This window comes from Pedobacter gandavensis (genome assembly GCF_032678465.1).
Lineage (GTDB): Bacteria > Bacteroidota > Bacteroidia > Sphingobacteriales > Sphingobacteriaceae > Pedobacter > Pedobacter gandavensis_B.
In genome coordinates this window covers 173,015-230,685 of sequence record NZ_JAVTSK010000009.1, presented here as the reverse complement: position 1 = coordinate 230,685, position 57,671 = coordinate 173,015, and the positions used below count along the sequence as shown (strand labels likewise).

Annotated in this window: 50 protein-coding genes (2 of these 50 running past the window's edge); 19 read left to right on the top strand and 31 right to left on the bottom strand. The window is 40.5% G+C overall.

Annotated elements, in window-relative coordinates:
• Together R2Q94_RS17195 and R2Q94_RS17190 are read left to right on the top strand one after the other, a co-directional pair.
• Nucleotides 1-158, top strand: the final stretch of a protein-coding gene (locus R2Q94_RS17195; RefSeq protein WP_316822705.1) for a DUF4249 domain-containing protein. It extends 634 nt beyond the left edge of the window; the window shows 158 of its 792 coding nt (coding positions 635-792); the start codon falls outside the window, past its left edge; the stop codon is at nt 156-158.
• 230 nt (nt 159-388) lie between these two features.
• Complete coding sequence (locus R2Q94_RS17190; RefSeq protein ID WP_316822704.1) at nt 389-1,585, top strand: HAMP domain-containing sensor histidine kinase; 1,197 nt, start codon at nt 389-391, stop codon at nt 1,583-1,585.
• On the opposite strand, the gene R2Q94_RS17185 is transcribed toward R2Q94_RS17190, so the two are convergent.
• On the bottom strand, nt 1,582-2,454 hold the full coding sequence (locus R2Q94_RS17185; protein ID WP_316822703.1) for an aldose 1-epimerase family protein: 873 nt from the start codon (nt 2,452-2,454) through the stop codon (nt 1,582-1,584). The two genes, R2Q94_RS17190 and R2Q94_RS17185, sit on opposite strands and share 4 nt — an antisense overlap.
• Before the next feature lie 50 nt (nt 2,455-2,504).
• On the opposite strand from R2Q94_RS17185, the gene R2Q94_RS17180 reads away from it, so the two are divergent.
• Nucleotides 2,505-4,868 carry a PAS domain S-box protein gene (locus R2Q94_RS17180; protein WP_316822702.1) on the top strand — a complete coding sequence of 788 codons (2,364 nt, stop codon included), beginning with the start codon at nt 2,505-2,507 and terminating at the stop codon, nt 4,866-4,868.
• A gap of 71 nt (nt 4,869-4,939) precedes the next feature.
• Here R2Q94_RS17180 and R2Q94_RS17175 read toward each other — a convergent pair whose 3' ends face one another.
• The 16 genes from R2Q94_RS17175 to R2Q94_RS17100 all read right to left on the bottom strand — a co-directional run bounded on the left by R2Q94_RS17175 (nt 4,940) and on the right by R2Q94_RS17100 (nt 25,997).
• Nucleotides 4,940-6,358 carry an efflux transporter outer membrane subunit gene (locus R2Q94_RS17175; protein WP_316822701.1) on the bottom strand — a complete coding sequence of 473 codons (1,419 nt, stop codon included), beginning with the start codon at nt 6,356-6,358 and terminating at the stop codon, nt 4,940-4,942.
• Between the two features lie 2 nt (nt 6,359-6,360).
• A complete protein-coding gene (locus R2Q94_RS17170; protein ID WP_316822700.1) occupies nt 6,361-9,516 on the bottom strand; it encodes an efflux RND transporter permease subunit in 3,156 nt (1,051 codons plus the stop codon).
• Nucleotides 9,517-9,540: 24 nt separating this feature from the next.
• Nucleotides 9,541-10,725 (bottom strand): efflux RND transporter periplasmic adaptor subunit, encoded by a 1,185-nt coding sequence (locus R2Q94_RS17165; protein WP_316822699.1) that lies wholly within the window; start codon nt 10,723-10,725, stop codon nt 9,541-9,543.
• Between the two features lie 133 nt (nt 10,726-10,858).
• Nucleotides 10,859-11,617, bottom strand: a complete 759-nt coding sequence (locus tag R2Q94_RS17160) for a LytTR family DNA-binding domain-containing protein (RefSeq protein ID WP_316822698.1) — start codon at nt 11,615-11,617, stop codon at nt 10,859-10,861.
• A 10-nt stretch (nt 11,618-11,627) separates the two neighbouring features.
• Nucleotides 11,628-12,722, bottom strand: coding sequence for a sensor histidine kinase (locus R2Q94_RS17155; protein WP_316822697.1), 1,095 nt, complete (start codon nt 12,720-12,722; stop codon nt 11,628-11,630).
• 242 nt (nt 12,723-12,964) lie between these two features.
• Nucleotides 12,965-13,162 carry a YtxH domain-containing protein gene (locus R2Q94_RS17150; RefSeq protein ID WP_316822696.1) on the bottom strand — a complete coding sequence of 66 codons (198 nt, stop codon included), beginning with the start codon at nt 13,160-13,162 and terminating at the stop codon, nt 12,965-12,967.
• Between the two features lie 140 nt (nt 13,163-13,302).
• Nucleotides 13,303-14,304, bottom strand: coding sequence for an MlaD family protein (locus R2Q94_RS17145; RefSeq protein ID WP_316822695.1), 1,002 nt, complete (start codon nt 14,302-14,304; stop codon nt 13,303-13,305).
• 4 nt (nt 14,305-14,308) lie between these two features.
• Nucleotides 14,309-15,082, bottom strand: coding sequence for an ABC transporter ATP-binding protein (locus R2Q94_RS17140; RefSeq protein WP_316822694.1), 774 nt, complete (start codon nt 15,080-15,082; stop codon nt 14,309-14,311).
• An 11-nt stretch (nt 15,083-15,093) separates the two neighbouring features.
• Nucleotides 15,094-15,903, bottom strand: coding sequence for an ABC transporter permease (locus tag R2Q94_RS17135; protein ID WP_316822693.1), 810 nt, complete (start codon nt 15,901-15,903; stop codon nt 15,094-15,096).
• Nucleotides 15,904-16,058: 155 nt separating this feature from the next.
• Nucleotides 16,059-18,233, bottom strand: coding sequence for a S9 family peptidase (locus tag R2Q94_RS17130; protein ID WP_316822692.1), 2,175 nt, complete (start codon nt 18,231-18,233; stop codon nt 16,059-16,061).
• 3 nt (nt 18,234-18,236) lie between these two features.
• A complete protein-coding gene (locus R2Q94_RS17125) occupies nt 18,237-19,997 on the bottom strand; it encodes an LTA synthase family protein (protein ID WP_316822691.1) in 1,761 nt (586 codons plus the stop codon).
• 116 nt (nt 19,998-20,113) lie between these two features.
• A complete protein-coding gene (locus tag R2Q94_RS17120) occupies nt 20,114-20,791 on the bottom strand; it encodes a DUF4412 domain-containing protein (RefSeq protein ID WP_316822690.1) in 678 nt (225 codons plus the stop codon).
• A 92-nt stretch (nt 20,792-20,883) separates the two neighbouring features.
• The gene (locus R2Q94_RS17115; protein ID WP_316822689.1) at nt 20,884-21,663 is read right to left on the bottom strand and encodes an enoyl-CoA hydratase/isomerase family protein; all 780 of its coding nucleotides are present in this window, start codon (nt 21,661-21,663) and stop codon (nt 20,884-20,886) included.
• Nucleotides 21,664-21,752: 89 nt separating this feature from the next.
• Nucleotides 21,753-23,564 (bottom strand): ComEC/Rec2 family competence protein, encoded by a 1,812-nt coding sequence (locus tag R2Q94_RS17110; RefSeq protein ID WP_316822688.1) that lies wholly within the window; start codon nt 23,562-23,564, stop codon nt 21,753-21,755.
• A 3-nt stretch (nt 23,565-23,567) separates the two neighbouring features.
• Complete coding sequence (locus R2Q94_RS17105) at nt 23,568-25,577, bottom strand: outer membrane beta-barrel protein (protein ID WP_316822687.1); 2,010 nt, start codon at nt 25,575-25,577, stop codon at nt 23,568-23,570.
• Between the two features lie 84 nt (nt 25,578-25,661).
• Complete coding sequence (locus R2Q94_RS17100) at nt 25,662-25,997, bottom strand: MerR family transcriptional regulator (RefSeq protein WP_062547648.1); 336 nt, start codon at nt 25,995-25,997, stop codon at nt 25,662-25,664.
• 118 nt (nt 25,998-26,115) lie between these two features.
• Here R2Q94_RS17100 and alaS point away from each other — a divergent pair, with 118 nt between their 5' ends.
• Entirely contained in the window at nt 26,116-28,818 is a 2,703-nt protein-coding gene (alaS, locus tag R2Q94_RS17095) for an alanine--tRNA ligase (RefSeq protein ID WP_316822686.1), read from the top strand.
• Nucleotides 28,819-28,886: 68 nt separating this feature from the next.
• On the opposite strand, the gene R2Q94_RS17090 is transcribed toward alaS, so the two are convergent.
• Nucleotides 28,887-29,195 carry a hypothetical protein gene (locus R2Q94_RS17090; protein WP_316822685.1) on the bottom strand — a complete coding sequence of 103 codons (309 nt, stop codon included), beginning with the start codon at nt 29,193-29,195 and terminating at the stop codon, nt 28,887-28,889.
• Between the two features lie 21 nt (nt 29,196-29,216).
• Nucleotides 29,217-29,648 carry a VOC family protein gene (locus R2Q94_RS17085; protein WP_316822684.1) on the bottom strand — a complete coding sequence of 144 codons (432 nt, stop codon included), beginning with the start codon at nt 29,646-29,648 and terminating at the stop codon, nt 29,217-29,219.
• 147 nt (nt 29,649-29,795) lie between these two features.
• Here R2Q94_RS17085 and R2Q94_RS17080 point away from each other — a divergent pair, with 147 nt between their 5' ends.
• Nucleotides 29,796-30,455, top strand: coding sequence for a VOC family protein (locus R2Q94_RS17080; RefSeq protein WP_316822683.1), 660 nt, complete (start codon nt 29,796-29,798; stop codon nt 30,453-30,455).
• A gap of 7 nt (nt 30,456-30,462) precedes the next feature.
• Here the strand turns inward: R2Q94_RS17080 and R2Q94_RS17075 are convergent, their stop codons facing one another.
• Entirely contained in the window at nt 30,463-31,770 is a 1,308-nt protein-coding gene (locus R2Q94_RS17075) for a HAMP domain-containing sensor histidine kinase (RefSeq protein WP_316822682.1), read from the bottom strand.
• A 122-nt stretch (nt 31,771-31,892) separates the two neighbouring features.
• Here R2Q94_RS17075 and R2Q94_RS17070 point away from each other — a divergent pair, with 122 nt between their 5' ends.
• On the top strand, nt 31,893-33,785 hold the full coding sequence (locus R2Q94_RS17070) for an ATP-binding protein (protein WP_316822681.1): 1,893 nt from the start codon (nt 31,893-31,895) through the stop codon (nt 33,783-33,785).
• A 6-nt stretch (nt 33,786-33,791) separates the two neighbouring features.
• Here R2Q94_RS17070 and R2Q94_RS17065 read toward each other — a convergent pair whose 3' ends face one another.
• A complete protein-coding gene (locus R2Q94_RS17065) occupies nt 33,792-35,186 on the bottom strand; it encodes an MFS transporter (RefSeq protein ID WP_316822680.1) in 1,395 nt (464 codons plus the stop codon).
• Nucleotides 35,187-35,317: 131 nt separating this feature from the next.
• Between R2Q94_RS17065 and R2Q94_RS17060 the strand changes: the two genes are divergently transcribed.
• Nucleotides 35,318-35,809 carry an Lrp/AsnC family transcriptional regulator gene (locus R2Q94_RS17060; RefSeq protein ID WP_316822679.1) on the top strand — a complete coding sequence of 164 codons (492 nt, stop codon included), beginning with the start codon at nt 35,318-35,320 and terminating at the stop codon, nt 35,807-35,809.
• A gap of 5 nt (nt 35,810-35,814) precedes the next feature.
• On the opposite strand, the gene R2Q94_RS17055 is transcribed toward R2Q94_RS17060, so the two are convergent.
• From R2Q94_RS17055 to R2Q94_RS17040, 4 genes are read right to left on the bottom strand one after another with little or no spacing between them, the layout of a single operon-like run.
• Nucleotides 35,815-37,032: an ABC transporter permease gene (locus tag R2Q94_RS17055; protein WP_316822678.1), complete on the bottom strand. Its 1,218-nt coding sequence runs from the start codon at nt 37,030-37,032 to the stop codon at nt 35,815-35,817.
• Nucleotides 37,033-37,045: 13 nt separating this feature from the next.
• Nucleotides 37,046-37,795: an ABC transporter ATP-binding protein gene (locus R2Q94_RS17050; RefSeq protein WP_316822677.1), complete on the bottom strand. Its 750-nt coding sequence runs from the start codon at nt 37,793-37,795 to the stop codon at nt 37,046-37,048.
• On the bottom strand, nt 37,792-39,036 hold the full coding sequence (locus tag R2Q94_RS17045) for an efflux RND transporter periplasmic adaptor subunit (protein ID WP_316822676.1): 1,245 nt from the start codon (nt 39,034-39,036) through the stop codon (nt 37,792-37,794). Before R2Q94_RS17045 ends, R2Q94_RS17050 begins: the two co-directional genes overlap by 4 nt.
• Before the next feature lie 2 nt (nt 39,037-39,038).
• Complete coding sequence (locus tag R2Q94_RS17040; protein ID WP_316822675.1) at nt 39,039-40,391, bottom strand: TolC family protein; 1,353 nt, start codon at nt 40,389-40,391, stop codon at nt 39,039-39,041.
• 184 nt (nt 40,392-40,575) lie between these two features.
• On the opposite strand from R2Q94_RS17040, the gene R2Q94_RS17035 reads away from it, so the two are divergent.
• The 5 genes from R2Q94_RS17035 to R2Q94_RS17015 all read left to right on the top strand — a co-directional run bounded on the left by R2Q94_RS17035 (nt 40,576) and on the right by R2Q94_RS17015 (nt 45,117).
• Nucleotides 40,576-41,667: a sensor histidine kinase gene (locus tag R2Q94_RS17035; RefSeq protein WP_316822674.1), complete on the top strand. Its 1,092-nt coding sequence runs from the start codon at nt 40,576-40,578 to the stop codon at nt 41,665-41,667.
• Nucleotides 41,642-42,370: a LytTR family DNA-binding domain-containing protein gene (locus R2Q94_RS17030; RefSeq protein ID WP_316822673.1), complete on the top strand. Its 729-nt coding sequence runs from the start codon at nt 41,642-41,644 to the stop codon at nt 42,368-42,370. The genes R2Q94_RS17035 and R2Q94_RS17030 overlap by 26 nt, the downstream gene beginning before the upstream one ends.
• A gap of 107 nt (nt 42,371-42,477) precedes the next feature.
• On the top strand, nt 42,478-42,915 hold the full coding sequence (locus tag R2Q94_RS17025; RefSeq protein ID WP_316822672.1) for a MarR family winged helix-turn-helix transcriptional regulator: 438 nt from the start codon (nt 42,478-42,480) through the stop codon (nt 42,913-42,915).
• Between the two features lie 19 nt (nt 42,916-42,934).
• On the top strand, nt 42,935-43,930 hold the full coding sequence (locus tag R2Q94_RS17020; RefSeq protein ID WP_316822671.1) for an NADP-dependent oxidoreductase: 996 nt from the start codon (nt 42,935-42,937) through the stop codon (nt 43,928-43,930).
• Between the two features lie 26 nt (nt 43,931-43,956).
• Nucleotides 43,957-45,117, top strand: a complete 1,161-nt coding sequence (locus R2Q94_RS17015; protein ID WP_316822670.1) for an iron-containing alcohol dehydrogenase — start codon at nt 43,957-43,959, stop codon at nt 45,115-45,117.
• 219 nt (nt 45,118-45,336) lie between these two features.
• On the opposite strand, the gene cls is transcribed toward R2Q94_RS17015, so the two are convergent.
• Together cls and R2Q94_RS17005 are read right to left on the bottom strand one after the other, a co-directional pair.
• On the bottom strand, nt 45,337-46,788 hold the full coding sequence (gene cls, locus R2Q94_RS17010; protein WP_316822669.1) for a cardiolipin synthase: 1,452 nt from the start codon (nt 46,786-46,788) through the stop codon (nt 45,337-45,339).
• An 85-nt stretch (nt 46,789-46,873) separates the two neighbouring features.
• Entirely contained in the window at nt 46,874-48,475 is a 1,602-nt protein-coding gene (locus R2Q94_RS17005) for a Na+/H+ antiporter (RefSeq protein WP_316822668.1), read from the bottom strand.
• Nucleotides 48,476-48,707: 232 nt separating this feature from the next.
• Here R2Q94_RS17005 and R2Q94_RS17000 point away from each other — a divergent pair, with 232 nt between their 5' ends.
• Together R2Q94_RS17000 and R2Q94_RS16995 are read left to right on the top strand one after the other, a co-directional pair.
• Nucleotides 48,708-49,211 (top strand): DUF892 family protein, encoded by a 504-nt coding sequence (locus R2Q94_RS17000; protein ID WP_316822667.1) that lies wholly within the window; start codon nt 48,708-48,710, stop codon nt 49,209-49,211.
• A gap of 199 nt (nt 49,212-49,410) precedes the next feature.
• On the top strand, nt 49,411-50,844 hold the full coding sequence (locus tag R2Q94_RS16995; RefSeq protein ID WP_316822666.1) for a L,D-transpeptidase family protein: 1,434 nt from the start codon (nt 49,411-49,413) through the stop codon (nt 50,842-50,844).
• 59 nt (nt 50,845-50,903) lie between these two features.
• Here R2Q94_RS16995 and R2Q94_RS16990 read toward each other — a convergent pair whose 3' ends face one another.
• On the bottom strand, nt 50,904-51,476 hold the full coding sequence (locus R2Q94_RS16990; protein ID WP_316822665.1) for a DUF4142 domain-containing protein: 573 nt from the start codon (nt 51,474-51,476) through the stop codon (nt 50,904-50,906).
• 170 nt (nt 51,477-51,646) lie between these two features.
• On the opposite strand from R2Q94_RS16990, the gene R2Q94_RS16985 reads away from it, so the two are divergent.
• The 5 genes from R2Q94_RS16985 (at nt 51,647) to R2Q94_RS16965 (ending at nt 55,374) form a co-directional block, all read left to right on the top strand.
• Nucleotides 51,647-52,165: a low affinity iron permease family protein gene (locus R2Q94_RS16985; RefSeq protein ID WP_316822664.1), complete on the top strand. Its 519-nt coding sequence runs from the start codon at nt 51,647-51,649 to the stop codon at nt 52,163-52,165.
• A gap of 125 nt (nt 52,166-52,290) precedes the next feature.
• Complete coding sequence (locus R2Q94_RS16980) at nt 52,291-54,027, top strand: GMC family oxidoreductase (protein WP_316822663.1); 1,737 nt, start codon at nt 52,291-52,293, stop codon at nt 54,025-54,027.
• Between the two features lie 24 nt (nt 54,028-54,051).
• Nucleotides 54,052-54,675, top strand: coding sequence for a gluconate 2-dehydrogenase subunit 3 family protein (locus R2Q94_RS16975; protein WP_316822662.1), 624 nt, complete (start codon nt 54,052-54,054; stop codon nt 54,673-54,675).
• Nucleotides 54,676-54,769: 94 nt separating this feature from the next.
• Nucleotides 54,770-55,150 (top strand): hypothetical protein, encoded by a 381-nt coding sequence (locus R2Q94_RS16970; RefSeq protein ID WP_316822661.1) that lies wholly within the window; start codon nt 54,770-54,772, stop codon nt 55,148-55,150.
• Between the two features lie 35 nt (nt 55,151-55,185).
• On the top strand, nt 55,186-55,374 hold the full coding sequence (locus R2Q94_RS16965) for a hypothetical protein (RefSeq protein ID WP_316822660.1): 189 nt from the start codon (nt 55,186-55,188) through the stop codon (nt 55,372-55,374).
• On the opposite strand, the gene cobC is transcribed toward R2Q94_RS16965, so the two are convergent.
• The 3 genes in view from cobC to cobT are tightly spaced (each overlapping or abutting the next) and all read right to left on the bottom strand, a layout consistent with a single transcriptional unit that may run on beyond the window.
• Entirely contained in the window at nt 55,350-55,916 is a 567-nt protein-coding gene (gene cobC / locus R2Q94_RS16960) for an alpha-ribazole phosphatase (protein ID WP_316822659.1), read from the bottom strand. The genes R2Q94_RS16965 and cobC overlap by 25 nt on opposite strands.
• On the bottom strand, nt 55,901-56,689 hold the full coding sequence (gene cobS, locus R2Q94_RS16955) for an adenosylcobinamide-GDP ribazoletransferase (protein WP_316822658.1): 789 nt from the start codon (nt 56,687-56,689) through the stop codon (nt 55,901-55,903). The genes cobC and cobS overlap by 16 nt, the downstream gene beginning before the upstream one ends.
• Nucleotides 56,690-57,671 carry the 3' portion of a nicotinate-nucleotide--dimethylbenzimidazole phosphoribosyltransferase gene (gene cobT, locus R2Q94_RS16950; RefSeq protein ID WP_316822657.1) on the bottom strand. It continues 62 nt past the right edge of the window, so 982 of the gene's 1,044 nt are visible here — the last part of the coding sequence; the start codon falls outside the window, past its right edge — the gene reads right to left on this strand; its stop codon occupies nt 56,690-56,692.

Sequence of the window (57,671 nt, the reverse complement as noted above, 5' to 3'; positions counted from 1 at the left end):
ATAAAAATGTATACCGGTATTTTTATAGCCTGGGTCAGAATACAGGAGAAGGAGGTCCACCGGTATCTCCGGCAAATCCCCCGTCTAACTTCAGCAATGGTGCATTAGGCGTATTTAGTGCCCATACTTCCAGTATCAGAACTGCATTGATCAAATAGTGTAATTCTGTGAGCCTGATATGACTTTCAATTTCTTATAATTGGAATTAACATAATGGTCTGATGTTTTTTCTTTTAGAGGAAAAATATATTGCAAACTATGCTGTTTTTCTAAAATAGCTGTTTTTAATCGTAAAACTTTATCTTAAGTCATATTATTGGTACATAAATCACCGTAATTTGTTTTCTGCTAGAAACATTGCTAACTTTATGTTTTAATGTATATCTCAATGGAGACTCCTATAGATCTGGATACTGTAACATCAGAAGAAGAAAGAATTAAAACCCTAAAAAGGTATAGTATTCTTGACACGCCACCAGATGGCTCATTCGACAAGCTGACCAAGTTGGCGGCAACGCTTCTTAAAGTCCCAATAGCAATTGTAAGTCTGGTAGACACAGATCGAATTTGGTTTAAATCGAAATATGGGATTGATGCACAGCAGATTGACAGGGATGAAGGCTTATGTGCATCCGTGATTTTTTCGGATGATTTATACCTGGTGGAAGATGCCAGGATAGATCCAAGAACCCTGGCGAATCCATTGGTTGCGGGTAATTTCGGATTGCGGTTCTATGCTGCTGTTCCACTTCGTACCAGAGATGGCTTTAACCTGGGTACTTTTTGCGTCATCGACAAATCTCCAAGAACATTAAATGAAGAAGAAGAGCAAATCCTTAGAGATTTGAGAGACATTGTGATGGATCAAATCGAGTTAAGGCTTTCCTCCAGGACTAGTTTGGCGCAGCACAACCAGATTCTTAATACGACTGCTCATGACCTTAAAAACCCTTTAACTACTATCCCTGTTCGTGCTGATCTGATTAAGATGAAAAAGGATAACCCTGAAATGGTGGATACCCTTTGTGATCAGATAAAAATTGCCAGCTTGAATATGGTGCGCATTATTGATGAATTATTACAGGTTGGTAGTCTGGAAGCTGGGAAAATACACCTGCTTTTAATTAAAGTTAATGTTTCTTTTTTGGTGAGCAATGTGGTCTCCATGAATCATCCATTGGCAGAAAGAAAGCAGCAGACCCTGCATTTTAGTTATGAAAAAGACCTTTATGTAAATGCAGATGAAGGGAAACTAACTGAAATCATCGATAACCTGATCAATAATGCCATTAAATATTCTGCAAATGGAAAACAGATATTTATACGTGTAAAAGAGCGTTCAGGTAGGGTATTAATTGAAGTGGAAGATCAGGGATTGGGACTAACTTCGGAAGATAAAGGTAAATTGTATCAACGCTTTACCCGTTTAAGTGCGCAACCAACTGGGGGTGAAAATTCCACAGGCCTGGGATTGTCCATTGTTAAAGTTTTGGTGGAAGCACATGAAGGAACGATAAGAGCAGAAAGTGAAGGGAAAGGTAAGGGTTGTAAATTTATCGTGGAATTACCGGGTAGGAATGGCTAATAAATGGTGACTTCCCAATACTGTGACCATTCTTTTCCAGGAGCCAGATTGATGATGCCTTCTTTGTTGCGCAGCTCCTGATCGTGATGAACGCCGTCGGCAATACCACACCAAGGTTCTAAACAAACAAAATCAGCATCTTTTGCTGCCCATATTCCGAAAAATGGGAAAGCTTCGAAATGAAAATCAAATCCATGAGAATCTTTGTCGCTTTTTAAACTGATTTTATTGCTTTTTAGGTCCTTGAGTACAAGGGCATCCTGGTAAAATAACTGATGATTTAAGGGTAATTTTCCTTCTGTAGTTAAGGCAATCACTGCTGTTGCTTCTTCAATCAGGTTGTTTGTGACCTGATGGACGTTCAATTGTTTGTCCTGATTAAATTCCAGATAGTAATCATCATACTTTAAACCGGGTTTAAGAGGGACACTAAATGCCGGATGTCCGCCTATGGAAAACCATAAATCTTTAGCTCCGGTATTCAGGACTTCATAGCTACAACGAAGGGTATTTTTGATCAGTTGATAACGGAGCCCCAGCTGGAAATTAAAAGGGTAAACCTTTAGACTCTCAGTATCTTCTTTTAGCAGGAATAATACTTCATCATCTGCAATTTTATGGGCTTCAAACGCTCGATCTCTCGCAAAACCATGGCGAGGCAAATGGTATGTCTGATGATCGAAGAAATAAGTGTCCTCTTTTAATCCGCCAACAATAGGAAATAAAACCGGACTAAACTTCCCCCAGAAATTAGAATCCCCATTCCATAAGTATTTCAAATTCGATTGCTTGCTTTCAAGAGCTTGTAACTCTCCGCCCTTTGTACTGAAGGAAGCAGAAATTTGTGGGTTTTCCAGAGAAATGATCATAGATAAAAGTAAAAATTAAATATTACATTTAGGCTCTGTCTGGCAACAAAATGAACTTAGAGAAAAAACTATCTTACAGTACCAATATTTTATTTAGAAAGCCCAAAATAACCGGTGCGGTTATTTCCTTGTTGCTCATCACATTGATTCTTTACATTGCCAATCAACGTTATAAGATGGTAAAAGACGATCAGCGATTGGAAATGAATCGGGTCTTAAATGTAGTGCGGTATAATGTAGATCAATCACTGAAAAATAGTTATACTGCAGCGTTGACACTAGGTTTAACCATTAACGGGGATGGTGTACCGAATAATTTCGAGGGTGTAGCTGCACAATTGATCAATTCCAATCCTAATTTACAGGCAGTAGAGCTTGTTCCGGATGGGATCATTAAATACATTTACCCTTTAAAAGGGAATGAGCCGGCTTTAAATGTAAATATTTTTAAGCTCTCTAAAGAGATTACTCTAGATGCAAAAAAAGCAAAGGAAGATCGAAAGATGTATTTTGCCGGGCCAATGAAACTCCAGCAAGGGGGACTTGGGATTGTTGGACGGATGCCTCTGTTTTTTAATGATAAGTTTTGGGGCTTTTCAGCTGTAGTCATTAAGCTGGATACTTTTTTAAAGGAAGCAGGGATTAAAGAGGTGACGGACCATCGTTATGCTTTTCAATTGTCTAAATTAAATCCGGTAAATGGTACGGAAGAATTCTTTCTTCCAAAAATAAAATCCACACCTGAAGCGGTTCAGGAAAGTCTGACCTTTTCTGATGGCAACTGGAAGTTGTACATGATGAGCATTCCGGGCTATAAGCCCTATCTGAAAATCATAATCCCCACTTTATTTGCTATTTTTCTCGCTATGCTCAGTGGATTTTTGGTGTCGCTGGTGTTCAAAAAGCCAGCAGAATTGCAGAAACTCGTGTATGACCAGGCGAACAAGCTTCTTGAAAATGAACTGAAGTTTAAAACGATATTCTACCAGGCAGCTATAGGAATTATGGAGGTAGATTCCAATACTGGCACCCTGCTCCATGTGAACTCTCGTATTTGTAAAATTCTAGGCTATTCAGCAGAAGAGCTGCAAGCCAAGCAATTTTCTTTGTTAACGCATCCGGATGACCTGGAGAATGACCTTCGCTATTTTGAGCGAATGAGGTCAGGGGAGATTCTTGAATTTGAACTGCTGAAAAGGTATATTCATAAAGATGGCTCAGTAGTTTGGGCTAATCTGATGATTACCCCCTTATGGCAGCCAGGAACCAGGCCAACCAGTCACATTACCATTGTCGAAGATGTTACGGAGAAAATGGAGGCCGAACAAATTGCGGTAGAATATAGACAACGTATAGAGTCCCTGATCAATACGATTGATGGGATTGTTTGGGAAGCAAACCCTTTTACCTTTGAATTTGCTTTCGTCAGCAAAAAATCAAAAGATATTTTAGGATATACCAGCGAAGAATGGTTGGCTTCCCCAACATTTTGGGTGGATCACATTCACCCGGATGATCGGGAATATCGTCTTCATTATTGCTACTCTTTTGCAGATAAGCTGGAAGAACATGATTTTGAATATCGAATGATTGCTAAAGACGGCAGTATTGTTTGGTTGAGGGATATCGTAAATGTGGTGGTAGCTGAAGGAAAAGTGATCATGCTGCGGGGGATTATGATCGATATCACGAAGAATAAGCAGGCAGAAAAAGACCTGAACCATTCCTTTGATTTAGTGAATGAACAGAATAAAAGGTTGTTGAATTTCTCCTATATAGTATCTCATAACCTTCGTTCACATACGAGTAATATACAATCGATATCAACATTGATTGAATCTGCAAGCTCTGATGAAGAAAGAAATGAAATGGTGGCTCTGTTAAAGACAGTTTCCAGTTCTTTAAATGAAACGCTGTTAAACCTCAATAAGGTGGTCAACATTCAGACGAATATCAATGTAATTGTGGAGCCTTTGGAGTTGCGGGAATATATCAGCCGAACCTTAGATGTACTGCACGATCAGATTGTGATGAAAAAGGCACGTATCCTTAATCATGTGGCTGCGGAGGTATTGGTGAGTTATAACCCGGCCTATTTGGAAAGTATTTTACTCAATTTTATTTTCAATGCCATTCGTTACAGTCACCCGCAACGGCCACCAATTATTGAATTGAGTTGCGAACAAGGAGAGCAGATAGTTTTAAAAATTAAAGATAACGGCATAGGAATGGATCTGGAAAAACATGGTGCCGAGTTGTTTGGAATGTATAAAACCTTTAATGGCAATGCGGATTCCAGGGGAGTAGGGTTATTTATTTCTAAGAATCAGATTGATGCGATGGGGGGGAAGGTAACCGTAGAAAGTGAATTCGGTACCGGAACAACTTTTACGATTTACTTTAAAACACGATAATTTTAATGCCTTGCCTATAAAAACTGCGATGCTTTTTAAGGCATCGCAGTACATGAGGTATTTATGAATTTTTACTCGTTGTTACCACCTCCTAAAGCAGTATAAAGCGCTACATCCGCAGCAAGTCGCTGGCGTTTTAAGTCGCTTAATTCCAGTTCGCTTTGTAACAAACTCCCTTGCGCCAGAATTACTTCCAGATAGGTAGCCATGCCACTTTTATACAGCATATCTGCGTTTCTTATGGCTGAGCGTAAGGTATTTACTCTTGCTTCTGCCAGGGTCAGCTGTTCTTTTAATCGCAAAGAGATGGTTAAAGCATCTGAGACTTCAGTTACTGCTAAGAGTACTGTTTGTCTGAATGCCAACACGGATTTTTCTCTTTCAATTTTTGCGATTTCAAACCTTGTCTTTAGCTGCCTGCGCTGAAAAATAGGCTGTGCCACAGATCCGGCTACGATTCCAAAAAGTGAACCTGGGATATTGAACCAATTGCTGGCTTTAAAGGAGTTTAGTCCGCCCTGAGCGGTAATGTTCAGTGCAGGATACATGCTGGCCTGCGCCACACCAACGGCATCATTGGCCGCACGTAAAGCATATTCACTGGCCTTAACATCGGCGCGATTGTTCAATAAAGCCACCGGATATCCTGTAGGCATTTGAACCGCCGGACTAATTTCATTTAGTTTTTTGACGCGGTGAATGGATGCAGGCATTGTACCTGTGAGCTGACTTAAGGCATTTTCCTGAATACTGATACTTTGCTGTAATGCCGGTACCAATTGCTCAGAACTGAGCTTCTGGGCTTCCGCCTGTTGAATGGCAAGAATGGTAGTTAAACCCGCATCCCATTGCAGTTTAGTCATTTTTAAAGTACTGTCATTTAAAGCGACTGTCCTGTTGGCGATGCGTAGTTGTTCATCCAACATCAATAGGTTGTAATAACCAGTAGCTACACTGGAAACCAATTTACTCCGGATCAGTTTTGAAGCTTCCTGAGTTTGCAGGTATTCGGATAATGCCTTTGCTTTCATTCCTCTTAATTTTCCCCAGAGTCCGATTTCCCAGGATAAATTGAGGGCGGCATTATAGTCCTGAACTGTTGTCGTGCCTAAAAATTGTCCCATACTTAAACCATTCAAACTGTTTTTTGAAGGTTTGGTAGAGTTGGCCTGGATGTTTAAACCCATCTCCGGCAGGAAGTTGACCTTTGCCTCACGTAAACTCTGATCTGCAGTTTCAATGTTTTTCAATGCAATCAGCAGGTCGTAGTTTTTAATGTTCGCACTGTCAATTAATTGCTGTAAGGCCTCGTCATTAAAGAAAACTTTGGTACTTAATGCAGCAATACTGACAGAATCCGTAGCGCTTTGAGCAGCTCGGTATTGTGCCGGCAACTGGGTTGCCGGTCTGCTGTAATCTTTGCCTACCTTACATCCTGCAGAGAGTAGGGCAAGGCTAGTAATGGCATATATTTTAGTGGAGTGATTCATGATTAATTAGATTTGACCTGTGGGTCGGTTTCCAGTGCCGGTTTTCCGGTTATTTTTTCCTGTAAAGATTGGAATACGACAAAGAGCACCGGGATGATAAATAGCCCCAGGATTACTCCGGCAAGCATTCCACCCGCAGCACCAGTACTGATGGAGCGGTTACCCATGGCTGATCCGCCTGTAGCAATCATCAATGGAATCATACCTGCCACAAATGCCAGGGAAGTCATTAGAATGGGTCTTAAGCGTAGTTTTGAACCTTCTAATGCGGCAGGTATCAGATCCATGCCTTCTTTACGACGTTGTAATGCAAATTCGATAATCAGAATGGCGTTTTTTGCCAATAAACCAATCAACATGATCAAGCCAATCTGTACATAAATGTTGTTGTCGATCCCAGCGATCTTAATGGCAATAAATACCCCTAAAAGACCTGTTGGAATGGATAGCATCACTGCCAATGGTAAGATATAACTTTCATATTGAGCGGCAAGAAGGAAGTAGACAAACAATAAACTCAGTGCCAGAATGAATACGGTCTGTGATCCTGAAGATTTCTCTTCTCTCGAAAGACCATTCCATTCATAACTATAGCCATTTGGAAGTTTCTCTGCCAGTAATTTTTCGACCTGATCCATAATCTTTCCATTGCTGACACCTGGTTTGGCGATCGCATTGATGGTAATAGAATTGAAAAGATTATAACGGTCTACAGATTCCGGGCCATAAACTTTTCGTACAGAAACCAATTCACTTGCTGGTACCATATCACCCTTGTTGTTTTTCACAAAAACCATGTTTAATGATTCTTTATCTGTTCTGTAAACCCCATCAGCTTTTACATTCACACGATAGTATTTACCGAAACGGTTAAAATCTGAGGCTTGAGAACCACCATAATACACCTGTATGGTACTCAATAGTTCCCTTACACTTACACCAAGCTGTTTGGCTTTCTGATCGTTTACTTCCAGTTCAAATTGCGGATAATCTGCTTTAAAGGTTGTAAATGCTACGGCAACGCCGTCCAACCCAAATAATTCACCAACAATCTGATTGGCAACCTGACTAAATTTTTGCAGATTTCCACCGGTTCTGTCCTGTAATACAAATTCAACCCCACCAATTGCACCATAGCCGGCAACCGGAGGCATGCGGAATACACTGACCGTACCTTCTTTTAAGGTAGCCATCTTTGCATTCACCATACCTAGGACTTCGTCCATATTTTGTACTTCACCTCTTTCTTTTGGCATTTTCAACTTAACAAAGCCTAGTCCATAAGCCGGACTTGCAGAGTTACTCATGATGTTAAATCCGGATACACTCGTCGTCGTTTTTACTGCTTCAAAAGTGTTGAAAGTAGAGTCTACTTTTTTGATGAACTTGGTTGTGCGATCTAAGCCAGTACCTGATGGCATCGTTAAGGAGTAGATCATGAAACCGTCGTCCTCCATTGGCACGAATCCTTTAGGTGTGGTGTTCAACATCCATAAGGTTAGGCCGGTCACTACTGCCAGTCCAGCCAGACTTAGCCATTTGAATTTGATCAGCCATTTTAAGCTACCAATATATTTTTCCGTCATCCGATCAAATGAGGTATTGAAGGCCTGGAAGAAACGCTGCGAAAAACCTGTTTTCCTGCCTTCTTTTTCTGCATGAGGGTTCTTTAAGAACAATGCACATAAAGCCGGACTTAAAGTCAGGGCATTCACCGCAGAAATTAAAATCGCAATGGCTAGGGTAAAAGCGAACTGCTTGTAGAAAATTCCTGAAGATCCTTCCATAAAGCCAATAGGTAGGAATACTGCTGCCATTACAAGCGTGATGGAAACAATAGCACCTGTGATCTCACTCATGGCCGAATACGTTGCTTCCCGGGCTGTCAAATCTGAGCCTTCCATCTTCGCATGGACAGCCTCCACTACTACAATCGCATCATCGACTACAATTCCAATGGCAAGTACCAGGGCAAAAAGGGTTAACACGTTAACCGTAAATCCGATCAGTTGCAGGAAGAAAAAAGTACCTATAATTGCTACAGGAACGGCAATGGCTGGAATCAGGGTAGACCTGAAGTCCTGCAGGAAGACAAACACCACAATAAATACCAGGATAAAAGCTTCAATTAGGGTTGTTTTTACCTGACTGATGGATTCATCCAGTCTTTCTTTAGTACTCTGGATAATTTCATAGTTGATGCCTTTAGGGAAATCTTTAGCAGCTTTAATCAGGGATTTACGAACAGCAATTTCAATCTCATTGGCATTTGAACCACTGGCTTGTAAAATTCCCAGGGTTACGGCATCCATACCATCCATTTTGGTATCACTGGAATAACTTGCTGCACCAAATTCTATTCTGGCAACGTCTTTTAAACGCAATACACCACCATCTGCAGTAGATTTGATGATCAGATTTTCATATTGTTCAGGTAAGTTTAACTTCCCTTTATATTTCACCACATATTCAATAGCCTCCTTAGACTCCTCACCAAATTTTCCTGGAGCAGTTTCTAAACTCTGGTCAGCAATTGCTTCAGTAACTTCTCTTGGTGTCAAATTATTGGCCGCCATTTTTTGCGGGTTTAACCAAACACGCATCGAGTAATCTTTTGAGCCAAACATTTGTACCTGACCCACACCCTGAATCCTTTTTAGTTCAGGAACAAGGTTGATCTTAATGTAATTCTGTAGGAATTTCTCATCGTATTTTGCGCGGTCTTCACTATAAATGTTGAAGTACATCACGTTACTATTTTGCTGTTTGGAGGTACTAATCCCTGCCTGTAATACTTCCGGTGGCATCTGACTGTTGATCTGCGCAACACGATTTTGTACGTTTACGGCAGCCTGATCAGGGTCTGTACCTTGTTTAAAGATAATAGATACAGAGAAGGAACCGTCATTACTGGCAGTAGATTTCATGTAATCCATGTTTTCCACCCCGTTTATAGATTCTTCAAGAGGGGTGATGACCGAACGTATTACGGCCTCTGAGTTTCCACCAGGATATACACCAGAAACAAAAATAGTAGGAGGGGCAATATCGGGAAACTGGGTAATCGGCAATCGGGTAAGTCCCACTATCCCCAGGAGTACCAGGAGGACAGAGATGACCGTTGCCAATACCGGTCTTCTTATAATTGATTGTAGCATTTGTTTTTGAATTAATAGGGTAAATTACTGGGCGCGGTAAACACTGTCTGCGTTTAATGGTTTTGGTTTAATCTCAGCTTCTTCGGCTAAACCATCCAATCCTGAATACACAATGGTTTCTCCTTTTTTCAGGCCATCTTTAATCAGGTAATTGTTACCACTTTTGCCGGAAATTGTGATCGCTCTACGTTCCAGCTTGTTTTTAGGGCCAACTAAGTACACGAAAATTTTGTCCTGTACATCCATTGTGGCTGCTTTCGGAACCATGACCACCTGTTCATGTTGCTCTTCCAGACGAATTTTTCCGGTGTTTCCGGAACGTAAAAGTCCATTTGGATTCGGAAAAATTGCTCTCAGGCTAATTGATCCGGTATTCTTGTCGAAATGGCCATCTACAATCTGAATTCTTCCTTTTTGAGGATAGGTGCTGCCATCTGCAAGTACCAGAGTAACCGGAGGTAATTTTTTCAATTTCTCAGCCATGTTTGCACCTTCAACCTGTGCATTAAATTGTAAGAACGCAGGCTCAGACATAGAAAAATAAGCATATACTTCTTTGGTGTCAGAAAGCGTGGTCATAGGTTCCTGATCTCCCTTGCCCACCAGGTTGCCTACTCTTTTCGGGATTTTTCCAATGAATCCGGAGATTGGCGCTTTAATCAGTGTAAAACCAATGTTAATCTTTGCGGAAGCAATGGTTGATTTTGCTTGCGAAACAGCAGCTTGTGCCTGATTATAATTCGCTTCTGCAGTGTTCAGTTGTACTTCCGAAACTACTTTGTTCTGCACCAAAGGCTTGATTTTATTGACTTCAATCTGAGCAGTACGTAAGCTTGCTTTGGCCGCTTCCATAGCTGCATTGGCGGTATTGAGTTGTTCCTGATATACGCGGTCGTTGATTTTGAATAGTGGCTGACCCGCTTTTACAAAAGCGCCTTCATCCACAAAGATCTTGTCCAGGTAACCATCCACCTGTGGGCGAATGTCAACATTGACCTTTCCTTCAATGGAAGCACTGTATTCGTTAAATGTAGTGGCAGATTGTTCCATAACAGCGATTACAGGGATTTCCTGTGCTGGTGCCGGAGCTCCCGCTCCTTGTTCCTGTTCTGCCTTCGATCCGCAACTGCTTAAAATTGCAGTAGGAATGAGCAAGGACAATAGCAGGAAATATCGGGTATTGTTTTTAAAGTTTAAGGGGAAAGACATCTTCATTAGGGTTTATGTTCATTTAAAATGTCTGCAAACTTAAAATCTATCCCGCGCGGTAATGTGATTAATTAACCGAAATGGATATTTTCGTTGCTGAAACGTAGAAAAACAATAACCGAAATTTTAAGATCTAGCGGTCTAACCAGGCTTTAAATTGTCCTGATTTTTCCTTGCTAATGATAATTTCTCCTGCACTTTTGTTTTTCAGGATCACTTTTAGTTTACCATTAAAATAATTATGGATAGAAAAAATGCTATTGATATGAATCATGTGTTGACGGTTGGCCCTGAAAAAGCATACCGGATCTAATTGGTCTTCCAGTTCATCCATCGTAAAAGGAACAATCAGATCATTCTGGTCATCCAGTACAAGGTGTGTGATTTTATGCTCTGAATAGATATAATCAATAGAGGAAACCAGAATGGTTTTATAACCATCTTTATAAGGTAAAAGAAAGCGGGAGCGATAAATAACAGATTTGGATTTGATATAATCTACCAGTTGATCCAATGCTTTATTTGGGTTGCTTTCCTGTACAATCTGGTCGTAAAGACTTAAGGCTTCTTTTAGCTCGTTCTTTTCAACGGGTTTTAGTAAATACGCCAGACTGTAAATTTTAAATGCACGTAATGCATATTCATCATAAGCAGTAGTGAAAATCACCGGGCAGTGCAGTGTTACTTTAGGGAATATCTCAAAGCATAAACCATCACCCAATCGGATATCCATTAAAATTAAATCCGGATGTGGATGTTGTGTCAGGTAATTTACACTTTCTTCTACACTGGCCAAAACCCCCATGATGTGTACATCTGCCCTCAGCTCTGCAAGTAATTTTATCAATCTGTTGGCATTGGGTTGTTCGTCTTCGATAATGAGAATATTCATATTGGAGGGACTATAGTGGAAGTAAAGGTAAATGAACGGCAAAAGAATGGTCGGTCTCTATCACGAATGGAAGATCTTCTGATAAGAGTGCATACCTGCTTCGAATGTTCTGCAAGCCAATTCGGGCAGAAGGAATTGCTAATTTAATTCTTTGAATGTTATTAGTCACCACAATGTGGGAGTCTGTATTGTATATTTCAATTAATAATGGACTGCTTTTGGTTGCGGCATTGTGTTTAATCGCATTTTCAATCAGTAGTTGTAGAGTAATGGGAGGAATTCCTCGGTCGTCATCATTGCTGATGTCTACGGAAACAATTACATTTTCTCCATAGCGGATTCTGATCAGGTATAAATAGGCATCTACAAACTTGAGTTCTTCTTCCAGGGAGACAATGTTTTTTTTGAGGTTTACAATCATGTATCGGTACACACGGGAAAGGTTTCTTAGGAAAACCTCCGCTTTCAACTGATCTTCAGAGATCAGCTCGGAAAGCGTACTGAAGTTATTAAACATGAAATGAGGATCAAGCTGTAGCTTTAGTGATTCCAGCTCTGCCTGCATGGCAATCTCTTTAAATTCTGCTGTTTTCAGTTTTAGCGCGGTTGCTTCCATCATAGTCGCAGTCCATTTTCGTAAAAGGAAGTTGCCAGTGGTTACCGCACTGATGAGAATCCCCATAATGACACATACATAGACAAATTGAATGCTATTGAGCTCTTCCTCGAAAGTGGGTTTTTCCTTATAGGTATAAACTAGTGAGCCAATATAATATAGCAATACCATCAGCACGATGACAAAAACAATTTGTGTGAGTAATTGAATACTGAAGCGCATAAAAGGACGCTCTGTCCATGGAATCACTTTATCAAGTATGGAGGAATTGAAAACACTCAATTCAAAAATCAACACACAAAAAAGCATGGTTAAACTGGCGTCCGTTATAATCTCCAGTGCTGGTCTATCGAAATACTGCTGGTAATAAGGGCTGTAGGGATTTAGGAAATAAGATAATAAGTTCAGCACCACAAATATCAATGGGATCGTGATGAAACGGAGGTGTCTGTTTAATGGTTTTGAAAGAATTGTGGGGGTTTTCACCATATTTTCTTTAGTATGCTTTTAAGGCAAAATTACATAAAATGAGCTGTATAATGGAGGAGGGGGATCGGTATGTCGCGTTTATATTCCACAAAAATAGGAAATAGCTATAGTCGCCATTCATCAATTTTACCCAGCTGACTAAATTAGCAGCTCAAGCGGAGAAATGAATTACCCAAATCGCCCTAAAAAAAAAATCCACTAGGGTTTTAGTGGATTTTGATGAATTAAATAGATCAGACTATTTATTCCTGGTAAGGATCTGTTGTTGCACGGTACTGTTGCTTGAGGTCATTTCCGAATTCTTTCGCTTTGTCCAGCCATTCCGGAGCCTGCTCAGTCAGTTCGTCGACAAGAGATTTGCCATTGGCACCTTTTTTAGTGGCATATTTTACAGCCCCATAAACTGCTGCACCGATAAGTAGAGATTTTAGTAGGCCCATAATGGTTTATTTTTATTGGTTAATTGCTTCCATTTAAAAACAAGATCATACTGGAATAGTTTTGTGTTTTAAAAAAAAGACCTGCTTCCTGGTTTCGAAAATGCCGGGAGCAGGTCTATTAAATAAAATGTAAACTGAGTTTAGGGTTGAACCGGTGTTTTTGTTTTTGCTGCCTCAGCCTCTGCTTTTGCTTTTTTCTTGAAGAAACCTCTCAATAAGAAGTTGTGTTGTAAGGCCTCCATATTTTGATCCAGCTTTTTGCTACTTCCTTCCAGATTTTCCATGATTACCCTGATTTGATCTGCTGCCTTCTGATCGTTTAATAATAAACCTGCGGCATTATCACTCTGGTTTAATTTAGAGCTTGCTCTATTTAGATTGTCTGTTAAAGCGGCAGCAGAACTGGCTGTTTTTTTCAATTCATTCACTGAAGCCTGTAATTGTGAAAATACCATCGTGTCGGTCAGCATTTTATCTGCCAATCCACCTTTAGTATTCATTTTTCTGGTAAACGTATTTAAATCCAAAGCCATTTTATTGGCTGCTTCTGTAGTTACTTTCAAGTTCTGTACAATGGCTTTAAAATTATCTGCAATCTGCTGATCTGCCAGTAAAGCACCTGCAGCGCCTTTGCCTTCTACAAGATTCTTAGCAAGAATTTTAAAATCTGAAGTCACATCTACCAGGTTTTTATTGTTCACCTGGAAGGTTTTCATGATATCATCCGTAGACAGCGCATTGCTGGCTTTTAAGCGATCACCGTCTTCCACAAATGGGAATTTAGGCGTACCACCTGTTACAACAATGATTTTATTACCAATCAAACCATCAGAGCTGATGGTGGCAGTAGCATCTTTGTGGATGTATTTATGTGCTTCCTCTTCAATATTCAGGAATACCTGTACTTGTGATGTACCGAAGAATTGTATTTTTTTGATGGTTCCAACTTTTACACCTGAAAACCAAACATTATTTCCTGCTTTTAGGCCCTGGATATCATTAAAAACAACATCAACAGTAAAGCTTTTTACAAATGTCTTTTTCTGGCCTCCCAACGTAAAAACTCCTAGTACAAAAATGAGTAGTCCAAGGAATACGAATACTCCTACTGTTACTTTGCGACGCGTGTCTGTTACCTGCATATTGTTATTGTATAAAATTATATTCGTAAAATGGTTTTACCCGATCATCATCGGTATTGAATACCTCTTCAAAGGTTCCCTGACGTTCAAATTTTCCGTCGAGTAACATCGCCACCCGGTTACCTACTGCTTTTGCGCAGGTCAGATCGTGCGTGATGACGATAGAACTGGTATGAAAACGTTCCTGTACTTCATTGATCAGGTTATTGATCTCCAAACAGGTAATTGGGTCTAAGCCAGCGGTTGGTTCATCATAGAGCATCACTTCCGGTTGAAGGATGAGTGTTCTTGCAATACCAACCCTTTTTCTTTGTCCACCGGAAAGTTCTGATGGCATTTGATTGATGGTTTGAAGCAGGCCAACAGCATCAAGCACTCGCTCTACTGCCAGATTTACTTCTCCTTTGCTAAGGTTTCGTTGGTTTCTTACCAGTGGGAATTCCAGATTTTGTCTCACCGTCATACTGTCGTATAACGCACTGTTCTGAAATGAGAAACCTACCTTTAACCTTAAGGCCAGCAGTTGTTTGTAACTAATTTCATCCACCATCTGGCCGAGCACTTTTACAGCGCCCTGATCAGGAGTGAGTAAGCCAACAATTATCTTAATCAATACTGATTTTCCGGTTCCTGACTTCCCAAGAACCACTAAATTTTCACCTTTATAAAGGTCCAGGTCTACACCTTTTAATACGTCGTAGGTACCAAAAGACTTGTACAGCCCTTTGATCTCTATGACCTTTTCCTTATCCATATTGGTGGGTTTCTTTTGTTCCATTATTTATAAGATCAAGACCTGAATAAACCAAAAAATTGTACGGAAACCACCTCTTCAATAAAGATCAGAAACATTCCGATCACTACTGCGGAGTTGGCCGCTTTACCTACACCTTCAGTCCCTTTGGAGGAGTTATAACCTTGATAACAGCCTACAATGCCGATGGTAAATCCAAAAATAATGGCTTTTACTGTGGAGGCGGTAATGTCTAAAAAGGTAATCTGTTCCAATGAAGCCTGGAAGAAAGCTCTTGCGCTGGTGTCCTCAAATAAGGAAACATTGAGCAAGGCGCCTAACATACCCACCATTGCGGTGTAAAAGGTAAGAATAGGAATGGTAATGGTGGAAGCGAGAACCCTGGTGGTCACTAAAAACTTGAAAGGATTAGTGGCGGATACTTCCATGGCGTCGATCTGCTCAGTCACACGCATCGAGCCCAATTCTGCACCAATACTGGAACCTACTTTTCCTGCAGCAATTAGCGAAGTCAGGAGGGGAGCAAGGGTTCTGAGTAAGGCAATGCCGACTAATGAAGGTAACCAAGAGGTGGCACCAAATTCTGCCAGTGAGGGTCTCGATTGTTTTGTAAATACGATGCCAGTGATGAATCCGGTTAGGGAGATCAGGGCAAGCGAACGATAGCCGATGTCGTAACATTGTCTCATCAGTTCTTTCCCTTCGTAAGGCGGAAGAAATCCTTCCTTGAAAAACCGGGTGACGAACTGACATACGTCATATAGTGTCAGGAACATCCTGGTAATTTTTCCAGGTGGCTTGGCTTGTTTTTGTAAAATGGCTGGACTTTCAGCTTTGTTATCCATTAATGTGTATCGATGTGTTCAGATAATAAGTGTTATAACAGAGATGTGCAACGCTTATCAAATTTTGCGCCATATTAACGATATTATCCGAAATATGGTGTTTTAGTAATAAAAAATGGCCTGTAAATTACAGACCATTCTTTGAATAATATAGGTTATTTTCCTCCTGGAGGACAGTTTTTCTTTAGAAAGTCGGTGTAAGTCAGCGATAAATGCTGAAAAGTACCATCTCCTTCACTGATGCTGTGTGTACGGTTTGGATATGACATCATTTGAAAGATTTTTCCGTAACGAATCAATTCGTTCACCAGCATTTCAGCATTCTGATAATGCACATTGTCATCTCCGGTACCATGGATATACAATAGATTACCTTTCAGATTTTTCGCATGGCTGATTGGTGATCCTTTTACATAAGCATCTGTCGTCTTTAAGGGTGAGCCCATATAGCGCTCCTGATAAACGTTGTCGTAGGTCAGCTGATTCGCAACCGCTGCAATAGCAACTCCTGTTTTGTAAATCTCAGGATATTGGAAAAGTAAGTTTAAAGTAGATGATCCACCACCACTCCATCCCCAAACGGCAATTCTGTCTTTGTCAACAAATGGCCATTCCATGATTTTCTTTGCAGCCATGGCCTGATCACGGATGTTTAAAGTACCTATGTTTTTATAAATACTTTTACGCCATTCCCTGCCTTTCGGAGCAGGTGCACCACGATTTTCTACAGAGATATAGATGTAACCGTCTTTAGCCATGTCTCCGTTGTATAAGAAATTCCGACCAGCACCATAGGTATCTGTTACCGTTTGAGAAGCGGGTTCGCCATAGACATAAAATACAACAGGGTATTTTTTTGTACGGTCAAAGTTATCTGGTTTTTTCATCCATCCGTCCATGGTTACACCATCCTCAGTGGTTACTTTGAAAAATTCTACCGGATTTTTCTGTGCTCTAATTCTGCCCAGCTGATTGGTGATACTGCCTTCCATCGTGAAAGGATTCAAGGTGGTCAATTTCATCCATTCTGTGATGGGTGGTACAGTTCCACTAGAATAACTATGACGCGCAAATAATCCATTTGGCGAGATTTCATAATTATGGGTACCTGGCAAAATAGATGGAGTTACCATTTCTGCTTTTCCGCCACCACTAAGTTTGGTTTTATACAAATATTTTTGAGTAGCATTATCAGGAGAAGCCATGAAGTAAAGCAGGTTGTTTTTTTCATCCACCAATGCAGTTTCAATGACATCGTAATCACCTTTGGTGATCAGGCTTTCTTTTTTACCATCTTTGCTAATGCGGTACTGGTGACGCCATCCATCTTTCTCGGTCGACCAAAGGAATTCTTTTCCACCATTTACCCAGTTCCAACCCTGACCCACATCGATCCAGGCTTTATCGGTTTCTGTATAAATGTTTTTTACTGCTCCTGAATTTGCATCGGCAACAAACAGTTTACTTTCATTTTGTTCTCTATTCAATTGCTGAAGGATCACTTCATTGCTGTTTGGAATCCATTCCATTCTGGGAATGTAATGCTGGATCTGATCTCCTGGAACTGCTAACCATTTGGTTGTAGCCGTATTGATGTCCACAATCCCCACTTTACAGGCCGAAGGATTTTGTCCAACTTTAGGATATTCTACCGGGATATTGAAAGAATAAATAGAATCTGTATTGTTGATCATGAGAAAATTCCTGATGTCACGTGCGTCTAACTGCCAATAAGCAATCGTAGCTCCATCCGGACTCCATCTGAAACCATCCCTGCAGTCAAACTCTTCTTCATAAACCCAGTCGAATGTACCATTGATCATGCGGTCAGTACCATCACTGGTTAATGCTTTTGTACTGCGGGTATTTAAATCATCTACGTAGATGTTATGTTTACTCACATATGCTACTTTATTTCCATCCGGAGAGAACTTTGCGAACATCAATGAAGAAGCCGGCCTGTCTTTACCGATTTTGATCATTTCTTTTGTTTTCAAATCCGCAACAAAATAATCTCCACGGGTTTCATATCTCCATACTTTTTTGCTGTTGGTGTACAACAGAATTTTAGTACCATCAGCAGAAATTTCAAAATCTTTGATGGCTCCGATTCCCTTATTGGCATTCGCATATAAGAAACTTGGGTCCAGAATGATCTTTTCCTCGTTTTTTGGAAGACTGATGGCTACAATGCCAGATTCTTTGACCTGATAATAGGAATTACCGTCCTTAGCCCATTTAAGGTCCGATTGTTTTTGCGCATAGCTTTGTCCATAACTTCCTAAAATCAGGAGGACTGCCAGTTTAAAAAATACTTTCTTAATATTCATTTTTTACAGTGCTATAAATTGCTGATATACTTTTTGAAGGTAAGCTTTCGCCAGATCTAACCTTTTTATGGTCCCTTCTTTATCCTTTTCATTACTATTGAATAAGGTCATTTTACCTACATTATCAAAGGTAACGCATTGCTCATTATCGATAAAGCCCATACCATTGTCCCAGCTAAAATAAGCAAAAGGTTTAGTGTAGGGGTTCAATAAGTTCTTGCTCCAGTTGAATTCTTTAGCAGGAATATTTAATTGTGCGAGTAAGGTTGCTGCAATATCTACCTGCGAACCTACATTACTGAATTTCTTGCCTCTGAATTCTTTTTTGATCACTTCACCAAAAAACAGCAATGGAATGTGGTAACGTCCTGGTGTAGAGATGTCATGAGTTTGTTTTGGCAATGGATGTCCATGATCTGCTACAAATACAAAAAGAGTATGGTTATACCAGGGTTGTTTCTTAGCCTCATTTAAGTAGGCATTGATACAGGAATCGGTATAATAGGCTGTACTCTTAAATTTCGCCACATTATCACCAGTACCAAATTTCGATTTCCCTGGAAGGGTATATGGCTCGTGATTGGTTAAGGTGAGCAAGGTCGAATAGAAAGGTTGTTGCTCAGTATTCAGTTCCTGCAACTGTTTTTGAAAAACTGCCTCATCATATTGTCCCCAGAAAGATTTTGCGGCATTCCCTTTGAAATTATTTTTATCGATGAGCTTTTTGTAATCATGACTGAGGATAAAAGCTTTGTAATTGTCGAATTCTGATTCTCCTCCATAGTAGAAAGAGGTATGGTAACCATTCCGGGCCAGCGACTGTGAGATGGCAGGTAATTTCTGCATCTTTTCTGGGTACCGGACGATGCTGCCAGCGGCAAGGGTAGGAAAACCAGCCAGGCTGGCAATAATTCCTTTATCGGTCCGACTACCGGAAGCATATAAATTGCTAAACAACACCCCCTGATTCATCAGAGAATCGAAATGTGGGGTAATCCCCGTTTCGTTTCCTAAAGTTTGTGTAAGATCGGCAGTAAAACTCTCAATGATGACCATGACTATATTCGGTCTGCTGGTCGTTAAAATAGAAGTGGTACTGTCTTTTTCTGTGGTATATAAATCCTGAATCAGTAGATCTGCTTTTTTTGCATCCATATATTCATAAGGATTTTTTCGCGTCATCTTCTCTGAAAGGATACTCCTAATCAGGTTCCATTCCGTATTAACAGCAGCATGATTGAGCGTTTGTTCTTCAGAGAAATAAGCCATGCTTTGTGTGATTGGGGAGCCTTTAAAACCTCCACGAATAAACATAAAGCTGAAAACAATCAGCAGTACGGAGGTTAGCACACGCAACCAGATTGGGGATTTTTCAAATGTAAGTGCATTAGCTATCAATCTTTTTTGGAGGAAATATCCCCCGATGATTAATAATGCGAGTAAGCCTAAAGATAAGGCAATAGGAGAGGAGGCTCCGGAAGCCAGGGCTTCTCCGGGCGAAGAAAACGCAAAACCAAAGGCTTTGGCATTTACTTTTGTGCCCCACTCGCGGTAAATATTAAAGTTGACAACTGAAATGATGCTGAACAAGATCAGCAGTACTAAATTATAAATAGAAATCCATTTGATGTTTACGGATTTCCAACCACTGAATAACCAGAAAATATAGCCTAAAACAGGAATGACAGCAAGGTATGCCGTCATCGATAGGTCTAATAGTAAGGCGTGATAGAAAGTAGCCATGGTTTCCGATAAAGGAACCATGGCTAGCTTTTTTTGATAAATTAGAAGGAACATTAACCGGTCGGTAAAGAAAAACAACAACCAGAAAATATAGAATCTGAGGAAAAAAATAAGGGTTCTAAACATTTTAGCGTACGCTATTGACCTCCACCTTGCATTTGCAAAATTTCTTCCATTGTTTTTACTTCATATCCTTTAGGTACATCTAGACTAAATGGACCTGTTTTTTCCTCCACTACGCTTTTTAAAGTCGCTGTAGATTTAACACCTTTATTGAAAGTAGTAAATTTAATTGGCGTCCCTTTAACATCCTTGAAATCACGACCCACCAAACCTGCTGGAAGCTCAATCTCGTTGGTAGCCCACAATTCATAAGTACCACCTTTATCATCTTTGTAGGTGTATTTCTCAGCATTGTAGTTTAAGATCATTTTTTTCTCACCAGTAGCTTTGAAATCACTGAACTTAGGGTCATTGGCTTTTTCTTTTTCGTAATCTGCTTTCGTACCTTTTACCGCATATTGTATTTGTGCAACAGGTACATCAATGAGCACCAGGGAGTTTAAGTCGGCATTGTTGGCAAGAACCGTTATGGTAGCTGGGCCTTGCTGCATTTCCATTCTTGAAATGTTGCCATTGAACTTAATTTTGGACTCTGTAGGTAGCATCGCTGCCATAGCCTCCTGTTCAGGGGTTAATGCATACTCTACTCCGAAAGTAACAGTTCCTTCCGTGATTTTCTTTTGAGCGTTTGCGAAGATTGCTGAGCTGACAAGAATTGCAGCTAAGACTCCGGTTTTGATAGATTTTAACATATAGTAGTTTTTAGTATTTGTGCAGTAATTACTCTATTTGCAATTTGATGAGATGGTTTTGATATTTTTTATACGAAAATAAGATACGTTCATTACCATTGTAATTTTTCTTTGCTGATAAAGGCAGCAATCCCTTTTTTGAAATCCTCACTGTCTCTTACCCTGGCATTGATCTGAACGGCCAGCGACAGGCAACTCTCTAATTGAGGGTTATTTGTTTGACCAATCAATTGCTTGGTGACCATTAACGAATTGGCAGAAGTTTCAGTACACAAACTTAATGCAAATTCTTTTACTTTTAGATGAATGTCCTCCTTGTTTGTTACAAAAGTAATCAGCCCGTAATCCAATGCTTGTTGTGCAGAGAACAACTCTCCTGTTAACAGGATTCTTTTAGCAATTGTTTCTGAAGTTTTTCTGAGTAAAAAGCAAGACACAATTGCAGGTACAAATCCAAGCTTTACTTCGGTATAGCCAAAACTGGCTTCAGGTACTGCGAAGGTAACATCGCACACTGTAGCCAATCCGCAACCACCGGCAATCGCATGACCCTCTACCTGAGCAATGACCACTTTTGGTAGATAATAGATTGTAGTAAACAATCGTTTTAAGTTCTCGGAATCAGCCAGGTTTTCCTCATAGCTGTTCTGTTGCAGTTGCTGTAAATAGGCAAGATCGGCACCAGCACTAAAGGTATTTCCATTTGCCTTTAAAATAACGACCTTAACCTCATCATCTTCGGAAGCCTCAATTAAGCGTTCTCTAAGTAAGGTGACCAGCTCCGGATTTAGGGCGTTTCGTTTTTCCGGACGGTTGATCGAAATGGTGGCAATGCGTTGTTCAACAGAATATAAAACCAATGGCGCTGTCATAGGGTTTGGGGCTAAGTTTCTTTGCTTCTAATCAAAAGTAAAGAAAAAGCGATTCATTGTAGTGAAAACCTGTAGAAATGAAGGAAGGATTAAGGGGGGAGTTGTTTGATCTTTACAGACCAGATTTGATGATCATCTAATATGGGCTGGATAAAGTATTGAAAAGCAGGATCCCTGGTCTTTAAATGGGTGTAAATAATGGCCTGATGGCTAAAAATAGAAATGATGCTCTGGCGTTTTTGCAAGCTAAACTGAATCAGTAGTCTTTGATGGTAGCTGTTAATGGCCTTCCGACTTAAAGAAACCTGAAAAGATAAAAATAAGGCGAAGGCAGCCATCAATAATTTTACGTGATGTTTGACAATCGCGAGCACAAATAAAGTTAAGCTGATGGCGCCCAGAATTAACGATGTTTTATTGATCCAAATGCCCGTTAAGCTGGAATAGGGAAGTGCCGCCAGGTATTCTAATCCTGAATGGTTAAATAATATCAGCCAATTGAGTATAGGAGCAAGGAAATCAAGACCTGGGATGAGTATTAAAATTCCAAGATACATGATCAGGGTAATGGGAAGCAGGATAAAAAGGTTACTTAACAAGAAATAAACTGGAAATTGGTGGAAGTAATAGATGGAGAGTGGAGTGCTGAAGAGTTGTGCGGCAACAGATATAGAAATCAGGCTCCACAACTTCTGAATCCAGGGATTTTTGATGGAGCAGCAAGCCTCTAGTTTAGCTTGTAAATATATGATTCCCAACACCGCGAGGAAGGAAAGCTGAAAACCAATGTCCCAAATGAGAAAGGGCTCGTAGAGTAACATCACAAAAGCTGTAAAGGATAAGATGTTATAACTGTTTGCAGTTCTGGAATTGGTTTGCCCGATTAGTAGTACTGTAAGCATAATCACTGCCCGAAGAACGGATGGTGCACAGCCAGTGAGCAAGGTGTAAAACCATAATAGGCCGATGATGAACAATAGTTTTATAGTTTTCCAGCTCCTTTTTCTATTTAGAAATGTCAGAGAACGGTTTAAAATAAGGTAGATCAGACCAACATGCATTCCGGAAACGGAAAGCGCATGGATGGTCCCGGTTTTGGAATAAATATCCATTGTTTCTTTGCTGAGATTCATGCGGTAACCAAGAACCAATGTAGAGACCAATGCAACGGAAGATTTGTCCTGAAGTAATTTGTGATACCGATTAACTTGTTGAGCCCTAAGGTTTATTGCAAAGGCAAAAACCCGATTACCGGATGTGGTCCTTAATTTAAAAACCTGATGTTGGCGCAAGAAACTTTGATGATGGATGTTTTGTGTGGCTAACCAGGACTTATGGTCGAATATGGCCGGGTGGAATGCTGCTGTAATGGATTTAAACTGTGCAGGAATGATCATCATTGATCCATATTTCAGTCCTAAAGGACTTGTAGGGTTTAGTCGAATGCTAAGTGTCATCATTCCTGAAGCTTTTTTAATAGGAAAGTGCTTTTTAGCCTTTAATGCTTGTTTTGGCTGATAAACTGCCAGAACCTCGACTCTGCATTTGAGGAGTCCTGCTTTCAGTTGCGGGTCGTCAATCACCTGAACTTTTAAATAACTGGCGGCTAATTTAGAAAAATGATCCTGCCTTAAAATCATTTGATGATGGTAACAGAACACTCCCCCAAAAAAGAATAAAAATATTTGTACGGCCAGCCCAATGCGGTCTTTATACTGGTAAGCTTTTAGAACTTTGTAATATTTGTTGATCAGGAGTAAACAGAGTAGGAGGAATAAGTTTACTGCTAAAAGAACGTATAAGAAACCTGAATGTTTAAAATGATAGAAAATCAGCAGCCCTAAAGTGTAGGGTAGAAGAATTCTAAGGAAGATCTGTGTTGGTTTTGTGGAGCTGCTCATCACTTAGAATTGATAACGAATTAATAACTTGAGCTCTGATTTTTTATTCCCGGTGATTTCATCCAGCCCGGAGCTGATCAACTTTTGATCTGGGTAATAATAGATGGCATAACGACTCCATACCTCTAATTTTTTCAGTAAACGGTACCGAAGATTTAAAAAACTGCGTATTCCATGCCCATAATATCCTCCGGAGCCGGAGGCATACAATACATCTGCTTCATAGGCATAGATGCGGGACGCATATGACGCGGTTCTAAAATAGGCGAGGCGAATGTTTCCCGAGATCTTGCTTTGCATAGGGGAATACTTCAGGTCCTGATAAATCAGAAAACCAAACTCTTTTAGCTGTGCTCCTTTTTGGTAGTGTATGAACTCCAGTCGCTGTTGACTATTCAGTTTTCTATGAAATTTCCAATTGGCTTCTAATCTAAAGTTGGTTTTTTGGATAAGCGCTAATGCAGTTATCGTACTTCCTGCTGTGGAATTCTGTTGTTTTCTTTCCGTTTTAAAGCGTATACCGAGCTTAAATTGTTTAGTTGGCGTATAGGCCAGTTGCAGGAGCGCTTCATAGCCTGAGGAAGCCGAATCAACCCGATATTTTTTTTCAGGAAATTTAAAGTAATCGAAATACAGGGCGAATTTCCAATGTGGACCCGGAAGGTAATTCAATCCGAGGTAGATTCCTTTCTCATTGCTGGTTTCCGTATTTTCTCCGATGGCCTGACTAAAAAAGCTATGATGATCTTTATCGTATTTCCGGTAAAGCAATACGATAGCGATAGTTTTGGAAAGACTGGCCATGGCCCCCTGAAGTCCTGCCCATCCACCAGGCTGGCTTTTGGCCAGCTCTCCATAAAAGTAAATGTCCTGAAATGAAGTCTGGTAATGAAAGCTGAAATTGTTCAGCTTTTCACCTTCAAAATTATATTCTTTGTAGCTGCCGGAATCTTGTTTGAAGGGATGGCTAAACCTGCTCTGATAGGATGAAAATCCTGTATTTAAAGAATGATTCTGGTATTGTAAGGTTCCCCCAAAGAGGGTTTGGGAAAGACGCTTTCTGTTTCGGATTTCAGCAGCAGTCCGGTGTAAACCACTTTCTGAAATGCTGCTTAGCCTAAGAACCCCATCATCGCCAATATTCAAACTGGCATCCAGGTTCCTGTTCGAATAAAAGGGACTGATGGAGAATTTCTTACTGAGCTGTATGGTGCTGGCAATACCACGAAAGAATGTACTTTCATTAGAAGAGGTATAAGGTTTTAAACCTACATCCTTACTGGCTACACTGGTCACATCCGGCCCTTTGCCTAAAGAAAAGCCAGACCACAGACTCAGTCCTTGTCCAAATTGTAAGGTATAATCTCCGATAACCAGTTTCTGAATATACTTGTAATTGTAGAGGGCGATATTGCCAGAGACAAAATCAATGGCTACAGGTTTTGTTCCTATCGTTTCACCAGCATCTTTCTTCATTAAAATAGAAATTGCTCCAATTTTGGGATAGAGGTATTTATAACTTAGAAAAAGCTTATCTGGAGAACCCATGTACCTGCTGTCCGGTAAATCCTTAAAACCTTTCTGCTGCTCCAATGTTCTCCCATATCGAAACAGCAATTGCTGCTCCGCTTGTCGGAAAAGATCCTTAAATTTTAGTCTGGAATGGGGGCCGATTGGTTCAAGGCTAACAAAAGGGAGAAGTTTAGAAATGGTTTCGGGATCAAAGCCAGTAATAGACTGTAGTTCAAGTAGGTCTAATAGACTTCCGTTAACTTTCAGGTGCTGAAAAAAACTGTTGATCTGTAGAGGAGTAAGGAAGCTGAGCTTCTTCAATTCTTCTGCCTGTGTATGATTTAAGTTGATGGGATGTTTCCTGAAAAAATCCAGCTGCTCTTCAAAAGCAGAGAGGTCTTCTTCCTCCTTCCCATTTTCGGCAAGGCGCTCTGTCAGCTCTATAACCTGCTCAGCCTCTTGTGCAACTGCAAGGGATATTGCAGAGTTCAGCAGGAGCATAAAACTAAAAAATAGTGAATAGGACATCATGATGCCTAATCACTATAATATTTATCTAATTAAAAAAAATAATTGATAATTAATTTATATTTCTTCGTTTAGCTTTAGTAAGAAGTCTTTTAGCTTTTCTAGCGAAGCTATAATCTTTTGATTCTCTTTTACTTCAGAAGTATTGTTCTTCAGGTGTTCTTTTGCTCCTTTTAGCGTGAAGCCTTTATCATCTACCAGATGGAAAATGATCTTTAGATTTTCAATGTCTTCAGGTGTGAATAAACGATTGCCTTTTTTGTTTTTCTTAGGCTGCAGTACATCAAATTCTTTCTCATAAAAGCGGATCTGAGATGCATTTACGTTAAACATTTCGGTCACTTCGCCCATCGTATAATACATTTTATTAATTTCCCGTTCTTTGTAAGGCATGGTTTGATATTGATTATTAGTGGTTTACGGAATTTATATAAAGTGTTCAAATGTAAAGGGATTTTAGTAGAATACCGCAATAAAATTTTAATTTTGTTCACCACTAATATAGAGAAGGATGACAGCTAAGGAAATCAGACAGGCATACTTAAAATTTTTTGAATCAAAACAACATCATATTGTTCCATCTGCGCCAATTGTAGTAAAGAATGACCCTACATTGATGTTCACCAATGCGGGAATGAACCAGTTTAAGGATTTGTTTCTGGGTGAGGCACCCATCAAATATCCACGTGTAACAGATACACAACGTTGTTTACGCGTTTCAGGTAAACACAACGACCTGGAAGAGGTGGGGATAGATACCTATCACCATACCATGTTTGAGATGTTAGGAAACTGGAGCTTTGGAGATTACTTCAAAAAGGAAGCCATTGCCTGGAGCTGGGAACTGCTAACTGAAGTTTATAAAATTCCAAAGGAAAAATTATATGTATCCATCTTCGAAGGAGATGAGAAAGAAGGTTTACCCAGAGATACAGAAGCCTATGATCTATGGAAGCAATTCGTTCCTGAAGATAGAATCATATTAGGAAATAAAAAAGATAACTTCTGGGAAATGGGAGATATGGGACCTTGCGGCCCTTGTTCAGAAATCCATGTGGATTGCCGATCAGCAGAAGAACGTGCCGCAGTAAGCGGAAAAGATTTAGTAAATGCAGACCACCCTCAGGTTATTGAGATCTGGAACAATGTATTTATGCAGTTCAATCGCCTTAAAGATGGTTCTTTACAACCACTGCCTGCGCAACATGTAGATACAGGAATGGGATTTGAGCGCTTGGTGCGTGTGTTACAAGAGAAATCTTCTAACTATGATACAGATGTATTCCAGCCAATGATTCAGTTCATTGCCAAACATGCCGGAGTAGTGTATGGTGCAGAAGAGAAAACCGATATCGCCATGCGTGTAATGGCAGATCATATCCGTGCGATTTCTTTTGTAATTGCTGATGGACAGTTGCCTTCAAATAATAAAGCAGGTTATGTGATTCGTCGTATTCTTCGTCGCGCAGTAAGGTATGCCTATACTTTCCTGAACCTGAAAGAACCTTTCTTAAACCAATTGGTGCCAATTTTAGCCGATCAGTTTAAAGGTGTTTTTGATGAGCTTTCTTTGCAGCAGGATTTTGTACAAAAAGTAGTATTGGAGGAGGAAGTATCTTTCCTGAGAACTTTGGCTACAGGGATTCAGCGTTTTGAAGCCTACACTAAGAAGCAAGGAGAATTCCTGATGTCTGAAAATGCGATTGATACAGAGAAACCATTTGAGGACAATTGGGTGTACAGCATCTTAAAAGACCAGATGGTAATTTCCGGAGAATTTGCTTTTGAGCTGAATGATACTTACGGGTTTCCTATCGATTTAACCGAATTGATGGCCAGAGAAAAACGCTGGACTGTTGATATGGAAGAATATAATAAAGCACTAAGCCTGCAAAAAGAAAGATCAAGAGCAGCAACAGCAGTAGATACTGGTGATTGGATCATGGTCAATTCCGATCTGGAAACGGATTTCGTAGGTTATGATGATTTTGAAGTAGAAACTAAAATAATAAAATATAGGAAAGTAAGTGCAAAAGGTAAGGAGCAATACCAGATCGTATTGAGTAAAACTCCTTTCTATGCTGAAAGCGGTGGACAAGTTGGGGATACAGGCAGACTGGAAGATCACAGCAGGTTGTTCTTTGTAGAGGTTACTGATACAAAGAAAGAAAACGGAGTGATCGTTCATTATACTGATACCTTGCCTGAAGATTTAGATGGTCTGTTCTGGGCAGTGATAGACGAAGACAAGCGCTTATTGTCTCAGGATAACCATACCGCTACTCACTTGTTACATGCAGCTTTAAAAAAGGTGCTTGGAAATCATGTGAACCAAAAAGGCTCCCTGGTGAACCCAGATTACCTGCGTTTTGACTTTTCTCACTTCGCAAAAATTTCTGAAGATGATTTAGCACAGATAGAGCATCTGGTGAATCAAAAGATCAGAGAGAACATTCCTTTGAAAGAACAAAGGGATGTACCTTATGAACAGGCGATTTCCAGTGGTGTAACTGCTTTGTTCGGGGAGAAATATGGTGATTTTGTACGTGTCATCACTTTTGATGATCATTATTCAAAAGAACTATGTGGAGGTACACATGTTAAGGCTACGGGCCAGATCGGTTATTTCAAGATCATCTCTGAAAGTGCAGTAGCTGCAGGTGTGAGACGTATTGAAGCGATTACAGCAGATAAAGCAGAAGCTTTTATCTTAGAACAAAATAGAGAACTGAATGAGCTGAGGGCTTTGTTGAAAGGTAATAAAGACCTCAAAGCTGCGGTTTCTTCTTTATTGGAAGAAAATGCTAAACTGAAGAAAGAGGCAGAAAAAGCAGTAGGTGAGCAAAGTGCTAACCTGAAACATGAAATTGTACATCACCTTAAAACCATTCATGGCGTCAATGTGATCGCAACTCATGTAGACCTGCCAAATGCAGATGCAGTTAAAAATCTGGCTTTCTCAGTGAAGGATCTGGTAGATGATTTATTCTTAGTCTTTACGACCTTAATCGATGATAAACCAGGGATTACCGTAATGCTTTCTGAAAACCTGATTAAAGACAAAGGTTTGAATGCTTCAAATATTGTGAGAGAACTGGCTAAAGACATCCAGGGTGGTGGCGGTGGCCAGCCATTCTATGCTACCGCTGGTGGTAAGAACAAGGATGGTTTAGCAAGTGTATTAACCAAAGTAGAAGCACTGATCCCAGCATAATTTTTTATCGCCAACCGGCAAAAAAAATATCCAGGAAATGAGCCAGCTTTTAAGCTGGCTCATTTTTTTTATGATTTTTTTCCTTCAGTTCCTTTTTTGGGAGCAATCCCCTTATCTACATCCAATGTATACGAGGATTCTGAAGCATCAAATGCTTGTTTAAGTAAGTCTACTTCCGGGAGTTCAATTTCTTCTGATTTATCAAAATTTTCATCGAATCCATTGGAATGAATATCTTTCTGGCTTTGTTGATCTTCTGATTCTGAATTTACAGCATCATCTAGGGGAACATTGTCTTCTGGGTTTTTTGGGCTAGCCATAATTGCAAAATTTAAGTATATACCCATAACAGTAAATCGTTCAGCTTGTTTCAGCAATAAAACAAAATTTAAAGGCAGCTAGGATTCCGGCCAATGAAAAACCAGAGGAAATCCATCAGGATCTCTCACATACAAAGCCTTATAACCATAGGAAGTTAGCGAAGGAGCGGTAACATCAACTCCATTGGATTGTAGGTATTGGTACACCTGATCTATTTCCCTGCATTCAAAGTGGATGGACATATCATGGCGATCCAGCCAATCATGAGCAGGAGCTGGTTTCGGACAGGTTTTTTCGCCTCTTGGTTCGAGCAGCAGTTCGATTCCATTCAGGCTCAGTCTTGCCCATTTGAAATTATCTGGTTTTTCTGGCGTATCGGAGCTCTCTACCAGATCAAAACCGAGTAAGTCCCGGTAAAAGCGTACGGATGATGGCATATTGAAAACCGAAAGTAAGGGCGTAAATCCCTGTAATTTTATAGGCTTTGCGGCAGTGGTTTCGTTGGACATAAATCTCTCCTTTTTGGCTGGTTAACAGATCATTCTATTAAGATAAAAGAATATTTGCAATCGATCAATGTTAAAACCTATTAATTATTGTTTTTGTGTTTCCGAACCTTTAATCTGTAGTTTTGTTCTGTAAATAAAGCAGTAGCTATGGAGATTAAAGTATTACAATTGATAACCAATCATTTAATAGAAACAGAAAGGTTTTATAATCAGGTTTTAAATCTGAATACCCTGGATAAAAGCAGCGATGAAGTATCCTTCTTGATCGGAAGGACTAAATTGTCATTTGTACAGAAAGAAACAATAGAGAAGCCCGTTTATCATATGGCCTTCGATATCCCTAAAAATCAGCTTATGGAGGCTTACGAATGGCTAAAACAAAGGACTAAAATTATTCCTGTAACTCCGGAGACTGATTTTTCAAACTTTGAGTTGTGGAATGCGAACTCCTTCTATTTTCATGATCACAACGAGAATTTATTGGAATTCATTTGCCGTCAGGATCTGGACAATGCCTCTGAGCAGGCTTTTGATGGCTCTTCGTTACTGGCCATTACTGAAATTGGACTGGTATCGGAAGATGTACCATTCCTGGCGGAAACTTTGATGGCTAAATATGGACTGGAAGTCTATGAAAAACAACCTGCACAGGATAACTTTACTGTTTTGGGAGATGAACAAGGTTTATTAATTCTGGTAAATGAGGATAGAAACTGGTATCCTACCGATCAAAAGGCAAAATCATTTCCTGTAAAAATGGTCATCAATAATGGAACAAATGGAGACCTGGAGCTGAACATCTCCTAACTTCTCATTATACCAGGGGGAGGGAAACATAAAAAATAGTGCCTTCCCCTATTTTACTCTCAAACCATATTTTTCCGCCTTGTGCATGGGTATACTCTTTGCAAAGAAATAGCCCAAGACCAATCCCTTTTTCATTGGCTGTGCCAAAAGTTGACTGTGCCTTTAGAGAAAAAATTTCTGATTTGTTTTCTTCAGAGATTCCATTTCCAGTATCTCTGATGGCAATCAGGCAATCTTTTCCATACCTGCTGGCATTCAATTCTATTGAACCATCTGAAGGCGTAAATTTGATCGCATTGCCAATGATGTTTCTCACAATCAATTGCAACATGTGCACGTTTGAAAGTAATTCCAGCGTAGGATCTATTTCAGCGGTAAATGTAATTTTCTTTTCTTTTGATGCTGCTTTCTGGATGGTAATCACAGGGTGCAGGGCTTCATGCAATTTATTAACTTCCATTGCTGCCTTTCCATCATTTAATTCTGCACGCGACCAGGAAAGCATATTGTCTAGCATTTCCTGAGTACCAGAAATGGCATTGCTGAGTTTTTGATCCATCATCTCTTTTTCCTCCTTACTCAGGATATCCATGCGGAAGAGTTCCATATAGCTCTGTATAGAAGCAAGAGGTGCACGAAGGTCATGGGCAATGATCGAAAAGAATTTCGTTTTTTCATTATTCAGCCGCTCTAGTGCGTCAGTTTTCGCATCAGCATTTTGTTTTGCTTTATAATAGGCAGTTTTCAGGCTAAACAAGCCAAGAAAGGTAACCAATATGGTGATGATATAAGTGGAGGCCATATCTGCGAAAACCGCGGACCTGTCTTCATAAACACTTTTTATGTACTGTGGGTATTTGTACTCAAAAAAGAGTAAGCCTAATCCAAGCGTTAGAGAGAGTAGAGACCAAAACCAATATTGACTTCTTGGAGAAATGATCATGATCATAAAAAAGGTAATAGAGAATGCCAGTAAGGAAGGACCTCTAATGCCGTCATTTAAAAAATAACCAGTTCCCAGGACCAATAACACAATCAGGGAGGAGATGATAATGCTGTATTTGAATTTCTTTTTGAACCTGGAAAGGTAATATGTAAAGCAAAGGGCAATAAATAAGAGCGAAAACAAGCTTGCAATGGTTTCCATCCCATTGAAGTAATTGAAAGGGATATCATAACCAATGATCAGCACTCCAAGAATACATATTGCATTAAAAGCTTGATTTTCAGGGCTAAACTCTTCTTTTGACCCGATGAGAGGATAGGCCAATCTTTTAAAAAAGTTGATTGCTCTAGAGATGCTTTCAGTTACCATTAACTAAAAATAAGCAAAGTAATTGATGATGTAGAAAATAATAGATGGATTAGGAATGATTTTGAAAAAATCTGTTCCCTCATATTGTGGTATGAGTCTTGTAGACTAAAAAACTCATTGATATGGAACAAATAGCTGTACTGCCTGCTGCGCTTTTAAAAACGTATGAAACCTTACCTGGTATTTATCTGGTGCTTTCTCCGGAATTGCTGGTGCTTACCGCTAATGATGGGTATTTGGCTGCACATGGCTTTAAAAGGGCCATATTAAAAGGTAAGAAATTTTTTGAGCTCTTTCCACAGAATGCCTCAGTACCATTTGAATTGGGATTCCAGGCTTCCTTTCAACAGGTCTTTTATACCAGGAAGGCACATCAGCTGCCATTAATGAGATTAGAATTACCAGATCCAAATTGTCAAAATGCTACCATCTCTAGATACTGGGACATCACTCATACCCCGTTTTTTGATGAAAATGGAAGTATTCAGTACATTATTCAATACAGTTTCGATGTGACTAACCTCATTTCCGCACAAGAGAAGGAAAAAGAGCGGGAAAAGGAAATTGCTGCCAGTGAAAAGCACCTGGAGTTTTTGCTCAATACGGTACCTCAACAGGTCTGGACAGCTACTGCCTATGGAATTATTAACTATGTAAACGAAATCTGTTGCCGTGATTTTGGAAAAACAAAAGAGGAGCTGAGAGGACTGGGCTGGCAATCTTTCGTTCACCCGGACGATCTTCAGACCTGCATCAGGGCATGGAGTTTTGCTTTGGGACAAAATTCCGAATATAGCGTGGAATTTCGCCTTAGAATGGCAGATGGACAATATAAATGGCATTTAGGTAAGGCCATTCCACTAGTTGAAAGCGGAGAACTGAAAATGTGGATGGGTACCAATACAAATATTGATGTTCAAAAATCAAATGAACAAAGAAAGGATGAGTTCCTGGCAATTGCCAGTCATGAGTTGAAAACCCCTTTAACTTCCATAAAGGCCTTTAATCAATTGATGAAAAGAACAAATGATCCGAAAAAAATACACGGATTTATCGAGAAATCTGCCAGCAATATTTACCGCCTGGAGCAATTGATTACAGATTTACTGGATGTCACAAAGATCAATTCAGGAAACATGACTTTTGATAAAGAGCCATTTAATTTTGCTGAAATCATGGAATCTGCAGTTGCTGGTGTTCAGGCCATGTCGCCGGATCATGAACTTTTGCTCAGACACAGTATTGACCTGCCTTTCAATGGCGATCGGCTGAGAATCGAACAGGTTCTGGTTAACTTCCTCACGAATGCTGTTAAATATTCCCCAAATGGAGGGAAGGTGCTGATTAATGGGGAAATTAAGTCTGATAATATTGTAGTAGCTGTCCAGGATTTTGGAATAGGTATTGCCGATTTTGAAATGCTCCGCTTATTTGAACGCTATTATAGAGTGGATAATGAAGAATTGCGTTATGAGGGACTGGGACTGGGTTTATTTATCTGTTCAGAAATATTAAAAGTACACCATGGTAGTTTTTGGTTGGAAAGTGAGCTGGGATCAGGATCTACTTTTTACTTTAGATTACCCTTGAAGGAACATGTTCCTATGGATACTCAGCTCGAAAAGCACCAATCTTATGAAGATGATCACCTGCGCATTTCCTATAATAAACTTCACCATCGTTTAGATGCGCACTGGACTGGTTTTACCAGTAAGGAATCTGTACAACATGGGGCAATGGTGATGTTGGCCATGCTTAGGGCAAACGAATGCACTAAAATTCTAAGTGATAACCGGAATGTTCTGGGCACCTGGTCTGATGCTTCCGAATGGATTGGTAAAGTTTGGTTTCCAATGATGGAAAAAGCAGGCTTAACTCATTTTGCCTGGACCATATCCAAAGATCTGTTCTGTCAGTTTTCAGCTAAAAAAAGTGCTGAACTTGCGATCGGGAATGTTGGAATACAATTCTTTACAGAGATCCAGTCTGCGGAAGACTGGATCAATGATCGATAAAAATATTTATTTGACAGTTGCAGCAAGACTTGGTCTTTGCAGGGCAACGTGTTTCTTTGTATAAGCGGCCAGCCATGCAAGCGCGGCAATCGCATACACACACAAGACCAGAATAGAGACCTTACTCACCGAACTTCCACTTTCATGGCTGCTGATAAATAAAGACAGAATCGACAATCCAATACCTCCACCAAGAAAATAGGAGGTGGAAGCCAAACTAGAGGCAAGCCCGTAATGCTGTGGTGGAATGCCCTGTACAGAAATTACAGATAAGCTGGTATAACAGATGGTCATCCCAAGTCCGGATACACAAGCTGCAGAGCATAATAATAGTATAAGATTATGATCCATTAATACTGAAGCCAGTAAAAAGCCTGCACCCCCAACCATTAAAGACATCCCAAAAACACCGGTTTGCCATACATTAAGTCTTCTCATTAAAGGAGGCAGTACAAATTTGGCGAATAAAGCAGACATGATACTGAATGGTACCAGGGTTACGCCTGCTTTGGCCGCTGTAAAATTCATATCTTTCTGAATCAACAAAGACAGTAAAAACATATATCCGGTAAAATAAGCTCCTAGTAAGAAGAAGACCCCAATCCCTGTGGTGGTTGCCCTTGAGCGAAATAGGGAAACTTCTATTAAAGGCTCTGCCTGAACTTTTAAACGGTGTTGAATGATTTTAAAACCAGTAATTACAGCAATGGTTAGTCCAATTAACATCAGGTAATTTTCCCGGATTCTACCCAACTCATGAACACCATAACTTAACATTAACAGTACAATGACCAATAAAACACCTGAAAGTAAGTCTGGTCTGGATTTAGATTTCGTGATTTCATCTGCTGCAAGGTAATACCAGGCCAGAGCGATGATGATTAATAAAACAGGTACATTAACAAAAAAGATCCAGTGCCAACCCCAAAAAGTGGTGATAATCCCACCCAGAGCGAGCCCACTACCAGATCCAATGGCTGCAAACGAACTAAAAATACCAATGGCTTTTGCCCGCTCCCTGGATTCCGTAAAAGTATGGGTGACAATCGAGAAAGCCGAAGGCATGATCAGTGCTGCTCCAATTCCCTGCGCTGCACGAAAGAAGGCGAGCATTTCAAAAGACCCCGAAAGACCGGCACCTAAAGAAGTGATCAGAAATATCGCACTACCTGCCATGAATATATTTTTCTTCCCTACAAGGTCAGATAACTTACCGCCAATGATTAAAAATCCTCCGTATAACAACACATAAAGTGTTTGTAGCCATTGTACCTTATCACTGCTGAGCCCGTAATCTGATTGTATGGATGGGATGGCCAGATTGACAATGGCAATGTCCAATGCTTCTATAAAAATACCAATAGAGGCAATGGCAAGGATAAGATTTTTTCTTTGAGTCATAAATTGTAAAGGGGAAATTTTCCTTACAAAGGTAACTTTCATAACACAGACTAAAAATAAGTTCTGCTTATTTAGAACAAATGAATAATATTATCTAATTTAACAGAACAAATGCATTACTGATCCTGATTATGGCTATCCAAACAGAACAAGTCCGCCAGACTGCACTGGTTTTAGATGATAAAGATTATGAAATTATGCGCTTACTGCAGGAAAATGCAAAGCTTACCATTCGTGAAATCGCATCTAAAGTACATTTAAGTCCAACTCCAACCCACGAAAGAATTAAAAGAATGGAAAGGGAGGGGGTGATCAGAAAATATGTGGCCTTACTGGACAACAGGAAACTCAACAAGGGAATCATTGTGATTGTACAGATTTCTTTGAAGGTTCACAACAAGAAAGCAGCCCAGGAATTTATTGATGCAGTAATGGCCTTCAAAGAAGTGACGGAATGCTATAATATATCCGGTGATTTTGATTTTATGCTCAAAATTGTAACGGAAAGTATGGAAAGCTTTCATTCTTTTTCCATGAATAAGCTAAGTGAAATTCCGGGAATTGCGCAGACGAAAAGCATTTTTGTGATGGATACCATTAAAGATACCCATCGCTTGTTATAATTTTCTTATTCGTAGTGTAAGGCTTCGATAGGATCTAATCGGGAAGCTTTTAGAGCTGGGTAATACCCGAAAAAGATACCGGTGATCGCACAGACCAGGAATGAAATTACGATAGAAGATTCTGAAATTACAGTCGGCCAGTTGAGCATAGATGGAATAAAGATGGCTGCGGTAATGCCAAGCAAGACGCCAATGACGCCACCGGTGATACTGATCATCACCGCTTCGATTAAAAACTGTAGTAAAATATCTATTCCACGAGCGCCAATAGACATTCTGAGGCCAATTTCCCGTGTACGTTCGGTCACAGAAACATACATGATGTTCATAATGCCAATTCCACCAATTAAGAGGGAAATACTGGCTACTGCGGTTAATAAAGCCGTCATCATACTACTGGTGGAGTTCATCATGGTCATCAGTTCTGCCTGTGTACGCACTTGAAAATCATTGTCCTGATTGTCACGGAGGTGGTGAGTTTCTCTCAATATTGAAGTAATTTCAGTTACCGCGGCATCAGAAGCATCTTCTCTGATGGCAGAGGCATAAATACTTCCAAAATAAATGGTTGATAAGATTCTTTTCTGCACAGTAGTATATGGTGCAATGATGATGTCGTCCTGATCCTGTCCGAAATTACTGGTTCCTTTAGGTACCAATACCCCTATAACCTGGAAAGGGATTTTTCCAAATCGAATGATTTTACCGATGGGATCATCCCCATTTGGAAAAAGATTGTCGACTACCGTTTTACCTAATAAACAAACTTTGGCAGAAGCCCTCAGGTCCTGTTCTGAAAACATTATTCCTTCTTTTACCACTACTTTTCTGATCTCCAGGTAATCCGGGCTCACCCCCTGAATGGTGGTTGGCCAATTGTTTGCCCCATTGATGGCCTGTCCGTTGGAAGAAGCCAATGGAGAGATGAGCGCAATATCAGGTGCTTTTTTTAAGGCTTCCACGTCTTTAATGGTCAGGGTCTTTAGACTACTCCCCATCATTCTTGGGCCTCCAGGCTCATTGCTGTAAGGTTGAATGGTGATCATATTGGAACCCATACTTGCCAATGATGCATTGATACTCTGTTTGGAACCCTCGCCAATAGACATCATGGTAATCACGGAAGCAACGCCAATGATGATCCCCAACATGGTAAGCAGGGCACGCAACTTATTGCGTTGCAATGCCCTTATGGCAAGTTTGATCAGGTTAAGTATTTTCATTGCTTGATATTATTTAATAATCATCGGTCACAGGCAATTCAGACAAGGCTGTTTTTGCGGAACGTGGATTTTCATTTATCGTGTCTTTTTGTACCCGACCATCTTTTAACATCACCGTCCGGCTACTGAATGCGGCAATGTCTGGCTCATGCGTGACAAATACAATGGTTTTGCCATTCTGATTCAGTTCCTGCATTAAGGCCATGATCTCATAAGAAGTCCGTGTATCGAGGTTTCCTGTAGCTTCATCAGCCAAAATCATTACCGGTTCATTAACCAGTGCTCTGGCAATGGCTACCCTTTGCTGCTGTCCGCCTGAAAGTTGATTTGGGGTATGGTCAAAACGATCCTCCAGTTTAACTGCCTGTAAGGCTGCAATCGCTCTTTCCTTACGTTCCTTAGTGCTGATGTTTGGATTGTATAATAAAGGAAGCTCTACGTTCTCTAAAGCTGTAGTTCTTGGTAAGAGATTATAAGCCTGAAAAACAAAACCAATTTTGGTGTTTCTCATTTTAGCAAGCTCATCTCTGCTGAGTCCTTTCACATCTACACCATCCAGAATGTAGCTGCCTTCGCTGGGTTTATCCAGACAACCGAGCATATTTAATAAAGTGGTTTTACCGGATCCACTACTGCCCATAATGGTCAGGAATTCTCCTGCATTCACATCAAAAGAAACTCCCTTCAGGGCACGCACGATTTGGTCACCCATGATAAAGTCGCGCTTTACATTCTGGATTTCCAGGATTTTCTTGTTGCTCATCGCCGGCCTCCTCTTTTTGGCATAAATGGACTACTTGCTGCTGGGGCTGGACTGGAGAGATTCAGTTCATTTGTTCCGGTCACTACCACATCATTTTCAGTCAGTCCAGACAATACCTGTACATGGGTATTGTCGTTTAAGCCTGTTTTAATTTTCTTTTGAATCAGCTTTTTTCCTTCTAAAACCCAGACGTAAGCGGCAGGATCTACCACCACATCACCATCAACAGGTTTTCCTGACCTTGCCTTATGATTCATGCCTTTTCCTTTTCCTGCGCTTCTTTTTTGATGATCCTGATCAGCAATAATTTGATATTGTTTGGAAAGTGAGGAATCCGGGTGGAATTTTAGAGCCTGAGCAGAAACAAGTAGTGCATCATTGATTTCTTTGGTATAAATAATAATATTGGCCGTCATCCCAGGTTTAAGTTTCTTATCATCATTTGGAGCATCAATTAAAGTGGCATAAGTCACCACATTAGCAGAAATAGCCGGTTGTAAACGGATTTCCTTAACTGTTCCATTGAAGGTATCGTCAATAAAAGCATCTACTGTAAAAGTAGAACGTTGCCCGGTTTTAACATTACCAATATCCGCTTCATCCACTTTTGCCTGAACCTGCATTTTAGTAATATCCTTAGCGATAGTAAATAAGGTCGGTGTGCTGAAACTCGCAGCTACAGTCTGGCCAATGCTGACACTTCTACTGAGCACTACGCCATCAATGGGAGAGTAAATTTGTGTAAAAGACAGGTTTCGTTGTGCAGCTTTTAATTGCGCCTGAACGTTGCTGACAGTCGCTTTAGCTACTTGTAAGGTGTTTAAAGCAAGGTCGTAATCCGCCTTGCTAATGGAACCTGTTTCAAAGAGTTGTTTCTGCCGGCTATAATTTGCCTGCTGATAGGTTTGATTGCTTTGCGCCTGTAGCAGACTTGCTTTTGCCTGATCTACGGTGGATTGGAGCAATACTTTATCCAGCTCGGCGAGTAACTCTCCCTTTTTTACGGTAGAATTGAAGTCGGCATAAAGGGCAGAAATGGTTCCGGAAACCTGGGTACCTACCGTTACGGTATCTACCGGTTGAACCGTGCCTGTTGCTGTGACACTAGTGGAGATGGGGCCAATTACTGGTTTTTCTGTGTTGAGGCTCAGCTGTTGTTCCTTACTCCTAAAAAAGAAATACCAGATACCGAATAATACAAGGACAGAGGCAAGTATGAGGAAGATTTTTTTCGGTTTCATCGTTATAGTTTTATAGGGGTTCCAAGATAGAATTCATAGATTTTAGCGGCCAGCAATGCATTGTACTTAGCCTGTATGTAGGCTTGCATGGCCTGTACATACAGGTTCCGTTGTTGGTAGAAGTCGACAATATTAGCTGCCCCGATCTTTAATTCCTGATTTGCAATGCGGTAAACTTCTGTATTGTATTTCAGTTGTTCAGTCGCAGAAAGAAGCTGGGTTTTGCTGTTCTCTGCCGTAATTAAAGCTTTTTCTGTTGTCAAGGCCAATGTGGTCTTTGTGTTCTCCAGACTTAAACGCGATTGCTCAAGACTGATCCGGGCTTTTGCCACATTGGTTTTATTAATTCTGTTGCTGAAAATTGGAACAGAAAGAGTCAATCCTGCCTGCTGATTGAAATTATTGTTGAGTTGTTTGAATACATTGTAATTTGGGTCATTCGCATAATTAGAGCCAATTCCAGCACCTAAAGTCAGGGTAGGCAGAAATCCTGATTTGGCCTTGCTGAGGTTGAGATCGGAAATTTGAATACCCAATTCTGCATTTTTAACTTCCGGACGGTTTTGAAGCGCATATTTTTGTACGGTTTCAAGATCAGGGATGGTCGTTGCACCAATCAGTGTATCTGGTTTTACAATGTCGAAATTTTTGGATTCCGGAAGTTGAAGCAGCTGTTTTAAGGTGATTTTGTCCTGGCGTTCTGCGTTTTGAGAGGCGGTTAAATTGTAATTGTCGGTGGCCAGCTGCGCTTCAAATTGTGCGACTTCCTTTTGAGCAGCAGCGCCTGCTTTGAAACGATTTCTGGATTGTGCAAGCTGTGCTTCTGAGGTTTTAACCAGGTCCTGATTATAAACGATACTTTCCTTATCCAGCAGAATACTGAGGTAAGCTTGTGTGATTTGTAAGGTGATGTCATTTTCTGTTTCCAGAATGCTTAACCCTGCAGACTGTACCGAAAGTTCTTTTTGCCTGATATCTGTTTTTAAATATCCTCCTTTAAATAAAGTCCAGGACGAATTCAGGCCATAAGAACCCGAAGTATTGATCGCGTTGCCCGCCGTACTTTGTGTAACATTATAATGGTTAAAAGATTGGGATGCAGAAGCGGATAAGTTGGGCAATAATGCGGATTTAGCTTGCAGCTGATCTTCTGCTGCGCTCTGTTTATTGAGCACCAGACTTCTGATCTGAAGATTGTTGGTTTTGGCATATTGCAAACAACTGGCCAGATCCCAGACTGCTGGGATGATTTTTAAGGCAGTATCCTGGCGGACACTGCTGTCCTGACCATATCCTTGAAAGCTGGAAAATACAAGAGCCGGTAGGAGCAGGATTTTTAAAATGAATCTTAACATGGGATAAATTTAAACTGCTAATAACTACCCAAATCAACGCTTCTTTTGGCGTTAAAAAAAACAGAATAGACAGGGAAGTAAAACACGTCGACCAATAGGGAGAATCTGTCGACGGTGATATTTGAACTTTATTTTGGTCTTTCTGTACCTTGTACAATCGAATTTGTAGTTAATTTAAAAGGCGATGATCTCTTTAAAAAGCCCTTCGTATACGACGATTCTTCTGCATATACTGCTTTGGGCTTTATTGGCATTTATTTTACTTTTCTACCATCCTTTGTCCTGGAACATTCGCCTGCCGATGCAGTTTTGGATTAAGCAGGGGTTGGTACTTAGTATCCTGATTCTAGTTTTCTATATTAATAGTTACGTATTGGTTCCCCGTGTCTTATTGAAAAATAACAACATCCTGTTCATTGTTATCGTAATGGCCATTTGCCTCCTTGCAGGACCATTGGTAAAACTTCTGGAGAATGCATTACATCTGCCATTACTGATGGAGCGGGCAGTTGGTAAAATGGGCATTCCCAGGTTGCCTAAAAGAGATGATGCAGTAGATCTCTTTTTGATCATGATGATTCTGTTGATTGTTGGGATCAGCACGAGTTTAACCTTGATCCAGAAATGGCAGGCCGATAAGCAGCTAAGAGAATCTTTAGAAAAGGAAAAGATCATTTCCGAACTGTCCTTTTTAAAGGCACAAATCAATCCTCATTTCTTTTTCAATACTTTAAATAATATTTATGCACTTACCCATGTAGATGTGGAAAGTTCCAGAAAGGCATTGCATAAGTTGTCCCGGATGATGCGCTATTTGCTCTACGAAACTCAGCAAGGGATTACACCACTGAGTAAAGAACTCTCTTTTATTAATGATTATATAGCGCTGATGAGGCTTCGTTTAAGTGATGCGGTCAAGGTCTCTTTTGAAAAACCGGTTTTAAGGGAAGAGTTGGTAATCGCCCCCATGTTGTTCCTTCCATATGTAGAAAATGCATTCAAACATGGGGTGAGCACGATTAAAGCTTCAGAAATTAGTATTGTGATGAACTTGAATGGTAAAACGCTGGAAATGTCAGTTGAAAACTCTATTTTCAAAGAACAAACTGCTTTGGCAGATGATTATGGTGGGATTGGATTGACCAACACAAAACGGCGTTTAGATTTGTTGTACCCTGGAAAACATACTTTTTCAGCCGGGAAGACTGAATCAGGAAATGCCTTTATCGTTCATTTAACACTAATTCTTGATGGTACTGAAATGTATAGCAGTTGATGATGAACCTCTGGCCCTGGGCTTAGTGTGTAGCTTTATCGAACAGACGCCTTTTCTGGAGCTTAAAGGTTGCTTTTCCAGTGGATTGAAAGCATTGGAAATGTTGCATCATGAGGAGGTCGATCTTATTTTTCTGGACATTCAGATGCCTGACCTGAATGGAATTCAGGTAGCCCGAATGCTGGAGCATCAGCCAGGTGGCGCAGGCCCAAGAGTTATTTTTACCACTGCATTTAATCATTTCGCGGTGGAGGGCTATAAGGTAGATGCACTGGATTATTTATTGAAACCTTTTGATTACGAGGAATTCTTGACTGCTGCCAACAAAGGGCGGATGTATGCAGAAATGAAATCAGCACCCAGAGTTCCAGAAGTAAACACAGATCCATTTATCTTTCTGAAGGTCGAGTACCAGCTGATCAGAGTGGCAATTAAAGATATTTTGTACATCGAAGGACTGAAAGATTATGTAAAGGTGTACCTGGAGAATAAAGAGAAACCTATTCTTACCCTCAGCAGTCTGAAAGAGCTGGAACTTAAACTTCCTGCAAAATCCTTTATGCGGGTTCATCGCTCTTATATCATTGCTTTAGAAAAGATCACTGCGGTGACTAAAAATACCTTATACATTGGCGATCGCCTGATCGCACTTTCTGAACAGCATAAAGATGCTTTCAACGCCTACCTCAAAAAGTGGCTTTAATTCAAAATGACATTCAGTAAGCAATTTTCTATTTGTGTTCCTTGGAATTATAATCCATGGATGATACTTTTGTATATGCTCCTGTTGGGGCTTTAAAAATGATACCCATGAAGATAGAAGAAGAATTAAAACACCAGTTTTTGACGCCCCAGCAGCGGGCAGCAACAAATATCATTTTTACTTCTAACTGGATTCTCAATAAGATTGCAGTGGCGCTAAAACCAACAGGCTTATCGCTACAGCAGTTTAATGTGTTGAGTATTTTGCATGGGCAGGAGGGGCAAACCGCTACGGTAAATCTGATCAAGGATAGATTGATAGACCGGATGCCCAATGTTTCCAGATTGCTCAATAAGTTGATGGATAAAGGATTAATTGTTAAGGAGCGAAACTTATCCGATCAACGTGTGGTTTATGTTAAGTTAAGTGTGGAGGGACTGAAGCTAAAAACGGAGGCCAGGGCAATTATTGATCAGGGGGTATTGGAGCTCAATAGCGAAGATGCTGACCTGTTAAATGAGCTCCTTGAAAAATTAAGAAAATAAAATTGTAAAGAAAATGGCTATGAATAAAGTAATTCTTTTGAACGCAAGACCGGTAGGTAAACCGGTGTTGAGTGATTTTAAATTTATAGAAGAAGCAATGCCTGTGGCTCATGATGGACAGGTATTGTTAAAGACAACATATGTTTCTGTAGACCCGTATTTAAGGGGCAGAATGAATGATTCGGAATCTTATATCCCAGCTTTTGAATTGAATAAACCAATGGCTTCCGGTGTGGTTGCGGAGGTGATCGAAAGTAAACTGGCCGGTTTTGAAAAGGGGGATTTTGTTTCCGGACATCTGGAATGGAAAGAATACCAATGTCATGATGGAAATGGTCTGATCAAAGTAGATCCTAATGCGGCAGATTTAAGTGCTTATCTGGGCATCCTTGGAATGACCGGTTTAACTGCTTATTGCGGTTTGCTGGAAATTGGTAAACCAAAAGCAGGGGAGACCATCGTAGTTTCTGGTGCAGCAGGTGCTGTAGGAACGGTTGTGGGGCAGATTGGAAAGATTTTAGGCTGCAGAGTAGTTGGTATCGCAGGTACGGATGAAAAGGTAGAAATGCTAAAATCTAAATTCCATTTCGATGAAGCGATTAATTATAAAACAACTACCGACATGACAGCTGCAGTCAAAGCCGCTTGTCCGAATGGGGTAGATGTGTATTTTGACAATGTAGGAGGTGCCATTTCTGATGCCGTACTCGCTAATATCAATAGGTATGCCCGTATTCCGGTTTGTGGTGCGATTTCCTTATATAACAATACCTCAGTAGACGTTGGACCGCGCATCCAAACCACTATGGTCATTAAAAGTGCTTTGATGCAAGGCTTTATCGTGTCTGTTTTTGCAGATAAATTTCCTGCAGCAATCGCGCAAATGAGTACCTGGTTAAAAGAAGGTAAACTGACTTACGCGGAAACTGTAGTGGAAGGATTTGATCAGATTCCTCAGGCTTTCCTTGGCCTTTTTGAAGGTAAGAATGAAGGTAAAATGATAGTTAAAATTTAATATTAAAATAAAACAATCCAATCAAGATGCTAAATTTTGAATTTAAAAACCCGACCAAGATTATCTTTGGAAAAGGGGAAATAAAAAAGATCAGTACAGAAATTCCTGTAGGCGCTAAAGTACTGGTGCTTTATGGTGGCGGTAGCATCAAAACTAATGGGGTTTATGAGCAGGTGATGGATGCCTTGAAAGGTTTTGAGGTATTGGAGTTTTCTGGAATTCCTGCAAACCCTGAGTATGAAGTTTTGATGCAGGCACTAAAAGTGATCAAGGATGAAAAGGTGACTTATATGCTGGCCGTTGGAGGTGGATCTGTAATTGATGGAGTGAAATTTCTTTCTGCCGCAGCACTATACCAGGGTGATCAGCCCTGGGATATCCTGAAGCAAAACATCAGGACAGAAAAAGGCCTGCCCTTTGCAGCTGTATTGACCTTACCTGCAACTGGTTCAGAGATGAATTCAGGAGCAGTGATCACCCGTAAGGAAACACAGGAAAAATTGGCAATGGGAGGTCCCGGCTTGTTCCCTGAGTTTTCGATTCTTGATCCTGAGGTGATTAAATCTATTCCTAAGCGTCAATTGGTGAATGGGGTGACTGATGCTTTTACCCATGTTTTAGAACAATACATGACCTATCCTGCTGCTGCACATTTGCAGGACCGCTTTGCGGAAAGTATCCTGCAAACCTTAATTGAGATTGGTCCGAAGGTGATTGAAAATCCTGAAGATTATGAGGCTGCGGCAAACTTTATGTGGAGCTGTACCATGGCATTGAACGGATTGATTCAGAAAGGTGTGCCTACCGACTGGGCAGTACACGCTATGGGTCATGAGTTGACTGCCTTATTCGGAATTGATCACGCTAGAACACTGGCAATCATTGCACCAAGTCATTATCGATATAATTTCGAAGCAAAGAAAGAGAAACTGGCACAATATGGTCAGCGTGTATGGGGAATTACTTCAGGTAGTATTGATGACATTGCGAATGCAGCAATTGCGAGAACTGAAGACTTCTTCCATGCCATGGATATTAAAACTTCGCTTTCTGAATATACCGATGATTATGAAGGAACAGCGCAGAAGATCTCGAAGCGCTTTACAGAAAGAGGTTGGCTGGGATTAGGGGAACATAAAACCCTTGCTCCATCAGATGTAGAGAAAATTGTAGAAATGAGCTATTAATTGTTTTTTTGCTCATCATAATAATGCCGGTTTTCTGAATACTTCAGGAAACCGGCATTCTTTTTTCTAGCGCTTTTTTAAGTTGATTTAATCGTGCTAAAGGTGTATTTAGTTTATTTTAAAGTTGAGGTGGTTTTTGTAATGTATTGATTTTTATTGTTTTAAAAATCACAAACAATGCATGTTTAGTCCTTGTAAACACTTCGCTTATACTCTGTCTTACAATAGTGGAGAAAGCAAACGTGCAATTTTTTCTGGTAACTGTACCCATGCAGATCTTGCAAACCACATTGGGGCATCAATCAGTTTGGAAACCTCCAGGTCCTCTTGGAAAGCTGCTTTTAGTTGTTTTGCAATTCCTTCATCATACACTACTGTATTGACTTCGAAATTAAGTTCAAAACTACGTTCGTCCATATTGGCAGTCCCTATAAAGGAAAGCTGTTCGTCGATCACCATGGTTTTTGCATGAATAAAGCCTTTTTGATACTGATAAATCTCTACGCCCACATCCAGTAATTCCTGATAGTAAGAACGTGCTGCGGCTGCTACCCATACAGAATCTGATTCAAAGGGCACCAGCAGTTTAATCTTTACTCCACTTAATGCAGCAACATAAAGCGCATCGAGCATACTGATCCCGGGGATAAAGTATGGGCTGGTGATTAAGATCTCCTGATCTGCCATGCCAATGGCTTGAATGAGGTTGAGTAAGATGGTAGGATGGTCTGAATCCGGGCCACTTGCTGCGATTTGAAGGTCTACTTTCCCATCCGGGTTTTCTTTGAAATTGAAAAATTCTGGCTGTATCACTAAATCCTTCCCAGCACAGAAATTCCAGTCCGATATAAAGAGGTGTTGTAAGTAATGTACACCGGTACCCTTAATTTTTAAATGCGTATCCCTCCAGAAAAGTTTGTCATTGTACTTTGGATCGTTGATGTAACGGTCGCTGATATTAATGCCCCCCGTAAAGGCAATATCTCCATCAATAATGATAATTTTTCTGTGATTTCTGTAATTGAGGCGGTTCGCTAGTGCGATAAAAATTACTTTGTAAAATGGATAGGCTTCTACACCAGCTTTTCTAAGTTCAGGTACGAGCTTCTTCCGGATAGAGCGACTGCCGAAATCATCATAGATAAAGCGGACCTGCACACCTGACAGGGCTTTTTCAATCAGGATTTCCTTGATTTCATTACCTATTTTTTCATCTTCAAAAATGTAGTATTCCAGGTGAATGTGGTGCTTTGCTTCCCGCAGGGATTGTAATACTTCCGGGAATTTCTGCTCCCCGTTGATTAGCAGTTTTACTTCATTATTCCCGCTTAAGCCACTCATGTTGCTATTGAGCAATAATTGGCTAAGTTTTTTGAACTTTCGAAGAGGCGGATCCATCTCTTCGATGGTTTTTTCTGAACTCTTCATGATTCTGGCGGTAACTTTTTGAAGTTGTCGTTCATCGGAAATGATTTTTTTATTGTAAATCTTCCTGACCCGATAATTAATGCCAAATGAAAAGTAAATGATCACACCTACAACGGGTAAAAACACTGCAAGCAATAAGTAAGCGAGGGTTTTGCTGACAGATCTGGTATCGTAAATGATGCGGAGACAAACCGCAATAATAAAGAGAACGTAAGCAATTTCAAAAACAAGAATCCATTTCATAAAGGGGCACTTTACTATACAAACGGAAAAATGATCATTTGGTTTGAGCTATGATAACATGGATTTTCTAAAAATGTTTGCCTGATCAGATGAGTCTGGCTTCATCTAAATCCAATTGGTTTTCCTGTTTTCGGATTTGTTCATCGCTGAACATTTTTTCCTTTCTGAGCTGGTACAGTTCCCGTCTCTGCACGCTGTAAATATCCATTAAAACGGAATTGTATTGCGCGATTTCTACTTTTTCTGTGGTATCACATTCCAAGGAAGCCAACTGCTGATCAGTGATAGAGATGTCGCTTTCCAGTTGTTTCTTCAAAAATTGGATCAATTCATTCTCTTCCAGTTCAGCAGCGAAATGCGCATTCAGATGTTTTAATGACGCCTGCATAAGTCTCAAGCGAATCCCTGCTTCCTGCTCCGCTTCAGGAGGAAAATCTTCAATGTCTTTAATCCCGGTCCATTTAATGATTGATGGCAATGATAAACCCTGAAAAACCAGTGTGATGAGGATCACGATGAACGTGATGAAGAGGATCAGGCTGCGGTGCGGAAAAGCCTGACCATTGCTCAATAACAAGGGGATAGACAGCGCTGAAGCCAGAGAAACAACTCCTCTCATTCCTGCCCAGCCTAAAATGACAGCACCTTTCCATTGAGGATTTTTAGGATCCGCCTGTTTCGTATGTCCAAACCAGCTGGGCAGATAGGCGAGTAGCAATGTGTAGAGTAAGCGGATTACAATAATGGTGATGCTAATGATCAGGCCGTAATGGATGGCCTGGGTAATGGAATAATCGCCCAGACTTTCCATGATAATGGGCAATTCCAGCCCGATCAGGATAAAGACCAGCCCGTTTAATACAAAGGCCAATGTGGCCCATACGCTAATGGCCTGGATTCTGGAAGCACTATGAGACAGGATCTCATGTGAACGGTAAGAGAGGAATAATCCTCCCGAAACCACAGCCATCACCCCCGAATAGTGGAAATGCTCTGCACCGATGTACATGAAATATGGCGACATTAAAGTCAGCGCAGTATCAATGCTTGGGGTAGTAGGCAGGAAACGATGTACAACATAAACAATATGGGCGATTGCCAGACCAATAACGACACCCATTCCCGCTGCCAGGAAAAACTGCCCGATAGCCTGTTGCATAGAAAATTGACCGGATAAGATGGCGGCAAGTGCAAAGCGAAATACAATTAAACTGGATGCGTCATTGATCAAACTTTCTCCTTCCAGCACGGTGGTCAGCCTTTTAGGGATTTTGATATGCTTTAACACAGAATTGGCAGCAACTGCATCTGGCGGCGAAATGATGCCCCCAAGAAGAAAACCCATGGCCAGGCTGAATCCTGGTATCATGGCAGTGGAAACAAAAGCGACAATAATTGAAGTAAAAAATACGAGGCCAAAGGCCAGCATAACGATCGGACTCCGCCACTTCCAGAAATCATTCCAGGATGTGTACCAGGCCGATTCGTAAAGCAATGGAGGAAGAAATATAAGGAAAACCATTTCTGGTTCTATAGCGATTCTTGGAATTCCCGGAATGAAACTGATACCTAACCCTGCAATGACCAGGAAAATGGGATAAGATATTTTTAGCTTTTGGGCGAGCATGGTCAATAGGAATACCGCAAAAAGCAAGAGCAGTACCAGGAGCAGAGTTTCACTAAACATAGGCCTTTCTAAATCTGAATTCAATATAAGTAAAAATCAGCTGCCTGGAATAAATATCACCCTGATCAGGATAATAAAATCATCACCTTAAAAACAATTTCCTGTAATTCGGTTTTTTAACTAGGTATTTGTCAGTATTAGGTTTAAATACAGTGCTTTACTTGTGTTTGGTTATTTATTTGACGAAATTTAGATAGCGTTTATTCGTGTTTGTTGAATCAACTCCTTTACGATGAAAGATATAGGGAAAAGAATAGGGTTGGAAGATTTCTTCCTCGATGGACTGGAAAATGTTTACGATGCAGAAAGGAAGTTTATGAAGTGTTTTGCTGCATTAGGAATCGCCTCGAGCCATGAAGTGCTCAAGGAAGTATTGGTACACAATATACAAACTACAGAGAAACACCTCGGACATTTGACGGCCATATTAGAGCGCTTTAGTAGGGATGGTACAAATGGAACTTGTGAAATTGTAGGCTGTTTAACAGAAAAAGCTTCCACAATGATCCGGAATATGGAGACTGGAACGCCTTTAAGAGACGCTGCAGTGATCTATCTTATTCAGATCATCCAACATTATAAAATTGCGTCTTATGGCAATCTCCTGTCGCTGGCCTTTGAATTGAACCACTATAAAGTGTCTGTCCTGATTGAGGAATGTCTTGTTGATGAAAAAAATACGGATTTGCTCCTGACAAAGGTTGCCAGAAATTTTATAAATCCTTTAGCAAAATAGTGACTTTTTAATTTTCTCCTGTTTTTTACCAAAGATTAGAAACAATAGAATTCATCAGGTGTTACTTGTTTACATCTATCTGTTTATGTTTGAGGGGGTTGTTTTTTGGTCGAAGGGAAGGAGATGGTTTGTTTTGTTGTTGCTGGGAATAGTATGTATATCCTCATGTGCGATAAAACGTCCTCCTAAGGAGCAGATTATGCAAGATAATAGCTCTGCCATTCCGATAAAAACGGCAGATACAGAAGCCCAGGAGAAAGTGCGTCGTCAGGCCAGGGAGCGCATGAAGCAGCAGGAAGATTCTATCCTGGTTTTTAAAAAAGTTTTAAAATCTGACCTTAACCCAAAGGATTATCCAGGATGGCTGGATAGCTTATACCTGCACCGTCAATATCGGACGTTTGTATTGGATCAAATTCTGTTAAAACCTGAAATCATCAATGATTATTTGAGGAAGACGATGGACCATGGTCTGGACACTAATTTTTTCTCCCTCAATGAAATCGGACCGCGTCTTAGGGAATTTGAGGAACAGCGGTCGAGATCTAAAACCTTAAAATATCCTGAAAAAGTAAAGTTAGAGCTAGTGATGACTGCTGCATTATTAAAATATAGTGAGGCCATGCAATATGGTCTGGTTCGGCCCGACAGTCTGGATAAAAATTATTTTATTAAAACGGAGGCTCCGGATAGTGCCAGAATAATGAGGATTTTTGAAGCATCGGATTTGTTGGTTTTTCTGGATAGTATCCAACCTTCTTCCGCTGCTTATCGGTCCTTGCAAGAGGCATTACGTTCTGGTAATGGTGCCATAAACCGAAATAAAGCAGATGCCGCACAAACCATTAAACTCAACCTGGAGCGCTTGCGCTGGAAGAATAAACCCAATGATGAGACTGTAAAATACGTATGGGTGAACATTCCTGATTTCACTTTAGATGTGATGGAGAAAGGCATTTCTACCTTACAGATGAAAGTCTGCGTTGGTGAGGGAAGAACAGATAATGACCCAGAGGGAAGCAAGGAGACGCCGCAGTTGAATAGTATGATTTATAGCGTTCAGGTAAATCCAATCTGGAATATTCCTGCCAGTATCGCCAGAAAGGAAATTTCCAGGTATGCCAGTAATGACCCTTATTACCTGAGCAACAATGATATTGATGTATATAAAAATGGGAAGCGCCTGTCTGCGCCTCAAAATGTGGATTGGGGGACTGCAGATATCGCACAATATACTTTTAAACAGCGCCCGGGAGAACAGAATTCTTTGGGCAAGATTAAGTTTATTTTTAGTAATAACAGCAGTGTTTACCTTCATGATACCCCGGCCAGGTCTGCTTTCAAGAAAAAGGGGAGAGCCATTAGTCATGGTTGTGTACGGGTAGAAAAACCCCTGGAACTTGCACTTGCTTTATTTGGGGCAGGAAAAACCTTTGACCAGATTAAAACTGCGATGCAACGTTCTTATCCTAGAGCCAAATATATTGGGCTTCCGGTAAAAATACCGGTGTACCTAACCTATATTACTGCCTGGACGGATGCCAAAGGTCTCTTGCAAATCAGAAACGATATCTATGGATTGGATCTACGTTTGTATGAGGCCATGAAAAACCGACAAATGATTTCGGAATAAAAAAATCCGTCAGCCAAAGGCCGACGGATTTATGGTAGGATCGCTATGTTTTTTTATCCTTAGTAACCAGCATCTGCATTGATTTCATTTGCGCGTTTGAAATGTCGTTCCGACATCCTCAATGCTTTAGTCGCAAAATTTCTGATTTTAACATCTCCGGTTACACTCGCTGACTTGTAAAGATCTATTGCCGCAGCATTGTCTTTAATCATCATTCCTATATAATGTTTTTCAAAGGCCGCAACATCCATTTTTTGGAGTTCTTCTATGTGTTTTAGATCATCAGCAGGAAGTGTGGTCGGTAATGCAATTTTCTTACTCGCAGCCAAATCCTGCAGATCTTTAGCCATTTTAGTATGGTCTTTTACCATCATTTCTCCATATTTTTTGATCAATCTGTTGGTTGATTTTTCCGCAGCAATTTTTGCCAGATTCAGCTCCATCATGCCATCAATTGCTGCATCCTGGAAAAATGTACTTACGTCACCACCTCTATTGATATCGGCAGTATCCGGAATTACCTGTGCAATGGTGGAATCAGTGGTGCCAGCATTGATTTTGTCTGTATTGCGGCAGGCAGAGGAGGAAAGGATGACCAGGCTGAGCATGGCAAGTAAATGTTTGTTTTTCATAGCGTTTGATTTATAGTTTAACGTTAATGTAATTACAAATCTGGAACTGAAATGTTTTGAGTAATTTAGGACAGCAACACTGAATTAATGTTTGAAACGAAGCTTAGAAACTTTTTAATAGCGCAAATGTTGTTGAATCAAAACCTATAAACTAAATTAATTATACCCTAATGAAAAATAACAAAGGAAATTTTTTCGAGAAAGCATCAACGAAGATCACGAACTGGACTGGTAGCCCTGTGGCTTTTGGCATTGCTTTTTTAGTGGTCGTGATATGGGTCATTACCGGTCCGATATTCAATTACTCTGATACCTGGCAACTGGTGATCAATACAGGAACCACGATTATCACCTTTTTAATGGTCTTTCTAATCCAAAAAAGCCAAAATAAAGATTCCAAAGCCATTCAGCTGAAATTGAATGAACTCATTGCTGCGAGCAGGCATGCCAGTAACCGGATGGTGGATATAGAGGATCTTACGGAATCTGAATTGGATGTACTGCATAAATATTATCAAAAATTATCAGATATCGCTGAAGCAGACCGGGATATCCATAAATCTCACTCTATTGATGCGGCAGTAAAGCGTCATAACCTAAAAGCGAAGCTTGTGCCCTTGGAGGAAAAAGAGAAGGACGCCGCTAAATCTCAGTTGGACAGGGACAATAATACGGATGCCAAATTCTAATTTTCCTGTATTTTTTCGTTTACATTTTGGGGTTTATGCTTATTAAGATTCATTCTTGATTCAGCTATTTGCATATTTAGTGATATTTTTACTAATATTAGATCATCAACCATTCAACCAAATATATGAGTGAATTTCAAATCAAAAAATCGTCTACCGTCTACGATGTTGTTATCGTAGGATCCGGAGCAGGCGGAGGTATGGCCGGATATGTATTGGCCAATGCCGGGCAAAAAGTACTGATGCTTGAAGCTGGTGCTTACTTCGACCCAAGAATCGACGCACAACAGTTAAAATGGCCATGGGAATCCCCAAGACGCGGCGCAGGAACCACAAGACCTTTTGGCGATTTTGACGCCTCATATGGAGGTTGGGAACTGGATGGAGAACCATATACACAAAAAGCAGGAACTGAATTCGCATGGTTCAGGTCAAGAATGCTGGGTGGTAGAACCAATCACTGGGGAAGGATTTCTTTAAGAATGGGTCCTTTGGATTTTAAATGTAAGGATGGACTAACCGACGACTGGCCTATTACGTATGAAGAGCTAAAACCTTTTTATGATAAGATAGACCGCCTTCTTGGGATTTATGGATCCGTAGAAGGAATCGAAAATGAACCGGATGGTATCTTTATGGCACCGCCCAAACCAAGACTAAATGAGTTGTTCATTAAAAAGGCCGGAGAAAAAACCGGAGTAAAAGTAATTCCTGGCAGGGGATCTGTTTTAACAGAAGCTTTGCCGAACAACAAAGACCGTGCACCGTGTTTTTACTGTGGACAATGCGGACGTAGCTGTAAAGTGTATGGAGATTTCTCATCTTCTTCTTGTTTGGTGATTCCGGCTGTGAAAACCGGTAATTTAACGGTAATTACCGATGCAATGGTGAGGGAAGTGCTGACTGATAAGAATGGACTGGCTACCGGCGTTTCTTATATCAATAAAAAAGATGGCCAGGAGTATCAGGTATCAGCAAAAACAGTAGTTCTGGGTGCTAGTGCCTGCGAATCTGCTCGTATCTTGTTGAACTCTAAATCTGTAGCGCATCCTGGTGGATTGGCCAACGGAAGCGGTATTGTAGGTAAATACCTGCACGATTCAACCGGTGCCAGCTTGAGTGGTTTCTTACCTCAGCTGATGGACCGTAAGCGTTACAATGAAGACGGCCTGGGTAGTGTACACATTTACTCTCCATGGTGGTTAGATAACAAAAAACTGGATTTCCCTCGTGGTTATCATATTGAATATTGGGGTGGTATGGGAATGCCAGCTTATGGATTTGGTGGCGGTACTGCGACATTAAATGGTATGGTTCCAGGTAGAGACGGTAAAATGAAAGAAGCAGGTGGTTATGGTGCTTCCTTAAAGGATGATTACAGACGTTTCTATGGTGCTTCAGTAGGTATGGCCGGTAGAGGAACTGCCATTGCCAGAGAATCCAACTATTGCGAGATAGACCCTAAAGTAGTCGATAAATACGGTATTCCGGTATTGAGATTCAACTACAAATGGGCTGACGAAGAGGTGAAACAAGCGAAACACATGCAGGAGACCTTCCAGGCCATGATGCATGCCATGGGTGCGATCATTACTTCTGGCATTCCTGGACCGGAAACCAATTATGGTTTAGAGGCTCCAGGAAAGATCATCCATGAGGTGGGTACCATCAGAATGGGTGATGATCCTAAAAAATCAGCATTGAATAAATGGTGTCAGGCACATGAGTGTAAAAACTTATTCGTAGTGGATGCCGCACCTTTCGTTCAGCAAGGTGATAAAAATGCAACATGGACCATTCTTGCACTTTCAATGAGAACTGCGGAATACATCCTGGATCAAAAGAAGAAACAAAATATTTAATCTGTTTAAAGCAAAGAAAAAATTATGAACAGACGTGATTCGTTAAAGGTTTTAGGACTAACCGCCATCAGTTCTGCAGTACTGTTAGATGCTTGTAAACCAGGTGAACCTAAGGCCACTGCAACTGCTGAAGCAGGTGACCATCCGGGAAGAGAAGAATGGGAAGTACTGAGAGATAAGACATTGATGGAGGAGAAGTTCTTCTCTCCACATGAAATGGCTACCATCGCTGTGCTTTCAGATATCATTATTCCTAAAGATGACATCTCAGGCAGTGCTACAGAGGCTAAAGTCCCTGAATTTATAGAATTCATTGTAAAGGATATGCCGGAGCATAAGACGCCGATGAGAGGTGGATTAAGATGGCTGGACTTACAATGTCTCAATCGTTGGGAGAAGCCTTTCAAAGATGTTTCTGCGGAGCAGAAAATTGAAATGGTAGATCAGATCGCTTACCCTAAAAAAGCTAAGCCAGGTATGGAGCAAGGTGTTGCTTTTTTCAACCTAATGAGAAATCTGACGGCTTCAGGATTCTATACTACTGAAATGGGCGTGAAAGATATTGGTTATGTAGGGAATGTTCCTAATAAATGGGAAGGTGTACCTGCTGATGTATTGAAGCAATATGGTTTCGACAGCGCTTCCTAAGCACTGAATTTCCTATTAAAATGAAAAGCAGCGGTTTTATTACTGCTGCTTTTTTTGTTTATAATATTGGTTTATAAATCATTAGCTTTGTGTAATGATGGCGAAGGAGTCAATAAGCCTTAAAAAATACTATGTGAAATGCCTGTTTTTACTGGCATTGACCATGAGTGCTTTTTGCTGGAATGCTGCTCCGGGCTTTTCTCCAATACAAAGTCAGAAAATACAAACCGAATCAGTAATTGGTGCTCAGCAACAGCAGGTAAAACAGCTGCTGTATCATGCAGATCATCTGCCATTAACAACGACGGTTGACTCCGGTTTTCGAACGATTTATTCCAGTGCTTTATGGTCTTATAACCAAACGGTGCTCGTTTTTCTAAGACAGCATCAATACGCGATCGCTCTCTTTGAGCCATTCAGGCTCTTTTCCTTACCTAAAATTATCCCTCCCCACATCGACAGTTTTTTGTCTTAGTATTACCATTTTTTTACTTATCAAATAAGCTGTCCATGAAATCTTTAAAAAAGACATGGAGGATGATCTGTCTGATACTGATGCTTTCACTGGCCTTAATAGGCATTGGTTTTGGCGCCGGTGTCCCGATCCCACCTTCCAATAGAAGAGAAAACCATATAGAAGTTAATGTAGCAAGGATTGATGATCAGGAAGATGATCAATCAGAAAATGAGCGTATTTGATCGTACGCTTTGTCTTTACCCAGCTGAACAATAATTCCTGAACCAAAGTTTACCGGAATTTTAAAGATGTTATGCAATGGGATCTCCAAAATATTGGCCCATATGCAACGGATTACCCCAGCATGGGTCACAATGGCTACTTTGTTCATTTCCTGCGTTCTGAGCATGGAAATAAATGTATTTACCCTTTCGGAAAGCTCCTCCAGGCTCTCTCCGGAAGGGGCTTTTTTGTGTACAAAATCATTCATCCAGTCGTCCAGCCTGCCCGGATCCAGGGCATCCCATTGCTGATTTTCCCAGTCGCCAAAGTTCATTTCCATTAAATCAGGACGGTAAGCGATTGGTTTTGTACTAAGTTGTTCAGCCAGGAGGGAGCATCGGCTCGAAGGGCTACTGTACACTTGCTCAAAGTCGCCTGGCAATTTAGTCAGGACTTTAGCTATGTCTTCCTGCGCAGTATCAGCTAAAGCAACATCATACTGCCCATAACATAAGCCTTTTGGGACTGCTACAGCAGTATGGCGAATTACATAAACTTCCATAATACTAAAAAGGTTAAAAGTGTGATGACTTCTGCAAACTGTTCTACGGCACCCAGGCAATCACCGGTATATCCATCCAGCCATTTGTTAAAGTACCGCTGACTGATGAAATAAAGTAAGGCCAGTGGCAGTAATACGAAAATCAAAGGCCGATAGTAATAAGTCAGTATCAATAAGGGGCTTAAGCCAAACAGATAGGCGCCAAGCACTTCTTTATAGGAATATGCTTTGGCAATGGGTTTGGACTTACTGCTTTCATCTTCACGGGAATATTTAGAGGTAAAAGTGATTTGTATGGCCGTTAATCTGGCGATAGAATGGTAAGTGATGAAAATGAGCAAGGTCATGTAGATAGGGAGTTGATCTACATTTGCCAGTACCTTTTGTAAGGCCAGGTATTTAAGGCCAAATAAAAAGATCAGGGCCACCACCCCATAGGTACCGAGCCGGCTATCCTTCATGATGTCCAAAATTTTTGTCTTGGTCCAGCCTCCTCCAAATCCATCAAATACATCTGCAAAACCATCTTCATGAAAAGATCCGGTAATATAGACCCCTGCTGCAAGTGATAAGATTACGGCAATTTCTACTCCAAACAGAAAATTACTGATCCAGAAGACTAAAAAAGAGAGGGCCCCAACCAGCCAGCCAATTAATGGAAAGTACCGGGTTGATTTGTTTAGGTATTCCGGTCGGTGGTCTACCCATTTCGGACAAGGCAATTGCGTATAAAACATCATTGCCGTAAAAAATATGCGAATTTCTTCCTTCATTTAGGATGCTTTTGTGGAAACACTCGCGCTTTCAAAGCTGGCCATCCCATTTAAAAAATTCACCGCACTTTGAATCAGGGGATAGGCAACCGCACATCCGGTACCTTCGCCGAGCCTCATATTTAAGTTCAATATAGGATCTGCGCCTAAGTGTTTTAACAATTGACGGTGACCAGTTTCGTCGGATAAATGACAGAAAATGGCATTGTTTTGTAACAGAGGGTTGATCATGACTGCCGCCAGGTAGGCTGCTGTGGCAATAAATCCATCCACCATGATCAACATATTGTTTTCATAGGCGGCCAACATGGCTCCGGTGAGGTGTGCAATTTCAAATCCACCGTAGCTCTGTAATACGGCAACAGGATCTGCAGAGCGCCCATGGCGCAATTCACATTGCTTAAGGATATTGATTTTATGGGCAAATTGCTCGTCATTTAAGGCTGTACCGCGACCAACACAGCTTTCAATGGGTAACCCGCAAAGGTTACTCATGATCATCGTTGCAGAGGAAGTATTGCCTATTCCCATTTCTCCAAAACCGATGATGTTACAACCTCCTTCATGAAGGTCGTTGACAATCTTTTCTGATTGACTCAAACAGTTTTCCAGTTCATGAATGTTCATGGCTTTTTCTTCAAGGAAGTTTTTCGTCCCTTTTTCTACTTTTGCCCGGATTAATTTTTCATGGGCTTTAAAATTGAAATTTACCCCTGTGTCGACGATTTGTAGATGAATGTCGTGTTGTTTGCAAAATACATTGATGGCTGCACCTTCATTCAGGAAATTCAATACCATCTGATAAGTCACTTCCTGCGGGTATGCACTTACGCCTGATTTCGCAATGCCATGATCTCCTGCAAATACGACAATCGCAGGTTTGGTTAATACCGGGTTCAGGGTATTTTGTACGGTTCCAATTTGCAGGGCTAGTTGTTCTAACCTTCCTAATGCTCCTTTTGGTTTAGTTTTTAAGTCTATT

Excerpts from the sequence above, each read along its gene's own strand:
- R2Q94_RS17105 (WP_316822687.1), bottom strand. The coding sequence starts at position 25,577 with ATGCTCCTGCTGAACTCTGCAATATCCCTTGCAGTTGCACAAGAGGCT.
- R2Q94_RS17185 (WP_316822703.1), bottom strand. The coding sequence starts at position 2,454 with ATGATCATTTCTCTGGAAAACCCACAAATTTCTGCTTCCTTCAGTACA.
- R2Q94_RS17190 (WP_316822704.1), top strand. The coding sequence starts at position 389 with ATGGAGACTCCTATAGATCTGGATACTGTAACATCAGAAGAAGAAAGA.
- R2Q94_RS17120 (WP_316822690.1), bottom strand. The coding sequence starts at position 20,791 with ATGTTAAAATCTATCAAAACCGGAGTCTTAGCTGCAATTCTTGTCAGC.
- R2Q94_RS17110 (WP_316822688.1), bottom strand. The coding sequence starts at position 23,564 with ATGAGCAGCTCCACAAAACCAACACAGATCTTCCTTAGAATTCTTCTA.
- R2Q94_RS17045 (WP_316822676.1), bottom strand. The coding sequence starts at position 39,036 with ATGAAACCGAAAAAAATCTTCCTCATACTTGCCTCTGTCCTTGTATTA.
- R2Q94_RS17165 (WP_316822699.1), bottom strand. The coding sequence starts at position 10,725 with ATGTCTTTCCCCTTAAACTTTAAAAACAATACCCGATATTTCCTGCTA.
- cls (WP_316822669.1), bottom strand. The coding sequence starts at position 46,788 with ATGAAATGGATTCTTGTTTTTGAAATTGCTTACGTTCTCTTTATTATT.
- R2Q94_RS17000 (WP_316822667.1), top strand. The coding sequence starts at position 48,708 with ATGAAAGATATAGGGAAAAGAATAGGGTTGGAAGATTTCTTCCTCGAT.
- R2Q94_RS17070 (WP_316822681.1), top strand. The coding sequence starts at position 31,893 with ATGGAACAAATAGCTGTACTGCCTGCTGCGCTTTTAAAAACGTATGAA.
- R2Q94_RS17030 (WP_316822673.1), top strand. The coding sequence starts at position 41,642 with ATGGTACTGAAATGTATAGCAGTTGATGATGAACCTCTGGCCCTGGGC.
- R2Q94_RS17175 (WP_316822701.1), bottom strand. The coding sequence starts at position 6,358 with ATGAATCACTCCACTAAAATATATGCCATTACTAGCCTTGCCCTACTC.
- R2Q94_RS17140 (WP_316822694.1), bottom strand. The coding sequence starts at position 15,082 with ATGGAACAAAAGAAACCCACCAATATGGATAAGGAAAAGGTCATAGAG.
- R2Q94_RS17060 (WP_316822679.1), top strand. The coding sequence starts at position 35,318 with ATGGCTATCCAAACAGAACAAGTCCGCCAGACTGCACTGGTTTTAGAT.
- R2Q94_RS17170 (WP_316822700.1), bottom strand. The coding sequence starts at position 9,516 with ATGCTACAATCAATTATAAGAAGACCGGTATTGGCAACGGTCATCTCT.
- R2Q94_RS17115 (WP_316822689.1), bottom strand. The coding sequence starts at position 21,663 with ATGACAGCGCCATTGGTTTTATATTCTGTTGAACAACGCATTGCCACC.
- R2Q94_RS17080 (WP_316822683.1), top strand. The coding sequence starts at position 29,796 with ATGGAGATTAAAGTATTACAATTGATAACCAATCATTTAATAGAAACA.
- R2Q94_RS16970 (WP_316822661.1), top strand. The coding sequence starts at position 54,770 with ATGATGGCGAAGGAGTCAATAAGCCTTAAAAAATACTATGTGAAATGC.
- R2Q94_RS17085 (WP_316822684.1), bottom strand. The coding sequence starts at position 29,648 with ATGTCCAACGAAACCACTGCCGCAAAGCCTATAAAATTACAGGGATTT.
- R2Q94_RS17025 (WP_316822672.1), top strand. The coding sequence starts at position 42,478 with ATGAAGATAGAAGAAGAATTAAAACACCAGTTTTTGACGCCCCAGCAG.
- cobC (WP_316822659.1), bottom strand. The coding sequence starts at position 55,916 with ATGGAAGTTTATGTAATTCGCCATACTGCTGTAGCAGTCCCAAAAGGC.
- R2Q94_RS17160 (WP_316822698.1), bottom strand. The coding sequence starts at position 11,617 with ATGAATATTCTCATTATCGAAGACGAACAACCCAATGCCAACAGATTG.
- R2Q94_RS17130 (WP_316822692.1), bottom strand. The coding sequence starts at position 18,233 with ATGAATATTAAGAAAGTATTTTTTAAACTGGCAGTCCTCCTGATTTTA.
- cobS (WP_316822658.1), bottom strand. The coding sequence starts at position 56,689 with ATGAAGGAAGAAATTCGCATATTTTTTACGGCAATGATGTTTTATACG.
- R2Q94_RS16990 (WP_316822665.1), bottom strand. The coding sequence starts at position 51,476 with ATGAAAAACAAACATTTACTTGCCATGCTCAGCCTGGTCATCCTTTCC.
- R2Q94_RS17075 (WP_316822682.1), bottom strand. The coding sequence starts at position 31,770 with ATGGTAACTGAAAGCATCTCTAGAGCAATCAACTTTTTTAAAAGATTG.
- R2Q94_RS17100 (WP_062547648.1), bottom strand. The coding sequence starts at position 25,997 with ATGCCTTACAAAGAACGGGAAATTAATAAAATGTATTATACGATGGGC.
- R2Q94_RS17035 (WP_316822674.1), top strand. The coding sequence starts at position 40,576 with ATGATCTCTTTAAAAAGCCCTTCGTATACGACGATTCTTCTGCATATA.
- R2Q94_RS17020 (WP_316822671.1), top strand. The coding sequence starts at position 42,935 with ATGAATAAAGTAATTCTTTTGAACGCAAGACCGGTAGGTAAACCGGTG.
- alaS (WP_316822686.1), top strand. The coding sequence starts at position 26,116 with ATGACAGCTAAGGAAATCAGACAGGCATACTTAAAATTTTTTGAATCA.
- R2Q94_RS16995 (WP_316822666.1), top strand. The coding sequence starts at position 49,411 with ATGCAAGATAATAGCTCTGCCATTCCGATAAAAACGGCAGATACAGAA.
- R2Q94_RS17005 (WP_316822668.1), bottom strand. The coding sequence starts at position 48,475 with ATGTTTAGTGAAACTCTGCTCCTGGTACTGCTCTTGCTTTTTGCGGTA.
- R2Q94_RS17050 (WP_316822677.1), bottom strand. The coding sequence starts at position 37,795 with ATGAGCAACAAGAAAATCCTGGAAATCCAGAATGTAAAGCGCGACTTT.
- R2Q94_RS17155 (WP_316822697.1), bottom strand. The coding sequence starts at position 12,722 with ATGGTGAAAACCCCCACAATTCTTTCAAAACCATTAAACAGACACCTC.
- R2Q94_RS17145 (WP_316822695.1), bottom strand. The coding sequence starts at position 14,304 with ATGCAGGTAACAGACACGCGTCGCAAAGTAACAGTAGGAGTATTCGTA.
- R2Q94_RS16980 (WP_316822663.1), top strand. The coding sequence starts at position 52,291 with ATGAGTGAATTTCAAATCAAAAAATCGTCTACCGTCTACGATGTTGTT.
- R2Q94_RS17180 (WP_316822702.1), top strand. The coding sequence starts at position 2,505 with ATGAACTTAGAGAAAAAACTATCTTACAGTACCAATATTTTATTTAGA.
- R2Q94_RS17015 (WP_316822670.1), top strand. The coding sequence starts at position 43,957 with ATGCTAAATTTTGAATTTAAAAACCCGACCAAGATTATCTTTGGAAAA.
- R2Q94_RS16975 (WP_316822662.1), top strand. The coding sequence starts at position 54,052 with ATGAACAGACGTGATTCGTTAAAGGTTTTAGGACTAACCGCCATCAGT.
- R2Q94_RS17055 (WP_316822678.1), bottom strand. The coding sequence starts at position 37,032 with ATGAAAATACTTAACCTGATCAAACTTGCCATAAGGGCATTGCAACGC.
- R2Q94_RS17125 (WP_316822691.1), bottom strand. The coding sequence starts at position 19,997 with ATGGTTCCTTTATCGGAAACCATGGCTACTTTCTATCACGCCTTACTA.
- R2Q94_RS17040 (WP_316822675.1), bottom strand. The coding sequence starts at position 40,391 with ATGTTAAGATTCATTTTAAAAATCCTGCTCCTACCGGCTCTTGTATTT.
- R2Q94_RS16985 (WP_316822664.1), top strand. The coding sequence starts at position 51,647 with ATGAAAAATAACAAAGGAAATTTTTTCGAGAAAGCATCAACGAAGATC.
- R2Q94_RS17135 (WP_316822693.1), bottom strand. The coding sequence starts at position 15,903 with ATGGATAACAAAGCTGAAAGTCCAGCCATTTTACAAAAACAAGCCAAG.
- R2Q94_RS17065 (WP_316822680.1), bottom strand. The coding sequence starts at position 35,186 with ATGACTCAAAGAAAAAATCTTATCCTTGCCATTGCCTCTATTGGTATT.
- R2Q94_RS17150 (WP_316822696.1), bottom strand. The coding sequence starts at position 13,162 with ATGGGCCTACTAAAATCTCTACTTATCGGTGCAGCAGTTTATGGGGCT.
- R2Q94_RS16965 (WP_316822660.1), top strand. The coding sequence starts at position 55,186 with ATGAAATCTTTAAAAAAGACATGGAGGATGATCTGTCTGATACTGATG.